Source organism: Streptomyces sp. NPDC007084 (assembly GCF_040703595.1).
In the GTDB taxonomy this organism is placed as follows: domain Bacteria; phylum Actinomycetota; class Actinomycetes; order Streptomycetales; family Streptomycetaceae; genus Streptomyces.
Genome location: NZ_JBEYFY010000017.1, coordinates 57,672 through 105,043, shown reverse-complemented (window position 1 = coordinate 105,043; position 47,372 = coordinate 57,672). Strand labels below are relative to the sequence as shown.

Here is a 47,372-nt window from a genome sequence, read left to right as displayed (position 1 = left end):
CAGCGTGTTCTCTCCGTGCGAGCGGAGGTGAGTCGGTCCCCCTTGAAGTCCAGCGCGAGGGCGTAGGGTTCTCTCCGTGCGAGCGGAGGTGAGTCGCAGCCGCAGCAGGTGTCAGTGTCCGGCAGCGTGTTCTCTCCGTGCGAGCGGAGGTGAGTCGGTCCCCCTTGAAGTCCAGCGCGAGGGCGTAGGGTTCTCTCCGTGCGAGCGGAGGTGAGTCGGACGAACTGGCCTCTCAATACGGCCTCTCGGCGTTCTCTCCGTGCGAGCGGAGGTGAGTCGATCGCGTCACGGCACCAGCCGTCCGTGACGATGTTCTCTCCGTGCGAGCGGAGGTAAGTCGGAGAGCCAGGCCGCGATCCCGGCGATGCAGAGGTTCTCTCCGTGCGAGCGGAGTGAGTCGGAGTCGAACTGGGACTTCACGTGGCTGACCCAGTTCTCTCCGTGCGAGCGGAGGTGGGTCGGTTACGATCACGTCGGAACCGTCCCACGTGATGTTCTCTCCGTGCGAGCAGAGGTGGGTCGGGGTTCTACGACAACCCGGCCGACTTCCAGAAGTTCTCTCCGCGTGAGCGGAGGTGGTGGAGTCCTGTACCTGGGAGCCATCTTCACGTGCCCGGGTGGCGTTCTCGCCGGCAAGGAAGCCGGTGTCAGTGGCAGCTGCTATCTCTGATGCCGTGACAGAACCTCGAGACATGGCAGCCTGTGCCGCAGAACCCGACTGTCGACTGTGGGGCAAGCAGCGTGGGTTACCTCGTCCGTACCCGGTGATCTGCCATCTGTTGGACACGGCTGCTGTGTTCGGCGTGCTGTGGGATGTGGTGCTGAGCTCACAGGTACGAGCGCGGATATCAGACCATCTACAGCTGCGTGAGCCCGAGGCCCGCCAGGTCATCTCGTTCTGGGCGGGCCTGCACGACCTGGGGAAGATCACGCCTCCCTTTCAGGCTCAGGCGCCGGCGTCGTACGCGGCGGTGCGAAGGGATCTGGCCTACGTCGCTGTTCCGGGCGCCGAGCGCGAGAAGGCTTTTCGGCATGAGATGGCGACGCACTGGGCGGTGACCTCCCTGCTGGACAGCATCGGCTATCCAGGTGCCCGAAGGATTCAGCAGGCCATGTGTCACCAAGTGGCTCAGTTGCTCGGCGGGCACCACGGCGTCTTCGGGCAGCCGCTCCGGGCGCCGAAGCTCGAAAAGGCAAGCCTCCACGCCCCCGGGCTTGGCGAACAGGGGTGGTCACACCAACGCCTGATTCATTTCGAAGAGTTGCGGCGTGTCACGGGCGCGTCCGCTGTTCCGAAGAATGGGCTGCCGGCGGAACTCTCCGTCATCGTCGCCGGCCTCGTCGTCGTGTCGGATTGGCTGGCCAGCCAATCCGAATGGATCAATCCGCTGCTGCCGCCGGCGGACTGGAGCGCGACGCCGCAAGCGCTGGACGATCACTGGGTGCGGGCGTCTCATGCGGCACCTGGTGTGGTGAGGACCGCCCAGCTCGGCCGAGTCGATTTCGCGCTTCAGCAGTTCGAGGCGATATTCCCCTTCGCGCCGAATCCCCTGCAGCGGGATCTGGTCGCGCACCTCCCGCAGTTGGCAGCAGATCACGGCCCCGGCCTGCTGCTGATCACGGCTCCCACCGGCGACGGGAAGACCGAGGCCGCCCTCTTCGCGGCCGCAGTCATGGGGCGGTCATCGGGGGCGCGAGGAGTGTACTTCGCTCTACCTACCATGGCGACAGCGGACGGGATGTTTCCCCGAGTGGCAGCCTTCGCGGATCAGGCCTTGTACGGGGAGCGCGCGCTGACGCTCATGCACTCGATGGCCTGGCTGAGCCCGGCCTACAACACGTCGCCCGATGAGGTGGACGCCCTGTCCGACATGGGTTCGGTGGTTGCGGAGCGCACCACGACGACAGCGGCCGGAACCTGGCTGCGAGGCCCGAAGCGGGGCCTGCTCGCACCTCTGGGAGTGGGAACGATCGACCAGGTGCTGGCCGGAATCCTTCCTCTGCGGTACAACGTGCTGCGCCTGCTGGGCGTCTCGGACAAAGTGCTGGTGATCGACGAGGCCCACGCGTACGGCCCCTGGATGCACAGCTTGCTGACCCGGCTGCTGGAGTGGCTCGGCGCGTTCCGCACTCCCGTGGTATTGCTCTCGGCGACCCTGACAGGGGCAACCGCCGGCTCGCTGGTGAACGCTTATCGACGTGGCGCGGGTTTCCTGGAAGCTGCCGAGGTCAAGCCGTGCTATCCGGGGTGGCTGTTCACGGACGCGTCGAGCGGCGCCGTCACCTCACCTCGCGCGACAGCTACAGAGCGGCCTCGGGTCGTGGATGTCGAAGTCCACAAGGTGACCTGGGACGCCTTCGATTCCCCACTCTCCGCAGCGCGCGAAGGCGGTCGACGGGATCGGCTGCGGGCTCAGTTGGGCCCGGTCGTGGACGAGGGCGGCGCCGCCTTGGTGTGCTGTACGACGGTCGACGAGGCGCAGGCGACGTACCGAGACCTGTGTGCGGCATTCCCCGAGTTGGCTCGGCAGCGGGGTGGGCTGCGGCTTCTGCATTCGCGGTACCAGGCTCGCGAACGCCGACGGATCACCAGCACGTGCGAGAGGACGTACGGCAAGCCGATCGCGGGAGAGCCCAGTCAGGTACGCCCGGCATCGATCCTGGTGGCGACGCAAGTGGTGGAGCAGTCACTGGACTTCGATTTCGACCTGGTCGTCAGCAATCTCGCACCGCTGGCCCAGCTCCTGCAGCGAGTGGGCCGCTGTCGCCGCCACCGCAGGGGGCCTCAAGGGCGCCCGTCCTGGGCGCAGGCGGAGGACCGTCCGAAGCTGGTGGTCCTGGAGCCGGTGGACGGCGAGGGCCGTACCAAGATTCCACCGCTCTGGGGTGCGGTGTACGACCACGGTCTACTCGTTCGGACCGCGGAGTTGTTGCGCAGGGAAGAGCGAGGCGGGATCGAGGTCCCCGGCGATGTGCAGCGATTGATCGACGCAGTGTATGCACCGGGCTTCGTTGACGGCCTGGACGCGGCGGTGAAGCAGGAGGTGGCGCGGATGGACGTGGAGCGTCACGCGAAGGAGATGGCCGAGTCCCACACTGCACGAATGGTCACCATCTGCGCTCCGGCCGATGTCGCGGGCAATCTAGGCAAGCTCAGCGAGCTGGAGCCCGGTGTGACCGAAGAGCTCCTGACTACCCGCCTGGGCGCGGACACCGGCCGCGTATTGCTGCTGTACACCCAGCCCAGCGGCGAGCTGACGCTCGACGAGGAAGGAGCGCTGAGCCTGTCCGCCGTCACGCGAGGCTCGCTCCCGACACGCGAAGAACTGAGATTGATCATGTCGCACGTCGCCCCTGTCCCGGGATCGTGGCTGCGCGACGGCGACAGTCTGCCTCAGCCTGCCGCATGGGAGAAGCATCCCCTTCTACGGGGCCTCGTAGCAGTCGCCGTTCGCCGGTCAGCGGACGGGGCGAGCTGGAGCGGCACTTATGGCAAGCGATCAATTTCAGTCTCCTCGGTGGGTCTTGAGATCAGTTAAGGACAATCGGCGACAAAGCCCGGTTCGACAGCAGCGGACTTGGTCAGATGTTTCCGCACCTCGCAAGCCGATTGACCGACAAGTTGGCCGACTCCAAGACGCCCGCTCACGCGGGCAGGGGACGCGTTGACCCAGTTCACCGACAGCGGCGGACGAGTCACCTCCGTCTACACGAAGACCCCCTCCGCACGAAGTCCCCACCGCATTGTGACCCTTGAGAGGCATCGATGCCCGCACGTTCGCACAGCACGGCGGAAGCACCACTCTTCCCGGTCATCTGGACACCCGACGCGCAAGCCGGCAGCTCGAACCCGCTCCCTCCCATGCTCGGCTTCCGTGAGTTGCTCCTTCGCAGCCACGAGATCATCGGGCTTGCGGTAGCCGAACCCCCGGCACATTCCGCTCTGTTGCGGATCCTGTACGCCCTGACCGCGCGCATCACCGGACTCGACGAGAGCGGTCCCGGCGACTGGGGAGACCGACGCCTGGACGTGGTCGACGCGGGTTCCCTCCCGGCGGACGGCATCAACGCCTACTTTGCCCGATGGGGTCACCGGTTCTTCGTCTTCGATCCCGAAGGAGGCCGGCCCTGGATGCAGGATCCGCGTCTGGCCGAGCAGTGCGACGCCGGGAACACCGCCGGCGTCAACAAACTGATCGTGACCCGCCCCGCGGGCAACAACCACTCCTGGTTCACGCACGCCAGCGACCTCGCCCCTACCCTTCCCACCGTGTCGGACGCCGTTCTCAACCTGTTGGTGTGGCACTTCTACGGCCCCTCCGGCAGGTGCTCGGCGCGCGAGGTCGGAGGGGTGAAGACCGCCAGCGCGACAGCCGGCCCGTTGCGTACCGCCCTCTCCTACCATCCGGAGGGCGAGAACCTGTTCCAGACCCTCCTGGCCGGGCTCACGCCGCCCGAGACAACAGTTCGCCGCGCCGTCGATCTCTGCCCGTGGGAGTGGGAGCAACTCCCCGATCCCGACGTGTTGCCGAACGACCGGAGCGGGCCCATGGCGCTGCTCACCGCCTGCTCTTCGCATGCCCTGCTGCTCGTGCGGGACGAGGACCAGCCGGACGTCGTGGCCGATGCCTACATCACATGGGCCTACCGCGGCGGCCGCATACCCAGAGACGACGCGTACCTGATCTGGCAGATCAGCCAGGAGGGCAACCGCTACCCGCGGCCCGCCGACTCCAAGCGGGCACTATGGCGTGACGTCGACGCCTTGTTGCTGTACGAGACAGGCGGGCCTGCGCAGCCACGACGCCCCCGGGTGTTCAACACCGCCTTCGACGTCGCGGAGACCCTGCGCGTGCGGGCGCTGGGGTTCGAGCAGGAGGGCCAGGCAAAGGACAGGCAGTTCGTCGAGGGATCCACGCCTCCTCTCCTGGGCCGGGTGGAGTCGCACGCACCGCGTACGGAGGCGGCGGTGGCGTGGCTGCGCCGGCTCGGTGAGCTGTACGGGCGCAGGCTGGACCGCGCCGTCCGCAAGGCCTGGTCGTTGTACGTGAACGACCTCAAGGCGGAGCACTCGACATGGTCCGCCGAAGCCGGCGCCCGGTACTGGCCCCAGGCGGAGACAGAGTTCTGGACCCGCTACCGCCTGCTCGACCGAACTGCGGCGGTGCTCGACGCCGGCCTTGACCGAGCCTCCACGCGCAAGGCCTTTCTCACCTTCGCGGAGCGAAGCTTCGAGGAGGTGACCAGCCCTGTCGCGTCCAACGCCCGCGGCGCCAGAGCGCTGGCCCAGGCCCGCGTTGAGCTGTACGGGGGCCAGCGTCCCAAGAAGGACGGAAGGGGGCAGACCGCCGGTTCCGCCCCTCATCTCATCCCGCCTGATCGGCACGGAGGAGTATCCGCATGACCACCGAGTCCCCACAAGTCGTAGCCGACCCGTGTCGGGAGCACCGGCAGATGTACATCGCGTGGATCAAGGAGGCGTGCCGCGACCCTGGTACGCGCAGCGCCCTGCGCGCGGGGTTGCGCCGCGACCTCGACCATGTTCGGCCGATGCACCGGATCGTGGCCCGCTGGCTGCCCCGACAACGCCACGTCCCCGAGGCGGAGGAGCGCGCGTACTACCTCATCGCCTCAATGATCGCCGACCGGCCAAGGCACACGTTCGCGACCGACGGCACCGATGACCTTTCCGACGAGACGGCTTCCGTCCCCGGCACCGCAAGCGTCGAAGACCCTGATCTTGCCGTCGCTTCAGCGCAATCGCCCGTGGATGGCCCGAGCACGAGGTCGATGGCCATCGATGCGCAGCGCGTGCCGTCCGGACAACGGTGGGGCCGAAGCCTCGGATACAGCCTCGCCCAAGCGGTGATCCTCAGCCCTGGTCACGAGCACACGATGCGTGCCTCTGCAGCGGAAGCCCGCCTTCACCTCCTTTCGCGGCAAAGCTCCGCAGGGCTGCACCGCCACCTCCCGGCGACCGTGCGCTTCCTGCGCCAGACCGACACCGACGTCGACTGGGGACGGCTGATGGAGGACATGATCGCCTGGCCGATCCTGTCGGGCCGTATCTCACGGCGCTGGCTTCAGGACTACTACTGGGAGACAACCAAGGAGCGGAACAGGAGGAGTGACGAGGGCGACCAGAACGATCTCCTGCCGCCCGAACCCGACGGCGGTCCGTGAGCGCGCCGATCGAGCCCGTTTCATGGTCAGCCCACTGCTGCCCACCGACACGACAGGATGCGACCAGCCATGACATCAAGTACCGCCCGCTTCATCGACGTGCACGTCCTGCACCCCGTCCCGTTCGCCAACCTCAATCGGGACGACGCGAACGCGGTCAAGACAGTGCAGTACGGGGGAACACTGCGGACGCGGGTGAGCAGCCAGTGCTGGAAGCGTGCGGCACGGGAGGACTTCCAGACGCGCATCGGACAGGCCGCACTGCGCACGCGGCGTATCGGGGAACGGGTCGCGCGCGAACTGGAGCAGCGCGGCTGGCCGTCCGGCCTGGCCTTGCGGGCCGGTGGGCATCTCGCCGCAGGCAGCAGCATCAAGTTCGAACTGGCCAAGGACAAAGACAACCAGAAGCAGATCGTCCCCAACGAGGTCCTGACCAACGCCATGGTCTACGTCCCCGAGACCGCGGTGGGTGAACTCGCCGACCTCGCGGACGAGTTCCGCGCGGACATCGAGGCCGCGAAGGACATCAAGAAGCCTTCGGACAAGAGTGTGCTTCCCAAGGGCCGCATCGAGGCGATCCTGCGCTCCCGCAACGGAGTGATCAACCTGTTCGGCCGGATGCTCGCCGAGGTCGACGAAGCGGGAGTCGACGGCGCCGTTCAGGTCGCCCATGCCCTCACCACGCACACCACGGACGTGGAGGTGGACTACTTCAGCGCTGTGGACGACATCACCGCGGCCTGGAAGGACAGCGCGGGCAGCGGCCACATGGGACACGCCGAGTACAGTGCCGGCACCTTCTACCGGTTCGCGACCGTCGACCTGCGTGACCTCGCGGGCAACATCGGGACCGAAGCGGAGGCCTTGCGGGAGCTCACCGGTGCTTTCCTGTACGCCTTCATCGAATCCGTGCCGCACGCCAAGAAGAACTCGACCGCACCGCACACCTTGCCGAGCTTGGTCCATGTCTCCGTGCGTGCCGACCGGCCCGTGTCCTACGCGGGAGCGTTCGAGAGGCCCGTGCGTGCCACGGAGGCCAGCGGCTACGCCGAGCCTTCCGCCGAACAGCTGAGCGCGTATGCCCAGGCCGCCAACACCATGCTCGGCGACGGACGGATCCTCACCTCCGGGTTCCTCAGTTTCGGTTCCAAGGATCTGTCCGGACTCGGTATCCGCTACGGCTCCCTCGCCGAGCTCCTCGAGGCCGGCCTCGCAGCCGCCCTCAGCCCCACCCCGGCCGGGTCCAGCGCATGAGCGACCCCGTCCTCTGCGTGCCCGAACCGGGGCTGCTGCTGCGCTTGGCGGCGCCGCTGCAGTCCTGGGGCGAACACAGTCACTTCACCGACCGCGACACCGCGAGCTTTCCTACCCGCTCGGGCGTCATCGGACTACTGGCCGCTTCCCTTGGGCGCCCCCGCGGCGAACCCCTGACCGATCTCACCCGCCTGTCTCTGACCGTTCGCTCCGACCGGCCCGGCATTCGCCTCCGCGACCTGCACACCGTCGGAGGCGGCCTGCCTCCCAAGGCGACCGTCACCACCGCCGAGGGCAAGAAGCGCAGTGGCGAAACCAGCACGCTCCTCTCCCACCGGTATTACCTCGCGGACGCGGTCTTCACCATCGCGCTGACCGCGCCCCTCACCGCAGAATCGACGGAGGCGGAGCGGGCGGACATCCACGGTCTGCTCAAGCGGCTGGAGTGTGCCCTGCGTTCACCCAAGTGGCCGCTGTACCTCGGCCGCCGCTCCTGCCCGCCCGAGGGCCCACTCTTCCTCGCCCGCACCGATGATGCCCTCCGCCACCTGGTCCGGCTCCCCCTCGCGGCAACGGCACCATCCACTCGCGGCATCGAGTTCATCGCCGACCGCCCCCTGCATACTCTTCCCGTCCCGGACGAGTTGCGCACTGCCGACGCGGGGGACGGCGCCCACCCATCGGGGCAGGCCACCGACGAGCCCGTAACTTTCCACACCACCCGCCGGACCTACCGCTCCCGCCCTCTCTACCGGCGTTCCCTCCACCTGCCCGCCGACCAGTACGCCGGTCTGGGAATCCAGCAACTCACGGCGCTCGCTCGCTATTTGTCCAACCACCTGGCAGCACCCCAGGAAGGCGGCCGTTCGTGACCGTATGGCTCACCCGCATCGCCCCCGACCCGCGTTCGCCGCAGGCCCGCAGCGACACCAGCGGTTCCCGTCTCGGCCAAGGACTCCACCAACGGCTCATGGCCCTCTTCCCGCGTGATGCCGGACCGGACCCGCGGGCCAGATTCAATGTGCTGTTCCGCACCGAGGACACCCCCCACGGCCTGCACCTGCTGATGCAGAGCACCCACGAACCCGACCTCTCCCGACTTCCCGTCAACTACGGCACCAGCATCTCCCGCCCCCTCGACGCGCTCCTGGACGCCCTGCGTCCCGGCCTCACCATCCGCTACCGCTGCGTCGCCAACGCGGTCCGGCGCCCTGGGCACACCACCCGGGCGCACTACAACCTGCCCGCCGTCGTCCCGCTCCACGGCGCCGCAGCCGACGCCTGGTGGGAACGCCAGGCCGAGTCCGCCGGCCTCGCCCTCCACACCGTCGAATCAACCCCCCTGGACGCCGCAGGTGGCCGTCACGGCGGACGCGGCACCACAACCACACCTGGTGTCGTCCGCCACGCCCGCACCCGCTTCGACGGCATCGCCGCCATCACCGACCCGCACCTGCTCCGACAAAAGGTCACCGGAGGGATAGGGCGCGGGAAGGCCTACGGGTGCGGCCTCCTCACCATCGCCCCGGCGCGGGGCACTCGATGACCACAGCCGACCCTGCGCGAAACGCCGCCCACTCCAACGGGCGGCGTCGCCTTGCAGCGCCCACCGTAGCCATGCTGCCCCGCATCGCCGACTCCCTTTCCTTCCTTTACCTCGACATCGTCCGCATTCACCAGGACGACACAGGTGTCTGCGCGGAAGTCACCAGCGAGCGCCGCGGCACAGAGACCGTCTACCTCCCCACCGCGGCCCTCGCCTGCGTTCTCCTGGGCCCAGGTACCTCCATTACTTCCCGCGCCCTCGCCACCTTCGCCCGCCACGGCACCACCGTGCTCGTCACCGGCGCCGGCGGCGTCCGCTGCTACGCCGCCACGCTGCCCGACTCCCTCACCACGAACTGGTTGGAGCACCAGACCCGGGCCTGGGCGGACGACACGCGACGCCTCGCCATCGCCATCGCCATGTACGAGAAGCGCTTCGGGGCCGACACCGTTCCTACGGGCACCACACTCGACCAGCTCCGCGGCTTCGAGGGGCAGCGCGTCAAGGCCCAGTACCAACTCCTTGCCCGCCAGTACAAGATCGGCCGCTTCCGCCGCGCCTACGACCCCGACTCTTGGGACACCCAGGACCCCGTCAACCTCGCCCTCTCCTCAGCCAACACGTGCCTCTACGGCATCGTCCACGCCGCGATCCTCGCCCTTGGCTGCTCTCCCGCCCTCGGCTTTGTCCACAGCGGCAACCAGCAGGCGTTCGTTTACGACATCGCCGACCTCTACAAAGCCAACCTGACCATCCCGCTCGCCTTCTCCCTCCACAACTCCGCCGACCCTGAAGCCGCCGCGCGCCGCTCCTTCCGCGACGGCCTCCGCCTGTTCAAGCTTCTCCCCCGCATCGTCACCGACATCCAGACTCTCCTCTCCCCCGGCCGGCCCGTGGACGTTCCTGACCCAGAAGAGCAACTCGTCGACCTCTGGGACCCGATCACCGGCGCCGTCCCCGGCGGCACCAACCACGCCGTCGACCCCTGAACCCGTCTCGGGAGAACCCGCGTCATGCCCTCCATGATCGTCATCTCCGCCACAGCCGTCCCGGACCACCTCCGCGGCGCCCTGACACGCTGGCTCCTCGAAGTCACCCCCGAGCTCTACATCGGCACCGTCTCCGCACGCGTCCGCGACGAACTCTGGGCATCCGTCACCGCCTGCGCCGCCGAGGGCGCCGCGGTACTCGCCTACCCGGCCGCCAACGAACAGGGCTTCGCCCTGCGCACCGCTGGTGTCCGTCGCCGAACACCCATCGACTTCGACGGGCTGACACTGATCGCGTTCGGGAAGCGGAACCAAGAAGCGGCAAAGCCGTTCTAACGCCGCAGCTCAGGGAGGGTCGTCTCCGCGCAGGCGGAGGTGGGTCGGTGTGACACAGGGGCGCGGGCAGGTTCGGCGCGTCGTCTCCGCGCAGGCGGAGGTGGGTCGGCCGTTGCCGACGCTCAGCGCGATGCCGCGCGGTCGTCTCCGCGCAGGCGGAGGTGGGTCGCCGCGTCGTGATAGTCGACGAGTTCCAGAACCGTCGTCTCCGCGCAGGCGGAGGTGGGTCGGGCTTGCCGGTCCAGGGATTCGCCATGAACCAGTCGTCTCCGCGCAGGCGGAGGTGGGTCGGTGACGGTCTTGGTGGGGAGTCCGTCGGGGAAGTCGTCTCCGCGCAGGCGGAGGTGGGTCGAGGTAGCGGGCCATCGTGGCTCTCCAATCGTGGTCGTCTCCGCGCAGGCGGAGGTGGGTCGGACCCGGGCCCCGCGCTGTGCTTCCCCGCTGAGTCGTCTCCGCGCAGGCGGAGGTGGGTCCGACTGCTCGGCGACTGTGTGGTCACGGGTGGGCAGTCGTCTCCGCGCAGGCGGAGGTGGGTCGGTGCCCTTCGGGTCGTAGCCCGCCTGGACCAGGTCGTCTCCGCGCAGGCGGAGGTGGGTCGCTCGAGCGCGCCGTCAGCGGCGAGCCGAACAGGTCGTCTCCGCGCAGGCGGAGGTGGGTCGTCCGAGCTCGGCTCGGCGGCGTCTGGCGGTGGGTCGTCTCCGCGCAGGCGGAGGTGGGTCGCCTTGCCGGCTGTGCCGACGATGATGGTGGATGTCGTCTCCGCGCAGGCGGAGGTGGGTCGGAGTTGTAGCCCGAGGCGTGCAACTGTGCGGTGTCGTCTCCGCGCAGGCGGAGGTGGGTCGAAGTTCACGTCCCGGGCGATCTCTTCCACGGCGTCGTCTCCGCGCAGGCGGAGGTGGGTCGTCGCCTAGGAAGAGGAACACTAGGGCGCCGGCGTCGTCTCCGCGCAGGCGGAGGTGGGTCGGTGTTCGTCATGACCCACCACGGGCGGCCTCGTCGTCTCCGCGCAGGCGGAGGTGGGTCGGTTCTTCAGCGGGAACCCGAGGGTCCGAGACCGTCGTCTCCGCGCAGGCGGAGGTGGGTCGGCCTGACACATGACGATCGAGTTCGAGAACCCGTCGTCTCCGCCCACGCGGAGGTGGGTCAGGTCTGCAGGTCGTCGTCTCGGCGCGGGCGGAGGTGGGGCGCGGCCCGTCAGGGCCCCGCCTGGGCGAGGACTCTGTCGTCCTCGCCCAGGGGGGCCCTCCGGTTGGGCCCGGACCGCGTCGCCGTCCTGCGGGGTGCCTGTTTCGGGTGGCGTCGCTCAGGTTTCAGGACTCGTGCCGACCACGTGCCAGGTTCTCCTGATATGCCATTGGACAACTGCCGGACGGCCGGGATACTGACAGCCCAGGGCGCCCCGTCAGAGGGCGACTGCCGCCCGGACCAAGCCCGCCACCGCCGGTGAGTGAGTGTGTGGGGGCCAGGCGATGACCGTGGTGACCTCGGGGGCGTCGGGGACCGGGACTGCTGTCAGGTCTTCCGTGAGGCCTGTGCCTGCCGATTCCGGCAAGAGTGCGCAGGCCCGGCCCAGGGCGATGAGCTGGGTGAGCTGGGTGTGGTCGCGTACCTGGGGGCCGGGGCCGTCCGCGAAGGTGCCGTCGGGGCAGGGCCAGCGCGGCAGGGGCAGGTCGGGGATGCCGGTGATCTCGTCGAGCCGGAGGTGGGGGCGGGTGCTGAGGGGGTGGCCCGCCGGGAGGATCACGACCTGCCGCTCGGTGTGCAGATCCTCGGTGTCGAAGCCGGCCGTGTCGTCGAACGGCCGGTGCAGCAGCGCCACATCAGCCCGGCCGTCGTGCAGCACGCGCGCCTGTTCGCCCGGCCCGCACAGCATGACGTCCACGGCGACCGCACCGGGTTCGGCGGCGTAGGCGTCGAGGATCTTCGCCAGGAGTTCCCCGGAGGCGCCCGCTTTCGCGGCGAGGACGACGGCGGGGCGGCCGTCCGTGGCGAGGGCGGCCCGGCGTGTTCGCCGCTCGGCGGCCTCGACCGCGTCCAGCGCGGCCCGCGCCTCCCGCAACAGCACCGCTCCGGCCGCCGTCAGGGCGACACCCCGGCTGTCACGGTTCAGGAGGATCGCGCCGAGCCGCCGTTCGACCTGGGCGATCGCCCTGCTCAGCGGAGGCTGGGCGATACCGAGCCGCTGCGCGGCCCTGCCGAAGTGCAGTTCCTCGGCGACCGCGACGAAGTACCGCAGTTCACGCGTCTCCATGGACCCACCCTAACCGAGCGGCCAGGAACGATACCCCTGCGGTATCGCCGCCCACCCGATCGGTCTTGGACGCCGCGCCCGCCGAGGACAAGCATGGACGGCATGAGTGAGACAAACATCGCGCAAGAGTCACAGGCCGCTCCGGAGTCGCAGGTCGCCCTCGTCACCGGGGCCAACAAGGGAATCGGATACGAGATCGCGGCGGGCCTCGGCGCTCTGGGCTGGACCGTCGGCGTCGGCGCCCGGAACGAGGAGCGGCGCGAGGCCGCCGTGGAGAAGCTGCGCGCGGCCGGTGTCGACGCCTTCGGCGTACCGCTCGACGTCACCGACGACGCGAGCGTGCTCGCGGCGGCCCGGCTGGTGGAGGAGCGGACCGGACGGCTCGACGCGCTCGTCAACAACGCGGGGATCACCGGCGGCGGACCGCAGGAGCCCACCACGGTCGACGTGGAGAGGGTGCGGGCGGCCGTCGAGACCAACGTCATCGGCGTCATTCGCGTGACGAACGCCCTGCTTCCGCTGCTGCGCCGCTCCCCGTCGCCCCGCATCGTCAACGTCTCCAGCAGCGTCGGCTCCCTCACGCTCCAGACCACTCCCGGCGCCGAGGTCGGTCCCATCTCCGTCGCCTACTCGCCGTCCAAGACGTTCCTCAACGCCGTCACCGTCCAGTACGCCAAGGAACTGGCCGACACGAACATCCTCATCAACGCCGTCTGCCCCGGGTTCACGGCGACCGACCTCAACGAGTTCCGGGGCGTGCGCACCCCGCAACAGGGCGCGGCCGCCGCGATCCGGCTGGCGACCGTCCCGGACGACGGTCCGACGGGCCGCTTCTTCGACGACGAGGGCGAGGTGCCCTGGTAGTACCTCTCCTCCGCGCCCCGGCGGCTCTCCGTCTCGTCTCGGCGGCCCTCCGTGTCCCAGTGGTCCGCCCGGCCCTCCCCTGGTCTCCCGGCCCGCCCTCTCCCGGCGGCGCGCGCCGCCCTATGGCGCCACGACGCGCAGCGCTCCCGGCAGCACGTCCAGCGTGAACCGCTCCCGCGGCGTTTCCAGTACGTCGCCGTCGTACTCGAAGACGAGGGGCCGGCCGTCGGTGCGCTCCAGGACGATGTTCCGGCCGCGCGCGTAGACGACGCCGTCTCGGCCGACGTGGCCGCCGTCGCGGGAGAGGGCCGGGAGTTCGTTCAGCGGGAGGGCGGCGCCGACGACGCACACGTCGAGGAGGCCGTCGTCCAGGACGGAGTGCGGCAGCAGCTTGAACCGGCCGCCGCGGTACCGGCCGCCGCCGACGTTCGCGAAGACGGTCGGCCCCTCCTGCACCGGCTCGCCGTCGACCAGCACCCGGCCCGGGTACGGGGTGAACGTCCGCAGCGATTCGGCGACGGCCCTCTCGTACCGTTCGCGCCCGGCGCCGGCGACGGCGCGGGCCGTGATGAGGGACTGGGCGACGACTCCGGTGGAGGCGCCGAGCAGGGCCGGCTCCCCGTTCTCCGCGACACGCGCCAGGTCGATCGTGCGGAACTGCGGTGCCGTCAGGGCGAGTTCGAGGGCCTCGCTCCAGGGGCGGTCGGCCCAGATCTCCCGGTGGAAGGAGTTGCCGGTACCGGTGGGGAGGGTCAGCAGGGCGGGCGGCCGGGCAGGGCCGGAGAGGGGCCGGCGCGCTGAGTGCTCGTCTGCCGTCGGGGTGAACACGGAGCCGTCGGCCGCGATTTGGCCGGCGGCCACACCTCCGCCCTCCGTGGAACCGGCCAGCAGACCCGCCGCCACGTCATGCGCCGTCCCGTCTCCGCCGAGCGCCACCACCAGGTCCGGGCCACCGGGGGCCGGCGTCTCGGCGGCCAACTTCCTTGCCTGGCCAGGCTGTTCGGTGACGGCGAGGGTGACGGTCAGGCCCGCGTCGGCGAACCGGCGTCGTACCGCCTCGGTCGTCTCGGGCCGATAGGTGCCCGATGCGGGGTTGGCTATCACCAGGACCGAAGCGAACGGGGCGCTCATGACGACGGGCACTCCAAACCGGGGTCGGACGACACAGCGGCGCCGCCGGAGTCCGGCGGCGCCGCTCGGGCACGCGCTGCGGAGAGGGCAGGATTCGAACCTGCGCGGGCCGAAACCCGAACCAAGTTGCCTCGGTACCCCGTTGGGCCGCTTCGGGTACCTCTCCACGCTCCGGTCGGCCGGCCGATCGACCCTCAGGCCGGCGTCCGCTTTCCGGTGCACCGCAGACACTTCCGCATCCGCCTGACATTCCGCTGAGACGGCCACCTCAGGTCGCCGTCAGAACGGCACCCTTGGATGGACGGCAGGCACGGTGGGACGAGGGGTGGATGGACGCCCGAACGACAGGACGGCGGAACGACGGAACGACAGGACGGCGGGACTACAGGACGGCGGGACTACAGGACGACAGGTGTGAGACGCGCAAAGGCGCGCCCGGCCGGACGCGTCCCCGCTCCGCCGTTCCCTTACCTTCCGCCCTTCCCTTCCACCCGTCCCTACCGCCGTCCCCTTCCGCCGCTCCGCTGCGTCCCTCGGTTCAGGCGAGGTCCGGATCACCCAGGCCGCGGTGGGCCAGTTCCAGGATGGACGCGGTGACCTCTTCGAGGTCGATGGGCTCGTCCCGGCTGATCAGGTCGTCGAGGAGGCCGTCCGCCGCATGGAAGACCAGACGGCACGCGAGGCCGGTGTCACGGGCACGGAAGGCCCCGACCAGGGAGCCGCGGGCCACGAAGTCGCACATCAGGTCCACGACGCGCTGGTTGGAGGCGTGGCACAGCTCCAGCGCCTTGGCGTTGGCGGAGCGGTAGACGATGCGGTGCAGGTCGGCGTTGTGCACGGCGTGTTCGACCAGGGTGCGGATCAACCGGTCCAGGCTCGGCCACCACGCCCCGCCCTCGTCGAGCATGGCGCGGGTGTCCCGCAGGAAGCCGTCGACGTACTCCTCCCACATCGCGCCGAGCAGGTGGTCCTTGGAGTCGAAGTACAGGTAGAAGGTGCCCTTGGCCACCTCGCCCGCCTCGGCCAGCTCGGCGACCGTGGCCGCCGCGAAGCCCTTCTCCCGGAACACCTGGGAGGCGCCCCTGATCAGCGCCGAGCGGCGGTCGTCGGGGCTCATGGTCCGGCGCTTGCGCCGCGCGGGCTTCCCGGTGTCGGTCTGTGCTGCCGCTGCCGTCGCCATGGGCTCGTCTCCTGTCCGGGGATCCTCCGCCAGGTCCGTGGGGATCGCCTCCCAATCTACCCTCCCGCACTGACTGGCCGCCGGTCAGTTGACTGACTGACCGTCGGTCATTAGCCTCGAAGAGGGCCGGACCCCAGCCGATCCGCCCCACCACCGGTCACACCACCGATCACACCGCCGGTCTCACCACCGGCCTCCCTGCCGACCTCAGCGCCACCGCACCGCCGGCCCATCCTCGGCCCCCTCGCCGGCATCGCCCCCGTCCGCGACACCCGCCCCTCCATCCCGGCACCACCCCGTGACCACCCCGGCACCGTCCCCCGAGACCGTCCCCGACCACTGACATGAGGGAACCGCGATGAGCGACACCACTGCTCCGGGCCAGCGGAAGGGGCTTCTGCTCGCCTTCCTCTGCTTCGGCGTGTTCATGGTCTATCTCGACGCCACGATCGTGAACGTGGCGCTGCCCGACATCCAGAAAGACCTGTCCACGGACATCACCCAGCTCCAGTGGATCATCGACGCGTACACGCTGACCTTCGCGTGTCTGCTGCTGACCGCCGGCACCCTGGGCGACATCCTCGGCCGCAAGAAGATCTTCCTCGCGGGCCTGGTCGGCTTCACCCTCAGCTCCGTGGTCTGCGCGCTCTCCGGCTCGATCGGCGTGCTGCTCGTCGGCCGTACGCTCCAGGGGGTCTGCGGCTCCATCATGATCCCGGTCTCGCTCGCGCTGGTCTCCGCCGCGTACACCGACCCGGCCGCCCGCGCGAAGGCGATCGGCATCTGGGCCGGCGTCGGCGGTATCGCGCTGTCGACCGGTCCCGTGCTCGGCGGCGTGCTCGTGGACCACTACGGCTGGCAGAGCATCTTCTGGGTCAACGCCCCCGTCGGCGTCATCGCCACCGTGGTCCTCGCCAGACTCCTCACCGAGAACCGCTCCCCGCGGCAGCGCCGGCTCGACCTCGTCGGACAGCTGCTGTTCATCACGACGATCGCGCTTCTGGCGTACGGGCTGATCGAGGGCAACAGCGAGGGATGGAAGTCCGGGATCATCCTCGGGTCGTTCGCCGGCTCGGTCGTGACGCTGCTGCTGTTCGTGCTGTGGGAGCTGCGCCACCCCGACCCCATGCTGCCGATGAGCTTCTTCCGCAGCCCGATCGTGGTCGTCGCGGGCATCGTCAACTTCCTCAGCCTGTTCGGCCTGTTCGCCGCGATCTTCCTGCTCACGCTGTACCTCCAGAGCATCAACCAGCTCAGCTCCATCGAGACCGGTGTGCGGTTCCTCGCTCTCACCGTGCCGATCATGATCGCCTCGTTCGCCGCCAGCATCGTCGCCGCGAAGGTCGGGCCGCGGCTGCCCATCGCCATCGGCTCCGCGCTCTCCGCGGGCGGCCTCTTCGGGCTCACGATCCTGGAGGTGGGTTCCGGATTCGGCAGCTACTGGTGGTCGCTGGCCCTGCTCGGCGTCGGCGTCTCGTTCACCGGCGCGCCCGCCACGGTCGCCCTCCTCGGCTCCGTACCGGCCGAGCAGGCGGGCACCGCCTCCGGCGTCTCGAACACCTTCCGCCAGGTGGGTACCGTCTTCGGCGTCGCCCTCGCCGGCGCCCTGCTCCTGCGGCACCTGCGGGACGGCATGCCCGACGCGCTCGCCGCCACCGACGTACCCGCCCAGGCGCAGGCCAAGGCCGTCGAACTCCTCGGCGACGGCGACCTGTCCCGCGTCGCCGCCCTCCCCCCGGAGATCCGGGGCACGGTGATGGAGGCGGTCAGCCCGGTCTACGTGGAGGGCATGCGCCTGGCCATGGAGATCGCCGGGGCCGGCGCCCTGGTCGGCGGGCTGTTCGCGCTGATCTTCCTCAAGGGCAGGAAGCCGTCCGTCCAGGCCGAGTCCGGCGCGGTGGACGACGAGCCGGGGCAGGACGGACTCCCGGTCGAGACCGCGGGGCAGCACTCCTGATGTCCGGATCCGGTACGACCCCGCTGGGGCAGGACGCGTCCGGCGCCCTGCCCCACGGGCCGGCCAAGGTTCAGGGCGCCGCCCCGGCCACCCGCAGCGAGGACCGGGCCGAAGCGGACGAGGTCGGCGGACCTGACGGGCCCGGCGCACCCGACGCCATCAGCGGGCCCGGCACCCCCGGCGTCATCAGCGGGCCTGGCGCCGTCGGCGGACCCGGCGTCATCAGCGCGCCCGGCGCCACCGCCGGGTCCAGTGCCACCGGCAGGCCCGGCCCAACCAGCGAACCTGACCCAACCAGCGAACCCGGTCCAACCGGCGCGATCAGCGCGATCAGCGCGACCGGCACGACCGGCCTCCCCAGCGCGGCCGGCGGAGTCGGCATCATCCGCCAACTCGCCGACTGGGCCAGCCGACTCGACCTCGATGAAGCGCCCGAGCGAGTCGTCGCGCATCTCAAGAGCCAGATCCTCAGCCAGCTCGGCGCCGCCCGCGCCGGGTACGGGCATCCGCTCGGTCAGCGCATCCGCCAGGCCTACGGCAGCCCGCTCCAGGACGATCCGAAGCACGCCGTGCACTCGCTCTCCATGGCCACGGTCTGCCTGGACTTCGACGACACCGCCTACGCGGGCCACCTGTCGCACTCCACGGTCAACGTCCCTCTTACGTACGCGAGTTCACTGGGCCTGGACGGACCCGGTCTCCTGACCTCGGTCCTCGCGGCCAACGAGAGCGCCGCCCGCGTCACCGCCGCCGCGACCCTCGGACCCTTCCGCGGCCAGACCGCCGGGCACACCCATCTCGCGGGCGCGGTCGCCGGGCGGCTGCGCGCGGAGAACGCCTCCGCCGACACCTGGACCCACGCGCTGGGCATGGCGTTCTCGGTGCCGACCTGGAGCCTGTCGCGCGGGTTCTTCAGCACGGACGCCAAGGTGCTGGTCGCCGCCGTGCCGGTGCAGATCGGGCTGAGCGCGTGCGACGGGGCCCGGTTCGGGCTCACCGGCCCCGAAGACGTACTGGAGCACCCGCAGGGGTTCCTGCACCGGTTCGCGGACATACCGCTGCCGGAGGAGGCACTGGCCGGGCTCGGCACCCTCTGGCACACGGAGACGTTCTCGTACAAGATCCACCCGGGCAGCGCCTACACCAGTGCCGCCGTCGACTGCGCGGTCGAACTGCACAGTGAACTGGCCGGAGTTGGTCCGGGCGACATCGCCGAGGTCGTCGTGGAGGGGTCGATCTTCACCGCCGGGCTCGACCGTATCGCCCGGCAGCACCGGATCGGCCCCGACTCCAGCGTGGCCGCCCTCAACTTCTCCCTCCCCTACAACGTCGCCACCGCCCTGCTCACCGGCTCCCTCCTCCCGGCCGACCTCGCACACCCGGCGGTGGCCCGTCCCGACCGCTGGGAACTCGCGGCCCGCGTACGCACCCAGCACGACCCGGCGTTCAGCCGCCACGCGCTGCTCGCCACCGCTCCCCTCGGCCAGGCGCTGCGCCGCGCGGGCGAGCGGGCCGAGGCCTGGGTCCGGGCCATCGACGCCCGGGCCGCCGACGCCCTGCCGGCCGCCCGGCTGGAGCCGGAGACCGACTTCCGGTGGGCCACCAAGAACCTCGGAGCGCGCGTCACCGTCCGGCTGCGCGACGGCCGCGAGCTGCGCGCCGAACGGCGCGGCGCGGTGGGTGCCGCGAGCGGCGCCGAGGGCATCGACCACGCGGGGCTCGCGCGGGCCAAGTTCCTCGCGTGCGGCGGCGATCCGGAGGCCGCCGAGCTGATTCTCCGCCTTGAGGAGCTGAGCCCGGAGGAGGTCCGGCGTCTGGTGCGCCTGGCTCTCGCCGGGCTCGACGGTCCCGCCGAGGGCCCGTCCACGGACAGGCCCGTCAGCACGGCCGCACAGAGCACCTTGGCCGCTCAATCCGCTCGCTCCGCTCAGGCCACCCCCGTCACCGCAGCCGGCCGAAAGGACACCGTCATGGAAACCGCGGTTCTGGAGGAGGCCTACGCGGCTCTGATCACCGCCGCGACCGCCGCCCCACTCGACCACCCGGCGTCTTCGGCGGGGCTGGGCGAGCGCGACGCGGACTGGACCCTCGCCCATGTCGCCCTGAGCGACCGGCTGTTGGCCTCGACGGCGCGACAAGTACTGAGCGGGGAAGCGGCCGGACTGGACAACGGGCCCGCCATGGACCCGAAGGCCATCGAGGAACTGACCTCCTCGGTCGGCCGGGACGTCCTGGTCGAACTCGTCCGCCGCAACGCCGCCGAGTTCGTCGGCCTGATCGCCCAGACGCCCCACAATCGGCAGGCAACGCCGGTCACCGTACGGCTCGTCGGCGATGAGGGCGAGGAACTGTTCAGCGGGGCCGTGCCGTGGGGTGAGATCGTGCGCCTGCGCGCCGAGGAGCACATTCCCGCGCACTCCAGCCGGCTCCGGCGTATCGCGCGGGCACCGCAGGAGTCATGAGAGGACCGTCGACCGAAAGGGGACAGGACAGGTGGCCGGACCAGGGCGGGGAAGAAGCCAGGCCGCTCCCTGGGGCGAGCACGCGGACCCGCGGTGTCTCGGTCCCGGCGAGGGCGCCGAACTGCTCGCCGGCGCCCGGTGGCGGCGGGCCGTGGTGCTGGGCGACAGCACCGCCGACTCCGCGGGGATGACCGTCGTACCGGGATGGGCGCGCTCCGCGTGGACCGACCGTGTCGCCGCCGCGCTCCGCGAGGCGCATCCCCGGTTCGCCTGCCTGCATCCACGGGGGCGGCGGGACCTGACGCTCTCCCACGTGCGGTCCACGCAGCTCGGTGACGCCCTCGACTTCAACGGCGACCTCGCGCTTCTCGCCTGCGGCGGGCCGGAGTTGCGGGCGCGCTCCTTCGACGCGGACGCCGTGGAGTTCGAGTTGAGCAGGATCCTGGCCGCGCTGCGCAGCGCGAGTGGCCAACCGGTGCTGGTGGTCAGCCCGTTCGACCTGGCGCGGGCCGGACATGTGTCCCCGGCCCAGCGTTCCGAGGTACGGGCCCGGCAGCGGCTGCTGGTCGAGCGGATCGAGTCGGTGGTGCTGCGGCACGGCTGTGTCCATGTCGAGCTGACCGCGCACGAGGACGCGTCCTCCGGCGACCTGTGGGGTGCGCGCCCGTGGCGGCTGAGCAGCCGGGGGCACGCGGTGGCGGCGGCCGCGGTGGTGCGGACGCTGGGACGGCTCAGCAAGGAGTGAGGAAGAGAGAGCGATGAGGAGAGAAGAAGGGAGAAGGGGAAGGGGGGTGTGGTGGGGGGGGGGGGGGGGGGGGGGGGGGGGCCCCCCCCCCCGGGGCCGTGGGGGGGGGGGGGGGGCGGGGCCGGCCCGCCCCCCGGCGGGCGGGGGCGCCCCCCGCCCCCCCGCGCCCCCCCCCCCACCACAACCCCCTTCCCCTTTGCGGGCGGGCGCCTCCGCACCCGCGCCCGCACCCTTCTCCCTGCTGCTCCAGCCACTCCCCTACTGCCTCAGCTGCTCCCTGTACTCCTACTCCTTACCGCTCCAGCGCCGCCTTCAGCCGCCCCAGGGTCGCCCGCATCCCAGCCGAGTTCACCCGGTGCCGTACGGCCGGCTTGGTGCCGGTGAAGAATCCGAGCAGTTCGGCCGGCCGGCCCTTGCGGCCCGTCCGCAGGTCCTCCCAGTACTCGGTGACCCGGGTGCCGTCCCCCTCGGCCGCGAACCGGTAACCCCAGAGGGCGATCGGCAGGCCGAAGCTGGTGACGCGGAAAGCGAAGTCGCGGCCCTCCTCGGCGCGGACGACCCGGCAGTCGGTGAACCAGAGCCAAGGCCCCTTGCGGTTGAACCCGGTGAACTTGGTGCCCCGGGTCACCGGACCCCGGCCGTGCACCCAGACGCCGACGCACTCCGGGGAGAACGTGCCCATCTTCCGTACGTCGCTGATCGCGCGGTAGGCCCGCTCCGGAGTGGCGCGTACGAGCACGCTCTCCTCGACCCGCCATCTGCGTTCCTCGGACACGTCCCACAACTCCTGTTCGCCGTCAGGCCCTTGTGAACACGAGCACGGCGTTCTGGCCGCCGAACCCGAAGGAGTTGCTCACCGCGACCTCGACCGGCAGTTCGCGGCCCGCCTTGGCCACCACGTCCAGGTCGACCTCGGGATCGAGGCTCTCCAGGTTCGCGGTGGGCGGGACGAAGCCGTTCTCGATCGTGAGCACCGTGGCCACCGCCTCGATCGCGCCCGCCGCGCCGAGTGCGTGACCGACCACCCCCTTGGTGGAGGTTACCGCCGGGTGCTGTCCGACGACACGGCGGATCATGCGTGCCTCGGACACGTCGTTGAGCGGTGTGGAGGTGCCGTGCGCGTTGACGTGGGTGACGTCTGCGCCGGTGACGTGGGCGTCCGACAGGGCGCCGCGGACGGCGAGTTCGGCCCCGGCGCCCCGCGGGTCGGGGGCCGTGGCGTGGTGGGCGTCGGCCGAGGCTCCGTACCCGCTGACCATGGCCCGGATCCGGGCGCCGCGCGCCTTGGCGTGCTCGGCGCGTTCGAGGACGAGGACGGCGGCGCCCTCGGCGGGTACGAAACCGTCGCGGTCGGCGTCGAAGGGGCGGGAGGCCCTGGTCTGGTCGTCACGGCGTCGGGACAGGGCGCCCATCTGGCTGAAACCGGAGACGATCGACGGGACGAGGGGAGCCTCGGTGCCGCCGGTCACGACGATGTCGCACTGGCCGCCGCGGAGCAGTTCGCGTGCCATGCCGATCGCGGTGGTCCCGGAGGCGCAGGCGGTGGCGGTCACGAAGTTGGGGCCGTGCGCCCCGCATTCCATCGCCACATAGCCGGCGGACATGTTGATGGACAGCATCGGGATCAGCAGCGGCGAGACCTTGAGGGGGCCCTCGTCGCGCAGGACGTTGTGCTGCTTCTCCCAGGCCGCGGCGCCGCCGATGCCGTTTCCGAGGACGACGCCGACCCGGGTGCCGTCCCAGGTGGCCGGGTCGAGTCCGGCGTCCGCGAGGGCTTCCGCGGCGGCGGCGATCGCGAACTGGTTGCATCGGTCGAGCCGCCAGGCCTTGCGCCGGCCGACCGCCTTCGCCGCGTCGAAGCCGGGCACCGCGCAGCCGAAGTCGGCGGGGGTGCCGTCGAGGGCCGGGACCGGTCCCGCGGCGGTGCCCTCCCCGTCACGGATGCGCTTCCAGGACGCGGGGACGCCGATGCCCGCGCAGCTCACCATCCCGACTCCGGTGACGGCGGCGTCGAAGCGGGGGGTTGTTGCCATCAGACGGCCACGCCCTTCGCCTCTATGACCTCCGCAGCGCGGGAGATGGTGTCCTGCGAGCTGATGTCCTCGTCGCCCACCGGCACCCCGAACTCTTCCTGTGCGGCCAGGGAGAGTTCCACCATGGCCAGCGAGTCCAGTTCCAGGTCGTTGAAGGTCTGTTCGGGGCTGATCTCGTCGGCCTCCAGACCGAAGCCGGCCTGGAGCAGCTTGACCATGCGGTTGTAGACGTCGCTCATGGCTGAATCTCCTGTATGTCGTGGTGAGTTGGAGGCTGATCGCGGGTTCGGTGTGGCGATCGTCGGTACGGGGTGTCCATCGGGTGGTGATCGCCGGCGGTCAGGCCGGCTGGATGTCCGGCCAGGTCAAGGTGCAGGCGCCCCAGGTGAGGCCGCCGCCGAAGGCCGTCAGCAGGACGCGCCGGCCGGCGCTCAGCGCTCCGGAGCGGTCCGCGTCGCCGAGGGCGAGCGGGATGGACGCGGCGGCGGTGTTGCCGACGCGGTCGATGTTGACGAAGCACTCCGTGCGGTCGACGCCGATCCGGTCGGCGACGGCGTACAGGATGCGCAGGTTGGCCTGGTGGGCGACGACGAGATCCGGCCGCCCGCCGGGCCAGCCGGTGCGGGCCAGCACCCGGCGCGAGGACTCGGTCATCCGCTCGACGGCGTTGCGGAAGACCGCCTTGCCGTTCATCCGGAAGTACGGGTCCGCCGCGTCCCCGGCCGTCGGGTGCGGGTGCCGTGATCCGCCGGTGCGTACGGTGATCAGGTCGCTGCCGGTTCCGTCGCTGCCCAGGTCGAAGGGGCCGAGCGCGCCCGGCTCGTCCGGTTGCCCGGCGCGCAGCACCACCGCTCCGGCGCCGTCGCCGAAGATGGCGCGGCCGGACCGGTCCGCGGGGTCGAGGATGCGGGAGAAGGTCTCGGCGCCGATCACCAGGACGCGTTCGGCGGTGCCGGCCGCGATGAGTCCCGCGCCGGTGGCCAGGCCGTAGAGGAAGCCGGTGCAGACGGCCGCCACGTCGAAGGCGGGGACCGTGCCGAGGCCGAGCCGGGTCGCGACCAGTGGGGCGGTCGCCGGGCAGGGGTGGTCCGGGGTGGTCGTCGCCACGATGACGGCGTCCACCGCCGAACCTCCTTCCCCAGCGGCCGACTTGAGGGCCCGGCCGCCCGCCTCGGCCGCGAGGTCGCTGGTGGCGGTCGAGGCGTCGGCGATGTGCCGCTGCCCGATGCCGGTACGGCTGCGGATCCAGGTGTCGGAGGTGTCGACGAGCTTCGACAGTTCCTCGTTGGTCAGCGCGTACGGGGGGACACAGGTGCCGAGCCCGCACACGACGGCCGACCGGCCGGCGCCCGTGCCGTTCATGAGACCCCGCTCTCCAGCCGGGCCACCTCGTCGCTGACCTCGTCCAGGTAGTCGGCGACCTCGGAGTAGGACTCGATGACCGACACCTCCACGTAGGGCAGTCCGCTGCGCAGGCAGAACTCCTTGACGATGGGCTGGGCCTTGCGCAGGTTGGTGCGGGGCATCGACGGGAACAGATGGTGCTCGATCTGGTAGTTGAGGCCGCCGTAGAAGAAGTCGCCGAACCGGCTGGGCTTGAGGTTGCGGGAGGTGACCACCTGCCGGGTCAGCCAGTCCAGTTCCTCCTTCTCGCCGTCGCGGACGGGCATGCCCTTGTGGTTGGGCGCGAACATCAGGCCCATGTAGAAGCCGAACACGGCCTGGTGGACGACGAGGAACGCGATCGCCTTGCCGGGCGGCAGGACGTAGAAGAGCGCGGCCACGTAGAGCACCAAGTGCAGGGTGATGACGGTGAGTTCGGACTTCTTGTACTTGGTGAGGGCGCCCCGGCTCGCGGCCACGTAGCCCGACATGTGCAGGCGCAGGCCTTCGAGGGTGATCAGGACGAAGAACATCCAGGACTGGTGGCGGACCACGAAGCGCTGGAAGCGTGTGGTGCGCTTGACCCGGTCCTTGGCGTCGAAGATGACCTGCCGGCGCAGGATGTCGGGGTCCATCGAGAGGTGGTTGGGGAAGTTGTGGTGGGCGGTGTGGTGCTTGACCCACCAGCCGAAGCTGACGCCGGTGAGCAGGTTCCCGTGCACATAGCCGATGATGTTGCTGGCCTTGCGGGTCCGGACGATCTGCCGGTGGCCGGCGTCGTGGCCGACCAGGTCGGTCTGGCCGAACATCAGGCCGAGGAAGACGGCGACGGCCAACTGCCACCAGGTGTCGCCGAGCAGCGCGAAGGCCGTCCAGCCGGCCGCCAGGAGAACGAAGTTGAACGCGATCTTGTAGACGTACCAGCTCGGCCGGGTGTCCATCAGACCGGCTTCCCTGACGAGCCGGGTGATCTCCTCCAGGGTGCCGGAGCCGTCCGCGTCCCGTACTCCCCTCTCGTTGACGGTGGTCATATCGCTTCCTCCAGGCCCATGTAGACGAGCCGCTTCCGCTGCATCGACTCGGCCCACGCGTGGGCGGTCTCGACCCGCTCCTCGACGGTGGTGTCGGCCAGGCGGCGGCCCGGCCAGATCTCGTAGTCGCCCGCGAGGTCGCGGTGCGCGTCCAGGCCCTGCTGGAAAAGGGTCTCGCGGCGCAGGGTCATCTCCGTGGCGGGCAGGTTCTCCCACAACTTGCGGCCACGGGTGATTAGTTCGAGGATGCGTTCCTTGTCCTCGGGGTGGGCGAGCAGATGTTCGCGGGCGACCGAGCTGCCCACCGTGAGGTGGCGGATCTCGTCGATGCCCGCGCCGCGCTCGACGTCGGCGGCGGCGGGGTCGAAGACGCGCCACTTCAGCTCGGAGAGCTGGGCGGCGGGCGCGAGCACCCCTTCGACGAGGATCGTCAGGACGACCACCCCGCCGATGAAGTCCCGCTGGTCGCGCAGGACTTCGAGGCCGAGGTTCTCCAGTGGCACGAGCACGGCGTCGCGGTCGGCGGCGGCGAGCCTGTCGATGGTGGTGAACAGGTCGGCCTCGGCGACGCCGAGGCTCAGCAGATGGCTGCGGAAGACCATCGAGTGCCGGGCCTCGTCCATGAGCTGGGTGGTGTAGAACTCCATGGTGGCCGTGTCGGGGGCGAGGGCCACCATGTAGCCGAGGGCGCGGGTCGCCTTGTCCTCGGCGATGGAACGGAACGCCAGCTCCTGGGTCAGGGCCTCGTTCAGCGGGCCGGGGCGCCGGGTCACCTCGTGCGGGCGTACGTCCTCGTCGTGGCCGAGGACCTTGCCGCGCAGGGTGCCCTGCGGCACGGCGCGCAGCCAGTACTTCAAGTCGCAGTCGGCGGCGGTGAGTTCGAGGGTGTTGGCGCCGTCGACCAGGGACGGCGCGTGGTCCCAGTCGGCTTCCGGCGGAACGGTGGCGGCGGGGGCCGTCCCCGTGCGGGCGTCGGTCATGGTCAGCTCCGGATCGTGTCGTCGGACGGGTCGGCGGCCTGGGCGGCCGGCCCGGGGGCGGAGGGGGCGGGCAGCCGGTGCAGCGTTCCGGCGAAGGTCAGCAGCGGGGTCTCGGCGGTGCCGAGGCGGGCGTCCGTGACCAGGCCGAGGACCAGTTCGTGGTCACCGGCCGGCACGGTGCGTGTCACCCGGCACTGGAGCCAGCCGACGGCGCCGCCGAGCAGCGGGACCCCGTCGGCGGTGTGTCCCGCCCAGACGCCTCGGCCGGGCCTGGTGAGCCCCTCACCCCGGTCGGAGCGGGCGAAGTGCCGTGCCAGCGGGTCCTGTTGGCCGCCCAGGATGTTGACGGCGAAGGTGCCGGCCGCGAGCAGGGCGGCGAGGCCCTGGCTGTCCTGGCGCAGCGCGACCGAGACCATCGGCGGCTTCATCGAGGCGAGGGTCAGGGTGCTGACGGTGACACCGTGGGTGGACTCGTCCCGGCCGCAGGTCAGGACGGTCACCCCGGTGGCGAGTGTGCGGGTGGTGGCGCGGACGGAGGCGGTGCGGCTGCCGGCCGGCCAGTGCGCGGCGGCGGTCCGCGCGGTCGCTGCCGATGCGCCGGTCGGTGCGCCGGTCGGTGCCGTGTCGAGGGACGTCGTGCTCGGGGAGGTCATGGTGTCGGCCTCGCGTCGAGCTGTTCGATGATGCGGGTGTGGTCGGCGGTGGAGGCGGTGAACTCGGACCGGAAGCGCTGGAAGGCCGGGCTGGCCACCGGTTCGAAGTCCAGTCCGAAGGGCTTGAGGAAGTTGCCGAACAGGGCCCGGTCGCCGAAGAGATGGATGGGCAGGACGAGCAGCGCCCACTCCGCGCCGAAGAGCCAGATCCAGCCGAGCGCGACGATCGTCTGGGTGGCCAGGCTGTGCATCGTGTTGTAGAGGACGTAGTAGACCTTGGAGATCGCCTTGTCCTCGCTGCGGTGGTAGGCGATCGCGCCCGGGATGTAGCCGATGAGGTCGATGTAGAGGAACAGGGCCACGGCCGGCAGCCAGCGCACCTCGGTGAGGTGGGCGAAGAAGAAGCCGACGGCGACGGCGAGGCCCACCGCGTACTCGGCGCGGATCAGCCGGTAGGTGACGGGGGTGTCGAAGGTGTTCTTGGCGTCCATCAGACGGCTCCCGCGGGGATCGCGGTGGGGGTGTCGTCGCCGGTGGGGGCGTCGTCGCCGGTGGGGCCGCCGTCGCCGGTCCGGGCCCCCGCGGCGCGTTCGCGGGCCAGCTCGACGGCCCGTACGAGTGCCTCGTCGCCCTCGACCTCGGCCCGGGCGAACAGGCTGGTGACGACCAGGCCGATCGTCTCGCGGAACACCCGCTCGGCGACCGGGTCGAGGATGCCGGCGAGGCTCGGGATGCCGAAGTCGAACTCGGTGTGGAAGTCGATCAGGCTGTCCTCGCCGTCGGGGCGCACCCGCCAGGTGCCCGAGAACTCGGCGAAGTCCCCGTCGGTCTGGGTGAAGGCGATGGTCAGGGCGGCGCGGTCGAAGGTGTCGGTCTCGCTCCAGCGCAGGATGCCGTTGCGGAAGTACACCTCCCAGTCGCTGTGTTCCTCGGCGGCCTCGCCGGGCGCCGCGGGCTCAGGCTGACGCACCGTCACAGAGCGTACGACGGAGGAGAGTCGGGGGTAGACGGCGAAGTCCTTCACGCGGTCGAACGCATCGGTGGGTGCGACGGCGACGGCGCGGATCGTGACCTGTGCGCTGCGCATGGTCAGGCACCTCCTGAGGTGGGTGTGTAGCGGGCGGCCTGCGCGCGGCAGGCCCGGTCCATCGCCTCGTAGAGGAACTCCAGGTCCGTGCGGTCGAGCACGGCGGGCGGAGTGAGGCGCAGGACCAGATGGGAGTTGAGCGAGTGGTTGGCGATGACGCCGTGCTGGATCAGCTCGATGAGCAGGTCCCCGGCCGGGCCGGGTTCGGCGAACTCGACGCCGAGCATCAGTCCGCGTCCGCGCACCTCGCGGACCACGTCGCCGAAGTAGCCGGTGACGATGGAGCGCAGTTCGGTGAGGATCTCCGCGCCGAGGGTCCGTGAGCGGGTGACGAGGTCGTCGTCCTTGATCGCCTCGATGGCGCCGCGCGCGGCGGCCATGGCGAGCGGCGCCCCGGAGAAGGTGGAGGTGTGCAGGTAGGGGTCCTGGTCGAAGGCCTTGAACGCGGCCGGTGTGGCCACGACCGCCGACACGGGGACGACGCCGCCGCTGAGCCCCTTGCCGACCAGCAGCAGGTCGGGCACCACGCCCTCGGTGTCCGCGCCCCACCAGGTGCCGAGCCGTCCGAGGCCCGTCTGGATCTCGTCCAGTACCAGTAGGGCGCCGAACTCGCGGCAGAGCGCGGCGACTTGGGTGAGGTAGCCGGGCGGCGGGATGACCACGCCGGCCTCGCCCTGCACCGGTTCCACGAACACGCAGGCCTCGCCCGGGATGCGCGCGAGCACGTTCCGCAGGGCTTCGGCGTCGCCGTAGGGCACGTGGGTGGTGTCGGGCAGCAGCGGCCGGAAGGGGTCCTGGAAGAGGCTCTTCCCGGTCAGGGTCAGGGCACCCATCGTCTTGCCGTGGTAGCCGCCGTCGGTGGCGACGAGCCGCCTTCTGCCGAGGGTGCGGGCCAGTTTGATGGCCGTCTCGACGGCCTCGGCGCCGGAGCCCGCGAAGTGGACCCGGCTCAGCCCTTCCGGGACGACGGAGACCAGGGCGTCGGCGGCGAGCGCGGCCTGCGGCTCCAGGAAGATACGGGTGGCGATGGGGTGGGTGTGCAGTTGTTCGGACACCCGGCGGATGACGGCGGGGTGCCGGGCTCCGGTCAGGAAGACGCCGTAGCCACCGCAGTTGAGGAAGGTGCGGCCGTCGCTGGTGGTGACGTGGGCGCCCTCGGAGGCGACCTCGATGTGGCCGCCGAACATCTCGCCGAGGGTGGCGCGGCCCTTGCTGAGCCGGCCGCGGTAGAGCCGCCCGAGTTCATGGCGGTCGGGGAGGACCTCGGGTGCGACAGGAGTGATCGTCATCGTGTCTCCTCAGGCCAGCCGGAGCGGCTTGCCCGCCACGTGTTCGAGGAACGGGTCCTGGAAGCTCGCGCGGGAGGGCGGGTGGAAGGTCAGCCCGTGCGAGACGGCCGCGAGGTAGGCGACGTCGGAGGAGGCGATGAAGGCCATCCCGCCCAGCAGTTCCACGGCCCGGTTCACCGTCTCGCCGAGGGCGTCCTGTACGGCGTAGCGGGCCACCAGGGTCTTCGCGAGGGCGTCGTTGCCGCGTTCGCCGTCCATCACCATCCGGCCGGTGCCTTCGAGCAGCAGGTTCGCGGTCTCCAGCTTCGCGATCAGGTGCGCCCGGTCCGACGCGCCGCCGCGCCCGGACCGGTACAGCCGCTCCACCAGGGCGGAGACCATGCCCAAGTAGGCGGCGGAGATGAGCAGTTCGAACCAGATGAAGCCGACCGTCTGGAGTTCGTCCAGCTCGCCGGCCTCCCCGAGTTCGGTCCGCATGATCAGTTGCTCGTCGACGAACACGTCCGTCAGACGGACCTCGTCGCTCTCCGCGCCCGCCAGCGCCCAGCTCTGCCAGAACGGGTGGCTGGTGATGCCGTCGGTGCCGCGCGGCACCAGCAGCACCGCCATCTCGGAGCCGCCGTCGGGCGTGGGCAGCGCCACGCTCGCCGTCAGCAGGTCCATGGACCGCGAGAGGCTGCACGGCTTCTTCGAGCCGTTGATGACGAACCCGCCCTCGGCCCGCTCCGCCCGCATGGTCGGCGCGAGGATGCCCTGCGCGGGCCTGCCCTCGGCGAACCCGGAGGCCACCAGGAGGTTCTGCTCGGCGATGCCTTCGAGCAGCGCCCACTCCATGCCGCTGCTCTTGATGGAGTCGGCCAGGGTGAACAGGGTGGCGACGGAGAAGTGGTGCATCGTCGTGGCGACGGCCAGGGAGGGCGAGACGGCGCCGATGGCCCGTACGACGGCGAGTGCCTGGAGGGGGTCCGCGCCGGCGCCCTGGTACTCCTTCGGGATCACCAGGCCCGGGCCCTTGGCGGCGCGGAAGTGGCTGAGGCCGGGGCTCTCCGGCTTCTCCAGGTCGGCGAGCGGGATGTCGTCGAGGTTCTTGAGCAGACCGGGCAGATGGCTCTCGCAGATCTCCCGAGCCGCGTCCAGGGAACGCATGGGCTTCCTCAAGGTCGGTGGTGCCGGAGTACTCGGTGGTGCCGGAGCACGGGGAACACGGAGGGGGGCGGCGGGTGCGGGGGCACGGCCGCTACGCGGCCGGCGCCGGCCGGGGTCACCGGGGCCGGCCGCCGCCGAAGACGGACTCGCGCGGGCGGAGCCCCTGTGCGGTGACGCTGACTCCCTGGATGTGCGAGGTGCGCAGCACGGGGTAGTTGGCCTCGCCGAACACGCCGCCGGTCAGGCCGGTGCCGCCGTGGGTGGGCAGATAGGGCAGGAAGCCGATGTGCGAGTCGTTCACCTTGAGCAGTCCGCCCTTGGTGACCCGTGAAGTGAACCGGTCGATCACCGAACGGTCGTCCGCCCACAGGGAGTTGCGCAGCCCGTAGTCGTTGGTGTTGACCCAGTCGATGAACTTCTCCAGCAGTTCGTCGTCGTCGCCGTCGGTGTGTTCGGCGACGACCACGGGGAGCAGCGGGAAGAAGGTCTCGTGCGCCACCGCCCGGACGTCGCGGGCCCCTTCGAGGCCGCGCACCAGGACGACGGTGGGTTCGAGGAAGATGCCCGAGGAGTCCCGGGTGCCGTCGAGCTGCATGGCGTGGCCGCCGCAGACCAGTTCGGCGCCGGAGTCGAGGGCGTCCTTGAGGCAGGAGAAGAACTTCTCGTTCCTGAGCACCGGAGTGAGCAGCACGCCCTCGTCGCCGGCGTGTCCCGGCTTCACCAGGGCGCTCTGGCGGGCGAGTTCGGCGGTGAGCGGGGCGGCGACGTCGGGGTGGACGAGCACCTGGTTGGGGATCATGCAGAGCTGTCCGGAGCCGTAGAAGCTCTCGGTGAGCGCCTCGGCGGCGAGCCGGACGTCGGCGTCCTTCCAGACCACCACCACGTCGTTGCCGGCGAGTTCGAGGATGGGCTTCTTGCCGGCGGCGACACAGCGTTCCTGGAAGCGGATGCCGTTCTCGCTGCTGCCGAAGTACATGATGTCGTCGACGTGCGGGCTGCGCAGCCAGGCGTTCAGCATCGGCGCCGGGTCGCCGCACACCACGCCGAGGGTGCCGGGCGGCGCCCCGATCTCCTCCAGCGCGGGCACGACCACTTCGTGCAGGACGTACATCACGCCGAGCGGTGCGCTGCGCGGGGCGCGGACGACCAGGGCGTTGCCCGCGAAGAGCGCGGTCACGCCGAGGAGGGCGCTCGAAAGCGGCGCGTTCTGGGGCGGGTTGAGGCAGACGACCCCGTCGGGCTGCCGGCGTACGGAGATCTCGCGGGCCCCGTGCCGGAACTCCTGGAGCATCTGGGCGCGGTAGAAGCCGAGCGACTCGGGGCCGAAGCACTCCAGCATGCCGGAGACCTGCCAGCGGGCGAGCGCGAGTGGATGGCCCTCCTTGACGAGGATGTCGGTGATCTCCCCGGCCCGCTCGGCCAGCCGGTCGTGCAGCAGGGTGCCGAGCTGTTCGAGGCGGACGTCCAGGGGCACCGCGGACCATTCGCGGGCGGCCCGGGCGGCTGCCTGGAGCGCGTAGTCGACGGTCTCGCGGTCCGCCTTCGCGACCCGGCCGACGATGGTGGGCGGCAGTTCGTGGCCGGCCGGTCCGCCGTGCCATTGGCCGCGCTCCAGTTTCCGCTTCAGGGTCAAATTCGTGAACGCGTCGTCGAGGAGCGCCGCCGCGTTCAGAACGTAGACCCATTCCGTACTCGGAATGTTCTTGCCGTCGACGTAGGAGAGATACGTCGACGCTCCAGGAGCGAGGACGACATCCTCCTGGGTGAGCGGCGCACCCCCCGCCCATTCCGTGCCGTTCACGCGGTCCCCGCTTTCCTCGTGCGCTTCGAGCGGTCGGATCATTTTTCTTCCGGCTGCGCTCAGCAATCTTCCAGGGGGCGCTGAGAGGGCCCTGAGACGGGGCTGAGACGGCCGTTTCAGGGGCATCGAAGCCGGTGGCCGGAGAATCGGTGCGGAAGCGAATGTGAATGAAAGTCAGCGCACGGCCGGGCGACAGGGGAACGAGATGTCAACGACTGAGGAATCGGTAGCCTTTGATGCCGTTGCGCTATCACTACGGAAGCACGCCGACAACGCGAGTGCTTTCCTGGCGTTGAACAGCGGGAACGAATACTTCTTCGCCCCCGGTACGGAGGGTGTCGTCGCCTACCGCACGGCGGGCCGTTATCTCGTCCAGTTCGGCGGGGTGTTCGGTCCCGAAGGCGAACAGGAGAAGCTGCTGAACGCCTTCCTGCGCTTCGCGCGGGACAATCGGCGGAGGGTCTGCGCGATCCAGCTCCAGCGCTCGGACGCGGAGCTGTACGCCCGCTGCGGATTCACCGTGAACCAGGTGGGCTCCTCGTTCTCCTCGCATCTGCCCGCGTTCACGCTCAAGGGCTCGAAGTTCATGAAGCTGCGCAACAAGATCTCCCGCGCGAAGCGCAGCGGCCTGCGGGTGGACGAGGTGGCGTACGAGGACGTGGCGGGCGAGATCGAGGCGCTCGACCGGCGCTGGCTGCGCGGCAAGGGCAGGCATGTCAAGGAGATCGAGTTCCTGGTCGGCCAGTGCGGCGGACCCGCGCAGCGTGAGCGCCGGCTGTTCGTCGGCCGTATGGAGGGCGCCGTCGTCGCGTACATCTCCTACTCCCCCGCCTACGGCTCCCGTCCGGGCTGGCTGCACGACCTCAGCCGCCGGGACAACGAGGTGCCACCGGGGGTGATGGAGGCGGTGAACGCCCACGCCATCGACACCTTCCGGGCCGAGGGCGCCGAGTGGCTGCACTTCGGCTTCACCCCGTTCACCCGCCTCGACCCGGGTGCCGAGGTCTCTGCCGCGAGCCCGGTGACGGGGAAGTTCATGCGGTTCCTCGCCGACCACGGGGAGAAGGTCTACCCCTCGGCCAGCCAGCTCGCGTACAAGGAGAAGTGGGGCCCGCAGCTCGTGCTTCCCGAGTATCTGGCGTTCCACGGGCGGGCCCGGTTCGGGGCGATCTGGCAGATCCTGCGCGTGACGAAGTCGATCTGAGCCCGGTCGGCGGCCCGTTGACATGGGCGCGGGAGCGTCCGGGCCCGGGAGCACCCGAGCCGCTGGAGCGGCCGGCGCCCGCGGCCCGGTGCCGGGCCGGGGGCAGGGCGGGGGCGCGGTCGTGACGCCGGGCGCGGCGCTCCGGGCGCGGCGGTCGCCTGGTTGGGTGCTATCGGGTGTGGAGGGGTTCCTGCCGGAGGATCTCCTGGAACCTGGCGCGGAGGGCGTGTCCCGGCTCCAGGCCGAGTCCCTCGGAGAGCCGCTGGCGGGTGCGGTGGTAGGCGTCGAGCGCCTCGGCCTGCCGCCCGGTGCTGTAGAGCGCGGTGATGAGCTGCTCGCAGAAGCGCTCGCGCAGCGGGTACTGGGCGTGCAGCTGCTCCAGTTCGGTGACCACGCTGCGATGCCTGCCCAGCGCGAACTGGGCGTCGAAGAGCTGCTCGTAGGCCGTGAGCCGAGTCTCGGTGAAGCGGGTGGAGGCCATCCGGCAGAGCATGCCGTGGCCGGCGTCGAGCAGGGCGGGGCCGCGCCACAGCGCGAGTCCTTCGGTGAGCAGCCGGACCGCGCCGCCGGGGTCGGTCTCCTGGAGGAGCGCCGCCCTGCGGACGAGGTCGCAGAAGTGCAGGGCGTCCACCTGACGGTCGGGCAGCGCGAGGACGTAGCCGAAGTTCGAGGTTCCGATCAGGCCCCGCTGGCAGCCCATGCCGGTGCGGTCCGCGATAATGCGCCGTAATCGGGCCATGTGGCCGTGCAGTGAATTCTCGGCGTGCCGCGGGGGATTCTCTCCCCAGAGTTCGTCGATGAGGTCATTGCGTGACACGGGACGATTCGGGGTGAGGGCGAGGGCGGCGACGATGGCGCGCAGCTTTTCCCCCGGAATCTTCAGCGATATATGCTCGTCGGCCATCTCCAACGAGCCCAGCAGACGGATCTCCATTGCCACTCCCACGTCTGATCACTCAGGGCTGACACACCACGGTGACGGCACGGCACGGCCCCGTCACCGGCAAGGAACGCAGGGGAAAACCGGCGCCGTCCCAGCGGCACCGAAAGAGCGAACGTCCGGTCACACGGACCCCGGGGATCTTCAGACGGGGTTCGAGCGGGCGGGAATCGACGCGATGGAGGAAAGGGACCGACATCGATCATCGCGGACGGCCTCGACGGGCACGCGGATCAATGGCCTTCGCCCTGCACCTTGAACACTTTCAGCGCCACTGTACGTGGTAGCGACTTCCCCCGTAGCAACCATGGCTCGAACATTAATTCTCGCTTCGGGGACGGTCAACACGTTTGGTACGCATCGGCGGACCACCCAAACCGGCCCACCGACGGATTGGCCAATTCCACTAAAGGCAAAGGAGTCGCAAAGACCGCTGGCGGGCATGAGCACGCCACATTCGAACCTTCTATCGAGAGCGGCCGGCCACCGAGGGGCGCGTGACGCGCGTCACGTCAGGCCGAGGAGGCGTCGGTTCAACCCTGAACAAGACCGCGTCTAGGAGCGCGGCACGCGGACCGCGAGCCGGCGGGGTGACCGGAAGCCGCGACCGGCCGGCCCGGCGGAGTCCAGGACCCAGCCCGTCGACCGGGCGGGCAGCGCCGCGCGCAGCAGCGCGGCAAGCAACTCGCCCGCTTCCAGGGCGGCGAGATGGCGTCCGAGGCAGGTGTGGGGACCGGTTCCCATGGCCATGCTCGGCAGCGGGTCGCGCCGGGGGTCGAAGCGCTCGGGGTGGTTCCAGCGGGTCTCGTCGCGGTTGGCCGACGCGAGGTTGACGCAGACCAATTCGCCGCGTCGCAGCGGCCGGCCGGCGAGCACCGTGTCGGCGGTGCAGCGGCGCAGCACCCAGGTCAGGGGGCACTCCCAGCGCCAGCACTCCTGGAAGACGGCGGTGGCGGCGAGCGGGTCGGCGCGCAACAGCTCCTCGACGGCGGGCTCGGTGAGCGCCGCGTAGGTCAGGGACGCCAGGGAACGGAACGGCGGTTCGGTGCCGGTGGACAGCAAGAGCCTTATGGCGGGCACCAGTTGGGCTCCGGTGCCGAGCCGCGGGTCCGCCGCGCCCAGCAGCGCGTCCACCAGGCCGCCCCGGGCCCAGGCCGCGCGGGAGGTGAGCAACTCCCCCACAGCGGCGGCGATCCGGCCGTCGGAGTCGTCCAGCAGCCCGACCGCCCAGGTGTACAGGGTGCCGATACGCGTGCCGGGAGGAAAGCCCAGCATCCGGGCGATGGTGGTCAGGGCCACCGGGAAGGCCACCTCGCCGGCCAGGTCGCCTCCGCCGCGTGCGGCGACCCGGCCGAGGTCTGCCTCCGTCTCCGAGCGGACCGTGTCACGGAGGCCGAGGACCGCCTGCCGGCTGAACCCGCCGTGCAGCGCGCTCCGCCAGATCCGGTGCTCCTGGTGGTCCATCTGGAGGAAGGACCGGCCGATCACCCGGCCCATGCTGTCGTCGTAGGCGGACGAGGAATAGGTGTCCTCGTCCCGCAGGACCGTCTCCGCCCCGGCGAACGAGACGACGTGCCAGACGGGGGTGCCCGCTTCCTCGGGAACGTCCACGCCGGCCATGACGGCCTCCAGTGTCGACCGGTGCACGGCGCCTTCCCGGCGCAGCTCCGCGAACTCGGCGTGCGGATCGCCCGTCGCCGCGTCCGTCGCGTCGCCGTCGAAGGAACACACCAGCGCGTACGCCGCCGCGATGTCCTCCCGGACGGTGTCCGGGCCGGCGTCCAGGAGCGCGGACACCACGGTCATGACACCTCCCGGTCCGGGTCACCGCCGCCGGACCGCGCACCGCCCGGGCCCCGTACGGGCCTGCCGCCGGGGTCCCGAACGGGCCTCCCGCCGGGGTCCCGTACGGGCGTCCCGTCCGAGTCCCCTACGGGCGTCCCGTCCCGGTCCCGTACGGGCTCGCCGTCCACGTCCCTCACGAAGGTGCGCAGGCCGGTCTCGGCGGGGAAGCGGAGGCGGTTGCCCACGGTCGGGCCGGAGTCCTGCCGGGGCCGGCGTTCCTCGAAGCCGAGGGAGGTCAGGAACGCGATCCCCGGGGCCCAGTCCCGTGGGCATGTGGCGGTCACGCGGCGCATGCCCTGCGCCGCGGCCTGCCCGAGCAGGTGCCGCGCGGCCCGGGTGCCCAGCCCGGCGCGCCGTGCCGCCGGGGCGAGGAGGAAGAGGCCGACCGACAGGGTGGGGGCGTCGGGGTGGGCGGCCACCGCGTCGACCACCCCCACCACGGTCTCCTTCTCGCACAGCACCAGCAGGTGCTTCTGCGTGAAGTCCGCGCCCTCGGGCAGGGCGTAGTACAGGCTCTGCACGTCCGCCGGGAGGGCCGCCGAGCCGGTGGCCGCGAGGAAGTAGTCGTCACAGGCCTCGAACACGCGGGCCACGCCCGTCTCGTCCTCGGGCAGCAGCGGGCGCGCCGTCAGCGGCGGCTCGTCGGAGATCCGGAACTGTTCCACCACGCTCTACACCGCCTGTTCCTGAGGGAGGCTCCTCGGTCGTGGCCGCGCGAGGCCGGCCGGTTCGCGATACAGGAAGCCGTAGCGGACCAGGGCGTCGGTGACGGCGTCTTCCGGTGTCCGCGGCGCGGTCCGCTCGCCGGAGCGCAGTCGTCGCCAGGTGTCGGCGGCGGTTCCCCGGAGCCGGATCGTCACCCCGGTGATGGGGTTGGACAGGTGCTGGTTCCCCTGGCGGTCGCTGTCCAGCCCGATGCCCAGTTCGGTGCGGAGCACGGCCTCCGGCCCCTTGGCCTGCCGCCGTGAGGGCACCAGGAATCCGTGCCGGAGCAGCAGCGCGGCAGTGGCGTCGGGTTCGGAGCCGAGGTAGTGGCAGTGGCGGTCGGCGAGCAGGCGCCGCAGCTCGTCCGGTGTCAGGCCGTCCAGTTCCCGCCAGGCGCTCTCGCCGCCGGTCCAGTTGAGCTGGAGGAACCTGTCGGCGGCCGGGTTGTACAGCGCCATCGCCGGATCGGTGTCCGTCTCCGTCGCGGGCCAGGGCACGCGGGTGAACGTCACTCCGGGGGCGAAGGAGAGCCGGGCGCCGGGCGCCGGCGGGGGCCAGTCGAAGAGCGGGACGGGCGGGGCCTCGGGCAACGGGGCCTGGACGGCGGCCCGGAGGAAGGTGAACTCCTCGATCTCCCGCGCCATGGGATCACGCGCCGCGCGGAACCAGACGGTGGTGTCGGCGGCGGACCCGGCCGCGTCCTCGGCGACCGTGCGGGTGTCCTCCTGCGAAAGTCCCCTCTCGGTACGGTAGTTGCGGCTGAGACTGAGATCGTCGCCGGCGTCGGGCGGCTCGATCCGGACGCCGAACTCCTCGGGCCGGGTGCCGACGGGAGAGTGCACGTCGAGGACGAAGGGCGAGCCGCCCCAGGTGGTGTGCGCGACGCCGTAGCGCTCGATGGACAGGCGCCGGACGGCCTCCGCGAACTCGACGGTGTGCGCGGCCTCTTCGCGGGTCTCGCCGGGGAATCCGTGGATGACGAAGAGGTGGATCGGGACACCGGCGCCCAGCATCGCGGTGATGTTCCGGTGGCCGTCCTCGATGCGGGTGCCCTTGCGCATGAGGTCCAGGACGCGCTGACTGGTCGACTCCAGGCCGAAGTTCATCCTGCGGCACCCCGAGTCGTAGAGGAGCCGGGCGAGTTGATCGTCCAGCGCGCCGGCGAAGCGGGTCTCGCCGTACCAGAACACGTCGGCGGAGCCTTTCACGAGGGCGTCGCCGACGTTGCGCAGCGTCCGGGGGCTCATGATCTCGTCGACGAACATGAAGTAGGGGGAGTCGTGTTCGGCCCGCAGCAGGCCCACCTCCTCGGCGACGGCCTCGGCGGGGCGCTGCCGGAAGGAGTTGCTCGCGAAGGGGATCGAGCAGAAAGCGCAGTCCCAGGGGCAACTGCGCGAGGCGAAGACGGGCAGGATCGGCCCCGGGGCAAGGTACTTGTCCAGCGGAAGGGCGTCGTAGGCGGGCTTCGCCGCGGCCGAGATGTCGGCGCTCCGGCGCGGTGTGCGCAGCAGGACGCCGCCGCCGTCCCAGACGGCCCCCGGAATGCCCTCCCGGAAGTCGGCGCCCTGTTCGGTGCCGGCGCCGAGACCGTCGATGACGGCGGCGAGTGCGCCCTCGCCCTCTCCGGTCACCACGGTGTCGACATAGTCGAAGAGGGCGTGCGGGTGCTGCCAGCGGTCCACCAGCCGTGTCGCGTAATTGCCGCCGAGGACCACATGGACGTCGGGGCGGACCTCCCGCAGCATGCCGAGGAAGGTGACGGCGGCGATCAGCTGGGTGTCGGCGGACATGCTCAGGCCGACGACGCCGACCTCGGGGTCGAGGAACAGCTCGCGGTCGAGCATCCGGTCGAAGGCCCAGCGGTAGGGGTTGCCGTCGGGGTCGCCGCTCGCCGCGAGGACCTGGACCGTCGACTCGGCCGAGTAGGCGCAGGTGTTGGCCACCAGGTCGAAGTCGCAGTGCGGGAACGCGCCCGAGATCAGCCAGAGCGCGTCACGCAGCGTGCGGCGCGCGGTGTGGAACGCGGCCGGGTCGTGCAGGGTGTCCGGGGACCGCAGACGCGCCTTCGCCTCGGCGACGCCCCGGATCGCGGACGCGGCGACGAGCAGCGCCCGGCTGCGCGCCCACTCGTCCTCCAGGTCCACCGCCGACCGCGCGGCGGCCTTCTCCCGCAGTTCCTCAAGGGCGGCGGGCGAGAGCAGCCAGTCGACGCACTCGATGCTCAGGTCGTAGGCCGTCGCCTCGTGGCCGCGGGCCCGGAGGTCGCCCAGGAGCAGGGGGACCGCGAGGTGCGGGGCGTACGCGTTCCACAGCGGCGGGTTCACCAGAACGGTCTTCGTGCCCATTGCCTTCCTCATCGGTGCTCGCTCGGTCCTCGATCAGGGCTCGCCCGGTCCTCGACCGGTACTTGACGGTCCTCGACCGGTACTTGACGGTCCAGGACCGGTACTTGACGGTCCAGGACCGATGCTTGCGGGTGGTCGACCGGTGCTTGACGGTGTCGACCGGTCCCCGGTCGAGGCGGCTCGGTGCTCGTGTTGGGACCGGCACCCGGACGGCCGTCCGGGTGCCGGTCGTGGCGACGCGAAGCCGTACCGCGTCACTTCCGGTCGTCCGCCTCCGTCTCGGGCGCGGCCTCGGACGTGTCCGGGCGCTTGGCCTTCATCGACGGCAGCAGCGCGTACTGCGCGCCGGTGCGTACTTCCGGCTGCACCACCTCGACGGCGGGTCCTTCACCGGTCGCGCCGGCCGCCGCCATGAGGTGCTCCAGGTCCGTCTTCTTCTTCATCACTTCACCTCCCTCCCGCGAAGCGCGCGAGTGGTTCACGCGGTGGTGACCAGCTCCCCGTCGAGGAGTTGGGCCATCGCCGACTCGAACGCCTCCTGGAGTTCCGGTTCGCCGATCCTGCCTTTGTTGAGTTCCTTGAACGAGGCGAAGATCTGTGAGCCGGACGATCCGTCGCACAGCTCCACGACCACCCAGGCCACCGGGTTGAGGTAGTGGATGGCGGGCTTGCGCGGGGTGTAGGCGAGCATGCAGTTCCACTCCGGGATGGGGCGGAACCTCGCGTGGGTGCTCTGCTCAAAGCAGTCGGCTCGTCGCCGGTACGGCGGGGCGGACCCGTCGGTCGTCGAGGTCGTCGGGGAGCTGAGAGACATCGATCCCTCCGTTGGTGGTGGTGCAGAACGGGTCGGGGGCGTCCCAGCGGCCGGTGAAGGCGAACGCCGTCGACCTGCATCCGCCGGACGAACCCTGGGTGTCCTCGCAGGACGCGCAGCCGCCGTCGACGTGACCGGAACGGTTGTGCACGTAGACGGGGTTGTTCCAGGTGGTCAGCCAACTGACCTCGCGGACGTTGCCGTAGTCGGTGTAGTCCCGCAGATAGGCGCAGCCGACGGAGCGGCCGGTGGCGTCCACGCCGGCGTTCTGCCAGCAGCAGTTGCCGTCCTTGGGGTGCCAGGAGGTCATCAGGTGGACCTTGTCGGGCACGCGCAGCGCGTCCAGCGCCGCCATCTGGTCGGGCAGCCGCAGCGCCAGGTCGCTCCACTGGGTGCGGGCCCGGCCCAGGGGGTACAGGCGGAGCACTCCGACCCGGGGGACGCCGAGTTCGGCGGCGAGGTCCAGCACGCCCTGGAGTTCGCCCACATTGCGCCGCGTCATGATGACGAGCAGGGAGACGGGGAGGTCCGCCGCCAGGGCGTCGCGCACGCCCTGGACGGTCCGGTCGAAACTGCCGGGCGCCTGTACGTGCCAGTCGTGGGTGTCGGCGGTGGCGCCGAGGACGTCGACGTAGACCTCGCCGATGCCGATCTCCTTGAGCCGGGCGGCGACTTCGGGGGTGAGCAGGGTGGCGTTGGTGCGCAGGCGGGTCATCACGTGGGGCGTCAGCTCGGCGAGGAGGTCCAGGGCGTCCGGGCGGTTGAGGGGTTCGCCGCCCTCGACGAAGACCTCGATCACGCCGGAGTCGGCCATCTCCTTGACGAGCGAGGCGTATTCGGCCCGGGTCATCTCGTCGTCGCGGGGCTCGGCCGCGCAGTCGCCGTAACACTGGCGGCACTTGAGGTTGCACGACTGCGTGACCTGCAGCCAGCTCTTGAGGGGCTCGTTCAGTACCAGTTCCATGGGGCTCCGTCCTGATCGGCACGGTGGATGCGCGCGCTGAGGAGGGATGGCCTGCGCGGCAGGGGGTTACGAGGCCATCTGTTCGTGGGCAGGGGCGGGCCGGCCGGGCCGGGTCCGGTGCAGTTCCGTCAGCCAGCGCAGGAGGTCCCGGCCCGCCGGGCCGAGGCATTCCCCGGCGTGCCCGGCGACCTTGTCGAGCAGGCTGGTGGCCCGGAAGGCGGCCGTCTCGGCGGACCGCCGCAGGTCCGGCTCCCCGCTGTCCTCGGCGCGCCGCTCGAACCAGGCGCGGAGGTGGACGTAGACATGGGCGGCGGCCAGGGCCCGGTCGACGGGCCAGCGGGAGACCTCGGAGGTTCTGTGCCACTCCGGCGCCACGGTGGGGGCGGTGTCGGTGTCGTAGGCCGGGGCGAAGACCGACCGTGTCGCCTGGAGGTCGTAGAGACGCAGGTGTACGAACTCGTGGAGCAGGGCCTCGGCCAGCCGCTCGGGGGTGCGCATGCAGCGGACGGCCACGAACGCGACGCCGGGGATCTCGCGGGTCGAGGCGCTGTCGAAGGCGCCGGGGCCGTCGACGGCGACGACGTAACGGGCGTGCCGCAGCAGGCCGCCCGCGAGGGCGGGCGCGGTGGTGAGCATCAGTTCCACGGCGGCGCGCAGGGTCGTCGCCTGTGCGGCGGTGACGCGCGTCAGGCGGTCCGCGTCCTCGCCGGCGCTGAGGTGGCGGCGGAAGAGGTTTTCGAACGCCCGGTGGACGTCGCCCGGCAGGGCCGGGTCCGTGAGCAAGGGCAGCCGGTGGCCGGGCAGTTCGACGGCCCGGGCGATCCCCGCCCTCTCCTCCTCCGCCGCGAGTGTCCCGCCGACGAGGGGGCCGTCCGCGAGCGCGGACAGGGTCGCGGCGCAGGCGGGGGTATCGCGAATTCTGCGGAGTGCCTGGTCGAGTTCATGCCGTACAACGGGTTCGAGAGCGGTCTCGCGAGGAATTCGGTGCCCTGTGGAATCGACCGGCCAGAGATCGGGAGCGACGCATTCGGCCAGGAAGTCGTAACTCTCGTATAACCGGTCGAGAATAGCGGCCGATTGAGCGAAGACGGGGTGCTCGGCGAGCGTGACGAGTGCGGATTCTTGCATACAGTGGCCCCAGTGGAAGGACATCCCCTGCTTGTCGCGGATGCGATGGACGTGCTCGCGGGCGTGCCGCGAGATGACGGGCAGGATCGTGCCAACGGCGCTTGTTGCAAAGGTGCGTTGACGCCGGATGTGAATTCGGCGACTCATCGAACCTGGCACGTCCGGGAAAGTCGCGTCAAGGCCCGCGAGCGGTTCGGAGGACAAAATCCGGCGCCAGGTGAAAGGAACGCAAAGAACGCCCGGGTGACGTGAATGGTGCGCCATACACGGGGTAGGCGGGGCTCGCCGAGTGTGTCCTTCGCTCGCGACGCGCACAGGGGCTCCTCGGGCACATCGTGTGCGCGCCACGCGTCCCCGTCGACGAAGGGACAGTCCCCCTCGATGAGTTCCGCCGCCCCCGCCTCTCCCCCCGCGGACCGCTCCCGGGCGAAGGCCCTGCGCCGGCTGATCACCGCCAACGGGCTCAGTTCGGTGGGGGACGGCGCGCGGTTCGCGGCGTTCCCCCTCCTCGCCGCGTGGAGCACCGGCGATGTGTTCTGGGTGTCCGTGGTAGCGGCGGCGAGCCGTGCGGCCTGGCTCCTGGCGCCGGTCATCGGCACCCTGGTGGACCGCGCGCCCCGGCGCGGGTCGATGGTGGCGGCCGACCTCGCGCGCTGCGCGACGCTGTTCCTGCTGTTCGCCCTCGTGGCGGCCGGATGGACGCCGGTGACGGTCCTGATCGTGCCGGCCTTCGTCTCGGGGGTGGCCGAGGTGTTCTTCGACAGCGCCGCCCAGGCCGTCGTGCCCGCCCTCGCCGCCGACGACCAACTGGAGCACGCCAACGCCCGGGTCATCTCCGCCCAGATCGTCGGGACCGGCTTCGTCGGGCCGCCCGTCGGTGCCGCGCTGTGGGGAGCGTGGCACCCGCTGCCGTTCCTGCTGGACGGCGCGACCTTCCTGGCGTCGGCGGTGCTGGTGGCGGGGCTGCCGAAGGAGCCCGCCCCGGGCAAGGGAGAGCGAGGGGTACGGAGCCTGCTGCGGGGCACCTGGGCCGGGCTGCGGTTCCTGGCCCGCGACCGGGTGCTGCGCCCCCTCATGGTGGTCGTCGCGGTCCTCGGCGTGGGACAGCAGGCGGTGTACGCGGTGCTCGTGGTCTACGTGGGACAGCGGCTGCATCTGCCCGCCTTCGGCTACAGCCTCATGCTGGTCGCCGCGGCCGTCGGCAGCCTCGCCGGAGCGCGGACGGCACCGCGGGTCGTACGGCGGCTGGGTGCCGGACGGAGTCTGAAGGTGTCGGTGACCGTCTCGGCGCTCGGCTACCTGGGGGTCGCGGCGCTGCCCTGGTGGCCGCTGGTCGGCTGCATGCTGGCCCTCAACAGCGCCGGGGTGGTGCTGTGGAACGTGTGCACGGTCTCCGTCCGGCAGCGTCTGGCCCCGCCGGACATGCTGGGCCGCGTGACGAGCGGCTACCGGCTGGCCGCCTGGGGTGCCATGCCGGTCGGCGCGGCGGCGGGCGGCGCCCTCGCCGAACACGCGGGACTCGACGCGCCCTGGGCCCTGGCGGGCGTGCTCCTTCTGGCCTGCCTTCCGCTGCTGGGCGGGGTGGCGCCGGGGCGGAAAGGGACGGCGGGGGCGGCGGGAGTGGAGGGGGCATCGGGAGCAACGGGGGCGGCGGGGGCAACGGGGGCGGCGGGGGATGACACCGGCGAGTCCGGCTGACGGTTCGCGGCGGGCCTGTGGCGCCCCCGTATCCGTAACCCGGACCCGAGTCGAGCCGGGCGGCGCCCGTTGGTCTGGGCGGCAAACCTCCATCACCCCTTCGAGCTGCGGTTTCGATCCTGCTGGAAAGGATGGTGCCGGCGGGGGCGGCGGATTCAGCATGGGACCCGGCGGGACCTCCGGCACACACGGTGACGGGTGCCGGACGGTCCTTCGCCTTCACTCCACTCCTTCGCTCGGAAGAGGACAACCACCATGCGCGAGAACAAGCGAGTCGTCGGTGCCGTGTCCGCCGTGGCCCTGATGGCGGGGCTCTTCACGGCGGCCGGGGTCACGACGGCCGGGGCCGCGGACGGGTGCACCAACAACAACGGGATCACGCAGTACACGGCGTTCGGCACCCAGGGCCAGGGCTTCGAGCTGCGCCGCAACGGCTCCGGCAACAACACCTGTGTGTGGGGCCGGATCGTGGGCGGCAGCCCCGGCATGCACATCTGGATCGACCGCAGCAACGACGGCGGCCGGACCTGGCAGGGACACCTCGGCGAGGCCACCATCACGAGCGGCGGCAGCGTGTGGACGGAGGCCTTCGCCGACCGCAACGGCCAGGTCGCCCGCGCCTGCGGCGACTCGGGCTACAACACGCCCATCCGGTGTACCGGTTGGTACTAGGCGCGGGAGCGGGCCGCCGGTAGGGGGTTCGTGAGGGGCGGTCGCGGCGGCGGACGGATGGTGTCCGGTCGGCCGCGACCGCCCTTGCGTGTGGGTGCCGGGGGGGTGTCACCTCCGGGCGCCGGGTCACCGCTCGCCGCGCAGGACGCCGGCTTCGGGGCGCGCGCCGAGAGCCGGTCGCCGCCTGCCCCCGCGCCGGACTCCGGCTGGCGAACGCCGGGCGCCGTTCGCCAGCCGCAGCCCCAGCCCCAGCCCCCAGGCGCCGATCGGCAGTCGCCGTGGTCGCCGATCGCCGGTCGCCGGTCGCCGGTCGCCGGTCGGGAACGGAACGGGAACGGGGTCCGGGACAGTCCGGGTGACTCGGAGGTCCGCCCGGCGGGCTCCTCCCTCCGTCCCCAGCGACCGTTCAGGAGACCCTTCATGCACCCCCTGCTGCGCATCAGTGAGGAAGTCGGTGACGCGCTGGCCGAGAACCGGCCGGTCGTCGCCCTGGAGTCGACGGTGATCGCGCACGGTCTGCCCTACCCGGGCAACGTGGAGACCGCGCTCGCCATCGAGAAGGCGGTCCGGGAGTCGGGTGCCGTCCCGGCGACCGTCGGGCTGGACGGCGGCCGGTTCACCGTCGGCATGTCCCCCGACGACATGGAGCGGTTCGCGGTCGGCACCGGTGTGCCCAAGGTGTCCAGCCGGGACGTCGGCGTCGTGCTCGCCGGCGGCGGGATGGGGGCCACCACGGTGGCGTCCTCCCTGGTCGCCGCCGACCTCGCCGGCATCCCCTTCTTCTCGACCGCGGGCATCGGCGGAGTGCACCGGGGCGCGAGCGAGAGCTTCGACATCTCCGCCGACCTCGTGCAGTTCACCCGCAGCAAGGTGGCCGTGGTCTGCGCCGGCGCCAAGAGCATCCTCGACCTCGGGCTGACCCTGGAGTACCTGGAGACGCTGGGCGTTCCGGTGATCGGCTACCGCTTCGACCACTTCCCCGCGTTCTACTGCCGCTCCAGCGGACTGCGCGTCCCCCAGCGGATCGACGACCCGGGCGACGTGGCGCGGGCGGTACGGATGCACTGGGCCGCCGGTCTGCCGGGCGGCCCGCTGATCACCGCGCCGATCGCCGAGGAACACGCCCTGGACAGCGACGTCATGGAGGGCGTGATCCAGGAGGCGCTGCGGGCCGCCGAGGCCGACGGGGTCCGTGGTCCCGCCGCCACCCCGTATCTGATGAAGGCCGTCTCGCGGGCCACGGAGGGCCGTTCGGCCGCCGCCAACCGCGAGGTCCTGATCAGCACGGCCCGGCTCGCCGGATACCTCGCCGTCGCCTACGCGGCGACCGCCGAGCCGGCCGGGGAGGGGGCGGCATGACCTCCGCGATCGTCTTCGACATCGACGGGACGCTCGCCAACACCCCCGCCGTGATAGCCGAGTTGATCGCCGACGTGGTGCACGGTCTCGGCGCGTCCCCGAGCCGTGCGCAGGTGCTGGCGACCGTCGGGAAGCCTCTGGAGGCCTCCCTCGCCCGCCTGTTGGGCGTGTCCGTCGACAGCGCGGCGACGGCCGAGGCCGCCGCCCGCTACCGGGCCCGCTTCGCCACCGACGTCCTGAGCCAGGGCCCGGCGCTGCTGCTGCCGGGCGTGCCCGAGGGGCTGGACGATCTGCGGGCGGCGGGGCACCTGCTCGGGATCGCCACCTCCAAGATCTCCTCCAGCGCGCTCGCGCTGCTGGAGGCGACCGGCATCCTCGGGCGGTTCGACACGGTGGTCTGCCACGACATGGTCGAACGCGGCAAGCCCCACCCCGACATGGCGCTGCGCGCCCTGGCCGACCTCGGCGCCCCGGCGGCGGCCTCCTGGTACGTCGGCGACACCGTGACCGACATGGCGATGGCCCGGGGCGCCGCCCTGCGGACCGTGGGCGTCTCCTACGGGGTCGACTCCGCCGAAGACCTCGTCGCCGCCGGTGCCGACCATGTCGTCGCCGACTTCCCCTCGGTGATCCGCGCGCTCCTCCACGGCACCGCCGACACCGTCCGAGACCTCGCCGGGACCCGCCCGGAACCGACCGGAGCCCTGACATGACCGTCCAGACCCCCCAGAACTCCCCCGCCTCTCCGACTCCTCCGACCACCCCGACTCCTCCGACCTCCCAGAACGCTCAGCCCTCCCCAACCTCTCAGCCGTCCCCGACCTCTCAGCCGTCCTCAACGCCTCAGCCGTCCCCGGCCCCTCAGCCGTCCTCGGACACCGCTCCCGAAGTCACCCGGTTCAGCGGGCGGATGAAGGCCGCGCTGCTGGCCCTGTCCATCGCCCAGTTCCTGGTGGCGCTGGACTACTCGATCATCTACGTGGCCCTGCCCAGCATCGGATCGGGCCTCGGCCTGCCGCCCGAACGGCTCCAGTGGGTGGTGTCCGCGTACGCCGTCTTCTTCGCGAGCTTCCTGGTCGTCGGCGGCCGGGCCGCCGACCTCACCGGTCCGCGCCGGCTCTTCCTCGGCGCGCTGGGCCTGTTCGGCGCCGGCTCGCTGGCCGCCGGACTCGCCGGGGACCAGTGGCTGCTGATCGTCTCCCGCGCCGCGCAGGGCGTCGGCGCGGCGGCGCTGACCCCGGCGATGCTGGCCCTCATCGGTGCCGCGTTCCCGGCCGGTCCCGTCCGGTCCCGGGCGCTCGCGATCTGGGGCGCGATCGGCGCGGTGGGCCTCGCGGCCGGGGTGCTGATCGGCGGAGTGCTGACGGCCGCGCTCTCCTGGCGGTGGGTGTTCTTCG

At 71.2% G+C, this 47,372-nt stretch carries 41 protein-coding genes, 1 tRNA gene and 1 CRISPR repeat array (1 of these 43 only partly in view); of the genes, 18 read left to right on the top strand and 24 right to left on the bottom strand.

From position 1 onward, the window contains the following. The first annotated feature begins 692 nt into the window (after positions 1–692). From cas3 to cas2e, 8 genes are all read left to right on the top strand, one after another. Positions 693–3,539, top strand: a complete 2,847-nt coding sequence (cas3, locus tag AB0912_RS16990; RefSeq protein WP_366700300.1) for a CRISPR-associated helicase Cas3' — start codon at positions 693–695, stop codon at positions 3,537–3,539. Between the two features lie 227 nt (positions 3,540–3,766). Next, positions 3,767–5,404: a type I-E CRISPR-associated protein Cse1/CasA gene (gene casA / locus AB0912_RS16985; protein ID WP_366700298.1), complete on the top strand. Its 1,638-nt coding sequence runs from the start codon at positions 3,767–3,769 to the stop codon at positions 5,402–5,404. Further along, positions 5,401–6,183, top strand: a complete 783-nt coding sequence (casB, locus tag AB0912_RS16980) for a type I-E CRISPR-associated protein Cse2/CasB (RefSeq protein WP_366700296.1) — start codon at positions 5,401–5,403, stop codon at positions 6,181–6,183. Before casA ends, casB begins: the two co-directional genes overlap by 4 nt. Positions 6,184–6,252: 69 nt before the next feature. Next, the gene (cas7e, locus tag AB0912_RS16975) at positions 6,253–7,437 is read left to right on the top strand and encodes a type I-E CRISPR-associated protein Cas7/Cse4/CasC (RefSeq protein ID WP_366700294.1); all 1,185 of its coding nucleotides are present in this window, start codon (positions 6,253–6,255) and stop codon (positions 7,435–7,437) included. Beyond that, a complete protein-coding gene (gene cas5e, locus AB0912_RS16970) occupies positions 7,434–8,309 on the top strand; it encodes a type I-E CRISPR-associated protein Cas5/CasD (protein WP_366700292.1) in 876 nt (291 codons plus the stop codon). Before cas7e ends, cas5e begins: the two co-directional genes overlap by 4 nt. Beyond that, positions 8,306–8,983: a type I-E CRISPR-associated protein Cas6/Cse3/CasE gene (gene cas6e, locus AB0912_RS16965; RefSeq protein WP_366700290.1), complete on the top strand. Its 678-nt coding sequence runs from the start codon at positions 8,306–8,308 to the stop codon at positions 8,981–8,983. Before cas5e ends, cas6e begins: the two co-directional genes overlap by 4 nt. Positions 8,984–9,054: 71 nt before the next feature. Continuing rightward, entirely contained in the window at positions 9,055–9,972 is a 918-nt protein-coding gene (gene cas1e, locus AB0912_RS16960) for a type I-E CRISPR-associated endonuclease Cas1e (RefSeq protein WP_366700288.1), read from the top strand. Between the two features lie 24 nt (positions 9,973–9,996). Continuing rightward, on the top strand, positions 9,997–10,308 hold the full coding sequence (gene cas2e, locus AB0912_RS16955; protein ID WP_366700286.1) for a type I-E CRISPR-associated endoribonuclease Cas2e: 312 nt from the start codon (positions 9,997–9,999) through the stop codon (positions 10,306–10,308). 18 nt (positions 10,309–10,326) lie between these two features. Further along, positions 10,327–11,454: direct repeats of the CRISPR family, unit length 29 nt; unit sequence GTCGTCTCCGCGCAGGCGGAGGTGGGTCG. Between the two features lie 256 nt (positions 11,455–11,710). Here cas2e and AB0912_RS16950 read toward each other — a convergent pair. Beyond that, positions 11,711–12,559, bottom strand: a complete 849-nt coding sequence (locus AB0912_RS16950; RefSeq protein WP_366700284.1) for a LysR family transcriptional regulator — start codon at positions 12,557–12,559, stop codon at positions 11,711–11,713. 102 nt (positions 12,560–12,661) lie between these two features. Between AB0912_RS16950 and AB0912_RS16945 the strand changes: the two genes are divergently transcribed. Next, positions 12,662–13,423, top strand: a complete 762-nt coding sequence (locus tag AB0912_RS16945; protein ID WP_366700282.1) for an SDR family oxidoreductase — start codon at positions 12,662–12,664, stop codon at positions 13,421–13,423. A gap of 120 nt (positions 13,424–13,543) precedes the next feature. On the opposite strand, the gene AB0912_RS16940 is transcribed toward AB0912_RS16945, so the two are convergent. From AB0912_RS16940 to AB0912_RS16930, 3 genes are all read right to left on the bottom strand, one after another. Beyond that, positions 13,544–14,554, bottom strand: coding sequence for a diacylglycerol kinase family protein (locus AB0912_RS16940; protein ID WP_366700280.1), 1,011 nt, complete (start codon positions 14,552–14,554; stop codon positions 13,544–13,546). A 79-nt stretch (positions 14,555–14,633) separates the two neighbouring features. Further along, positions 14,634–14,720: transfer RNA gene (locus tag AB0912_RS16935), tRNA-Cys, on the bottom strand. A gap of 372 nt (positions 14,721–15,092) precedes the next feature. Further along, positions 15,093–15,734: a TetR/AcrR family transcriptional regulator gene (locus AB0912_RS16930; RefSeq protein WP_366700278.1), complete on the bottom strand. Its 642-nt coding sequence runs from the start codon at positions 15,732–15,734 to the stop codon at positions 15,093–15,095. 358 nt (positions 15,735–16,092) lie between these two features. On the opposite strand from AB0912_RS16930, the gene AB0912_RS16925 reads away from it, so the two are divergent. From AB0912_RS16925 to AB0912_RS16915, 3 genes are read left to right on the top strand one after another with little or no spacing between them, the layout of a single operon-like run. Then, entirely contained in the window at positions 16,093–17,691 is a 1,599-nt protein-coding gene (locus tag AB0912_RS16925; protein ID WP_366700276.1) for an MFS transporter, read from the top strand. Continuing rightward, entirely contained in the window at positions 17,691–20,153 is a 2,463-nt protein-coding gene (locus tag AB0912_RS16920; protein WP_366700274.1) for an MmgE/PrpD family protein, read from the top strand. The genes AB0912_RS16925 and AB0912_RS16920 overlap by 1 nt, the downstream gene beginning before the upstream one ends. A 31-nt stretch (positions 20,154–20,184) precedes the next feature. Continuing rightward, on the top strand, positions 20,185–20,898 hold the full coding sequence (locus tag AB0912_RS16915; RefSeq protein WP_366700272.1) for a GDSL-type esterase/lipase family protein: 714 nt from the start codon (positions 20,185–20,187) through the stop codon (positions 20,896–20,898). Between the two features lie 292 nt (positions 20,899–21,190). Here AB0912_RS16915 and AB0912_RS16910 read toward each other — a convergent pair whose 3' ends face one another. The 12 genes from AB0912_RS16910 to AB0912_RS16855 form a co-directional block, all read right to left on the bottom strand. Then, positions 21,191–21,673, bottom strand: coding sequence for an SRPBCC family protein (locus tag AB0912_RS16910; RefSeq protein ID WP_366700270.1), 483 nt, complete (start codon positions 21,671–21,673; stop codon positions 21,191–21,193). Between the two features lie 22 nt (positions 21,674–21,695). Continuing rightward, positions 21,696–22,931: a beta-ketoacyl-[acyl-carrier-protein] synthase family protein gene (locus AB0912_RS16905; RefSeq protein ID WP_366700267.1), complete on the bottom strand. Its 1,236-nt coding sequence runs from the start codon at positions 22,929–22,931 to the stop codon at positions 21,696–21,698. Further along, positions 22,931–23,170, bottom strand: a complete 240-nt coding sequence (locus AB0912_RS16900) for a phosphopantetheine-binding protein (protein ID WP_366700265.1) — start codon at positions 23,168–23,170, stop codon at positions 22,931–22,933. Before AB0912_RS16900 ends, AB0912_RS16905 begins: the two co-directional genes overlap by 1 nt. Before the next feature lie 100 nt (positions 23,171–23,270). Then, positions 23,271–24,293 (bottom strand): beta-ketoacyl-ACP synthase III, encoded by a 1,023-nt coding sequence (locus AB0912_RS16895; protein WP_366700263.1) that lies wholly within the window; start codon positions 24,291–24,293, stop codon positions 23,271–23,273. Then, the gene (locus tag AB0912_RS16890) at positions 24,290–25,345 is read right to left on the bottom strand and encodes an acyl-CoA desaturase (protein WP_366700262.1); all 1,056 of its coding nucleotides are present in this window, start codon (positions 25,343–25,345) and stop codon (positions 24,290–24,292) included. Before AB0912_RS16890 ends, AB0912_RS16895 begins: the two co-directional genes overlap by 4 nt. Next, complete coding sequence (locus tag AB0912_RS16885) at positions 25,342–26,325, bottom strand: VlmB-like protein (protein ID WP_366700260.1); 984 nt, start codon at positions 26,323–26,325, stop codon at positions 25,342–25,344. The genes AB0912_RS16890 and AB0912_RS16885 overlap by 4 nt, the downstream gene beginning before the upstream one ends. Positions 26,326–26,327: 2 nt before the next feature. Continuing rightward, positions 26,328–26,978 carry a flavin reductase family protein gene (locus tag AB0912_RS16880; RefSeq protein ID WP_366700258.1) on the bottom strand — a complete coding sequence of 217 codons (651 nt, stop codon included), beginning with the start codon at positions 26,976–26,978 and terminating at the stop codon, positions 26,328–26,330. Further along, a complete protein-coding gene (locus AB0912_RS16875) occupies positions 26,975–27,469 on the bottom strand; it encodes a hypothetical protein (RefSeq protein ID WP_366700256.1) in 495 nt (164 codons plus the stop codon). The genes AB0912_RS16880 and AB0912_RS16875 overlap by 4 nt, the downstream gene beginning before the upstream one ends. Continuing rightward, entirely contained in the window at positions 27,469–28,065 is a 597-nt protein-coding gene (locus tag AB0912_RS16870; RefSeq protein ID WP_366700254.1) for an SRPBCC family protein, read from the bottom strand. The genes AB0912_RS16875 and AB0912_RS16870 overlap by 1 nt, the downstream gene beginning before the upstream one ends. 2 nt (positions 28,066–28,067) lie before the next feature. After that, positions 28,068–29,354, bottom strand: coding sequence for an aminotransferase class III-fold pyridoxal phosphate-dependent enzyme (locus tag AB0912_RS16865; RefSeq protein WP_366700252.1), 1,287 nt, complete (start codon positions 29,352–29,354; stop codon positions 28,068–28,070). A 9-nt stretch (positions 29,355–29,363) separates the two neighbouring features. Further along, a complete protein-coding gene (locus tag AB0912_RS16860; protein ID WP_366700250.1) occupies positions 29,364–30,500 on the bottom strand; it encodes an acyl-CoA dehydrogenase family protein in 1,137 nt (378 codons plus the stop codon). A gap of 115 nt (positions 30,501–30,615) precedes the next feature. Then, positions 30,616–32,172 (bottom strand): aldehyde dehydrogenase family protein, encoded by a 1,557-nt coding sequence (locus AB0912_RS16855; protein ID WP_366700352.1) that lies wholly within the window; start codon positions 32,170–32,172, stop codon positions 30,616–30,618. 334 nt (positions 32,173–32,506) lie between these two features. On the opposite strand from AB0912_RS16855, the gene AB0912_RS16850 reads away from it, so the two are divergent. Beyond that, positions 32,507–33,505: a DUF2156 domain-containing protein gene (locus AB0912_RS16850; protein ID WP_366700248.1), complete on the top strand. Its 999-nt coding sequence runs from the start codon at positions 32,507–32,509 to the stop codon at positions 33,503–33,505. Between the two features lie 169 nt (positions 33,506–33,674). On the opposite strand, the gene AB0912_RS16845 is transcribed toward AB0912_RS16850, so the two are convergent. The 8 genes from AB0912_RS16845 to AB0912_RS16810 all read right to left on the bottom strand — a co-directional run bounded on the left by AB0912_RS16845 (position 33,675) and on the right by AB0912_RS16810 (position 42,246). Next, positions 33,675–34,439, bottom strand: coding sequence for an AfsR/SARP family transcriptional regulator (locus AB0912_RS16845; protein ID WP_366700246.1), 765 nt, complete (start codon positions 34,437–34,439; stop codon positions 33,675–33,677). 561 nt (positions 34,440–35,000) lie between these two features. Beyond that, entirely contained in the window at positions 35,001–36,251 is a 1,251-nt protein-coding gene (locus tag AB0912_RS16840; RefSeq protein ID WP_366700244.1) for a cytochrome P450, read from the bottom strand. Beyond that, complete coding sequence (locus tag AB0912_RS16835; RefSeq protein WP_366700242.1) at positions 36,248–36,958, bottom strand: GNAT family N-acetyltransferase; 711 nt, start codon at positions 36,956–36,958, stop codon at positions 36,248–36,250. The genes AB0912_RS16840 and AB0912_RS16835 overlap by 4 nt, the downstream gene beginning before the upstream one ends. Before the next feature lie 3 nt (positions 36,959–36,961). Next, positions 36,962–39,340 (bottom strand): radical SAM protein, encoded by a 2,379-nt coding sequence (locus tag AB0912_RS16830; protein WP_366700240.1) that lies wholly within the window; start codon positions 39,338–39,340, stop codon positions 36,962–36,964. A gap of 254 nt (positions 39,341–39,594) precedes the next feature. After that, positions 39,595–39,783 carry a hypothetical protein gene (locus AB0912_RS16825; RefSeq protein ID WP_366700238.1) on the bottom strand — a complete coding sequence of 63 codons (189 nt, stop codon included), beginning with the start codon at positions 39,781–39,783 and terminating at the stop codon, positions 39,595–39,597. Positions 39,784–39,818: 35 nt separating this feature from the next. Beyond that, positions 39,819–40,031, bottom strand: coding sequence for a hypothetical protein (locus tag AB0912_RS16820; protein ID WP_366700236.1), 213 nt, complete (start codon positions 40,029–40,031; stop codon positions 39,819–39,821). A gap of 46 nt (positions 40,032–40,077) precedes the next feature. Further along, complete coding sequence (locus AB0912_RS16815) at positions 40,078–41,118, bottom strand: radical SAM protein (RefSeq protein ID WP_366700234.1); 1,041 nt, start codon at positions 41,116–41,118, stop codon at positions 40,078–40,080. 66 nt (positions 41,119–41,184) lie between these two features. Next, positions 41,185–42,246, bottom strand: coding sequence for an HEXXH motif-containing putative peptide modification protein (locus AB0912_RS16810; RefSeq protein WP_366700232.1), 1,062 nt, complete (start codon positions 42,244–42,246; stop codon positions 41,185–41,187). A 381-nt stretch (positions 42,247–42,627) separates the two neighbouring features. On the opposite strand from AB0912_RS16810, the gene AB0912_RS16805 reads away from it, so the two are divergent. The 5 genes from AB0912_RS16805 to AB0912_RS16785 all read left to right on the top strand — a co-directional run. Then, complete coding sequence (locus AB0912_RS16805) at positions 42,628–43,944, top strand: MFS transporter (protein ID WP_366700230.1); 1,317 nt, start codon at positions 42,628–42,630, stop codon at positions 43,942–43,944. 255 nt (positions 43,945–44,199) lie between these two features. Then, complete coding sequence (locus AB0912_RS16800; RefSeq protein ID WP_366700228.1) at positions 44,200–44,616, top strand: glycosyl hydrolase; 417 nt, start codon at positions 44,200–44,202, stop codon at positions 44,614–44,616. A gap of 420 nt (positions 44,617–45,036) precedes the next feature. Next, positions 45,037–45,975 (top strand): pseudouridine-5'-phosphate glycosidase, encoded by a 939-nt coding sequence (locus tag AB0912_RS16795; RefSeq protein WP_366700226.1) that lies wholly within the window; start codon positions 45,037–45,039, stop codon positions 45,973–45,975. Next, positions 45,972–46,688 carry an HAD family hydrolase gene (locus tag AB0912_RS16790; protein ID WP_366700224.1) on the top strand — a complete coding sequence of 239 codons (717 nt, stop codon included), beginning with the start codon at positions 45,972–45,974 and terminating at the stop codon, positions 46,686–46,688. The genes AB0912_RS16795 and AB0912_RS16790 overlap by 4 nt, the downstream gene beginning before the upstream one ends. Before the next feature lie 197 nt (positions 46,689–46,885). After that, positions 46,886–47,372, top strand: partial view of an MFS transporter gene (locus AB0912_RS16785; RefSeq protein ID WP_366700222.1) — the 5' portion only. Its footprint extends 905 nt past the window's final position; the window shows 487 of its 1,392 coding nt (coding positions 1–487); it begins with the start codon at positions 46,886–46,888; its stop codon lies off the right edge, out of view.

Excerpts from the sequence above, each read along its gene's own strand:
- cas7e (WP_366700294.1), top strand. The coding sequence starts at position 6,253 with ATGACATCAAGTACCGCCCGCTTCATCGACGTGCACGTCCTGCACCCC.
- AB0912_RS16940 (WP_366700280.1), bottom strand. The coding sequence starts at position 14,554 with ATGAGCGCCCCGTTCGCTTCGGTCCTGGTGATAGCCAACCCCGCATCG.
- AB0912_RS16900 (WP_366700265.1), bottom strand. The coding sequence starts at position 23,170 with ATGAGCGACGTCTACAACCGCATGGTCAAGCTGCTCCAGGCCGGCTTC.
- AB0912_RS16795 (WP_366700226.1), top strand. The coding sequence starts at position 45,037 with ATGCACCCCCTGCTGCGCATCAGTGAGGAAGTCGGTGACGCGCTGGCC.
- AB0912_RS16840 (WP_366700244.1), bottom strand. The coding sequence starts at position 36,251 with ATGACCGTGGTGTCCGCGCTCCTGGACGCCGGCCCGGACACCGTCCGG.
- AB0912_RS16830 (WP_366700240.1), bottom strand. The coding sequence starts at position 39,340 with ATGGGCACGAAGACCGTTCTGGTGAACCCGCCGCTGTGGAACGCGTAC.
- AB0912_RS16845 (WP_366700246.1), bottom strand. The coding sequence starts at position 34,439 with ATGGAGATCCGTCTGCTGGGCTCGTTGGAGATGGCCGACGAGCATATA.
- AB0912_RS16825 (WP_366700238.1), bottom strand. The coding sequence starts at position 39,783 with ATGAAGAAGAAGACGGACCTGGAGCACCTCATGGCGGCGGCCGGCGCG.
- AB0912_RS16885 (WP_366700260.1), bottom strand. The coding sequence starts at position 26,325 with ATGACCGACGCCCGCACGGGGACGGCCCCCGCCGCCACCGTTCCGCCG.
- AB0912_RS16865 (WP_366700252.1), bottom strand. The coding sequence starts at position 29,354 with ATGACGATCACTCCTGTCGCACCCGAGGTCCTCCCCGACCGCCATGAA.
- AB0912_RS16815 (WP_366700234.1), bottom strand. The coding sequence starts at position 41,118 with ATGGAACTGGTACTGAACGAGCCCCTCAAGAGCTGGCTGCAGGTCACG.
- AB0912_RS16805 (WP_366700230.1), top strand. The coding sequence starts at position 42,628 with ATGAGTTCCGCCGCCCCCGCCTCTCCCCCCGCGGACCGCTCCCGGGCG.
- AB0912_RS16810 (WP_366700232.1), bottom strand. The coding sequence starts at position 42,246 with ATGCAAGAATCCGCACTCGTCACGCTCGCCGAGCACCCCGTCTTCGCT.
- casB (WP_366700296.1), top strand. The coding sequence starts at position 5,401 with ATGACCACCGAGTCCCCACAAGTCGTAGCCGACCCGTGTCGGGAGCAC.
- AB0912_RS16860 (WP_366700250.1), bottom strand. The coding sequence starts at position 30,500 with ATGCGTTCCCTGGACGCGGCTCGGGAGATCTGCGAGAGCCATCTGCCC.
- AB0912_RS16895 (WP_366700263.1), bottom strand. The coding sequence starts at position 24,293 with ATGAACGGCACGGGCGCCGGCCGGTCGGCCGTCGTGTGCGGGCTCGGC.
- AB0912_RS16880 (WP_366700258.1), bottom strand. The coding sequence starts at position 26,978 with ATGACCTCCCCGAGCACGACGTCCCTCGACACGGCACCGACCGGCGCA.
- AB0912_RS16930 (WP_366700278.1), bottom strand. The coding sequence starts at position 15,734 with ATGGCGACGGCAGCGGCAGCACAGACCGACACCGGGAAGCCCGCGCGG.
- AB0912_RS16920 (WP_366700274.1), top strand. The coding sequence starts at position 17,691 with ATGTCCGGATCCGGTACGACCCCGCTGGGGCAGGACGCGTCCGGCGCC.
- AB0912_RS16790 (WP_366700224.1), top strand. The coding sequence starts at position 45,972 with ATGACCTCCGCGATCGTCTTCGACATCGACGGGACGCTCGCCAACACC.
- AB0912_RS16820 (WP_366700236.1), bottom strand. The coding sequence starts at position 40,031 with ATGCTCGCCTACACCCCGCGCAAGCCCGCCATCCACTACCTCAACCCG.
- AB0912_RS16800 (WP_366700228.1), top strand. The coding sequence starts at position 44,200 with ATGCGCGAGAACAAGCGAGTCGTCGGTGCCGTGTCCGCCGTGGCCCTG.
- cas5e (WP_366700292.1), top strand. The coding sequence starts at position 7,434 with ATGAGCGACCCCGTCCTCTGCGTGCCCGAACCGGGGCTGCTGCTGCGC.
- AB0912_RS16875 (WP_366700256.1), bottom strand. The coding sequence starts at position 27,469 with ATGGACGCCAAGAACACCTTCGACACCCCCGTCACCTACCGGCTGATC.
- casA (WP_366700298.1), top strand. The coding sequence starts at position 3,767 with ATGCCCGCACGTTCGCACAGCACGGCGGAAGCACCACTCTTCCCGGTC.
- cas2e (WP_366700286.1), top strand. The coding sequence starts at position 9,997 with ATGCCCTCCATGATCGTCATCTCCGCCACAGCCGTCCCGGACCACCTC.
- AB0912_RS16925 (WP_366700276.1), top strand. The coding sequence starts at position 16,093 with ATGAGCGACACCACTGCTCCGGGCCAGCGGAAGGGGCTTCTGCTCGCC.
- AB0912_RS16945 (WP_366700282.1), top strand. The coding sequence starts at position 12,662 with ATGAGTGAGACAAACATCGCGCAAGAGTCACAGGCCGCTCCGGAGTCG.
- AB0912_RS16905 (WP_366700267.1), bottom strand. The coding sequence starts at position 22,931 with ATGGCAACAACCCCCCGCTTCGACGCCGCCGTCACCGGAGTCGGGATG.
- AB0912_RS16950 (WP_366700284.1), bottom strand. The coding sequence starts at position 12,559 with ATGGAGACGCGTGAACTGCGGTACTTCGTCGCGGTCGCCGAGGAACTG.
- cas1e (WP_366700288.1), top strand. The coding sequence starts at position 9,055 with ATGCTGCCCCGCATCGCCGACTCCCTTTCCTTCCTTTACCTCGACATC.
- AB0912_RS16870 (WP_366700254.1), bottom strand. The coding sequence starts at position 28,065 with ATGCGCAGCGCACAGGTCACGATCCGCGCCGTCGCCGTCGCACCCACC.
- AB0912_RS16890 (WP_366700262.1), bottom strand. The coding sequence starts at position 25,345 with ATGACCACCGTCAACGAGAGGGGAGTACGGGACGCGGACGGCTCCGGC.
- AB0912_RS16850 (WP_366700248.1), top strand. The coding sequence starts at position 32,507 with ATGTCAACGACTGAGGAATCGGTAGCCTTTGATGCCGTTGCGCTATCA.
- cas3 (WP_366700300.1), top strand. The coding sequence starts at position 693 with ATGGCAGCCTGTGCCGCAGAACCCGACTGTCGACTGTGGGGCAAGCAG.